Below are 56,460 nucleotides of genomic sequence, written 5' to 3'. Positions count from 1 at the left end.
GCGCCTGCCTGGTCGTAGCAGAAGACGTACACCTGCACGCCGGTGCCGACCGCACTCCAGGAGTAGACCTTGCAGCGGCGAGGGCCGGCGTTCGGCTGCACGGCGGTGACCTGCACGTTGCCGGCGAGCAGACCGGCCAACCCCACCCCGGGCAGCCGCACCAGGTACTGCCCGACGCCCAGCGGCCCGACAGTGTTCACGACGCCGGTGGAGTTGTACGACTGCGCCACCAGCCCGCTGCTCCACTGCACGTACGCGTGGGCAGTAGCGGCGGGCAGCACACCCGAGCTGGTCGTCCAGAGCACTGTGAACGGGGTGTCGTCGCGCGTACCGCCCGGCTTGTGGCACTGCACGTCGACGATCTCGTCGGCGCCGGACTGGAACCAGCGGACCACCTCGCAGTAGTGACCGGTCCGGTTCACCGGGGTCACGTGCGGCACACCCCGTGAGCTGGCACCGATCTGCGGGAAGCGGACCTGGAAACGGCCGGGCGCGAGCTTGATGCCGTCGGCCCAGGCGGCCGGGAACGCGGTCTTCCAGCTACCCCACTGCCGGCTGGTGTCCAGCACCGTCCAGGCCGGCACGGTCGGGTCCTTGACGTACGCGAAGCCCCAGCGGTCGGCGGTGGCCGCCGCTGCCGGCGCCGGCGGCGCGAGTGCGCCGACGGCCAGGACGGCGGCCAGTGCCGTGGTGACTAACGATCGGAGACGCATCTGTTCCTCCAGTCGACGGGAACATGTCGGAGAGGAGTGTGCGCGTAGTGATCTGATGGTCACAGTCGGCTACATCGCGCTCTGGTGTCGGCTGTCCGCTACTCGTAACCGAACTTCTGAGCAGTGCGAGTCCATGGGGGGCCTCGGGCCTGCTGCCGTCGAAAGGTGTGCGGTCCACCGGCATTCTTCGGGTATCGACTCGACGACCCGCGCGGCGTGGTACCAATACCCGGATAGGCGAAGCCGGCAGGAATGGGCGGCCCATGTCGACAAGGGCAGCAGCGCTGCTTCGAAAACCCGGGCAACCGCAGCGGCCGAGCCTTCTGGAACTCTTCTTCGACCTGGTCTTCATCTTTGCCCTCAATCGGGTCTCACAGCGGCTGGTCGAGGAGCTTACCGAGCAGCGCGTCGTCCTCATCGACGTCGGCGAGACGCTGCTGTTGCTGCTGGCCTTCATGGTGCTGTGGTTCGTCACGGCGTGGGTCACCGACCTCTACGATCCGCAGCGGCCGCAACTTCAGGTGCTGGTCTACACGGCCATGCTCGGCGCGCTGGTGATGGCGGTCGCGGTGCCGCACGCGTTCGGTGACAGAAGTCTGGCCTTCGCTGGCGCGTACGTCGCCGTCCACATCATCCGTGGGCTGATCATCGTCCCGATGTTGCGCGGCCACGAGGCTCAGCGCCGAGCGGCCGGGGTGTTCTTCTGGTTCACGCTGTCGGCAGTGCCGTGGATCGCCGGCGCGATCGTGACGGACCTGGCCCGCAGCCTGTTGTGGACGCTCGCGATCGCCATCGACGGCGCGGCACTGCTGCTGTTCTATCCCGCGCCGTGGTCCCGCCCCACCCAACGGCAGTGGCCCGTCCTGGCCGAATACCTGTCCGAGCGCTACCGACAATTCTTCATCATCGCTCTCGGTGAACTGATTTTGACGACCGGCTCGGCCTACAGCGACACGTCGTTCCGGCACGGCGGAGCCGCAGCAGCCTTCGCGGTTTCATTCATCACCACTGTGCTGCTGTTTCGCGTCTACGTCTTCAGGTCGGGTCAGTTGTTGCCCGAAGCCATCAGAGCCGCCGCGCGGCCCGCGCACCTCATTCGGGAGGCTTTTCTCGCGCACGTACTCATGGTGGCCGGGATCGTCGCCGTTGCCGTCGGATACGAGATCGTGATCGAACATCCGTTCGGGCACACCAACGCGGCGTGGATCCTCGTTGTCCTCGGCGGACCGATGCTCTTCCTGATCGGGCGAGCCTTGTTGGAACATGCCGTGTTCGCCCGGGTGTCCCGCTCTCGGATCGTCGGCGCTCTGACGCTTGCCGGCGCGTCGCCGCTCATGATCTTTTTGCCGCCGCTGGCCGTGGCCGTCACCGCCGTCATCGTCCTCGCCGGCATCGCCGCTTCCGACGCCGTCCACGCCAAGGGGAAACCGCCCGAACGACCGCACCCGGCCAACTCCAGGCAGTGAGCGTAGAAACTTCCACCGACCCGCACACGTCCGGCGGTCGTACGGAGGCCGCCGGCACCGCTGAGCGCGAACCCGAACACCGCGTCGCCCACCGCGATGCCGGTGACGCCGGCGCCGACCGCGAGCACGTCACCGGCGGCCTCCAATCCCATCACCTACGGGAGGGGCAGATTGCCGTTGAGCGCCCGGACGAGTCCGGACCGGAGCATGTGGTCGATGCGCGCCACCCCGGCGGCCCGAACCTGGATGTCAGAGGCAAGGGTGTGTAGCCCGGCTGACAATGACTGGACCGGTCTGGTCTCGCGCGCCCTAGCTTCGAGGAAGCACTGTGATGGCCGCGATGGCGCTGTTGACGACGGTGGCAGTCACGGTGCGGGTCACGGCTGCCGACGCGGCGTCGGCACCCCAGTTGCCTCGCTCGAGTTCCTTGGCCCGGCTGATCACCGATGACGTCCACGGGATCTCGCGGTCGAACTGCGGGAGCGTTCCGCTCGCCGAGAGCAGCGCCGCGAGCGCGGCGACACGGGCCTGCGGCTCCGCGCCGTCCACGAGAACCTGCCGAACGTCGGCGAGTAGGCGGGACCGTCGTTCGGTCCTGCCCTCCCGCAGGGCCGTCGTCCGGAACAGGCCGAGCACCTTACGGGGCTCCTGGTCGATGTCGCCTCGTGCGATGAGCCGCTCCAGCACCGGCTGACGCAGGGCGGGACCGATAGCGGCCAGGGCCGTCTGCACCCCCCTCGGTTTCTCGGCGAGGTAGTCCCACGCCGGGCGTAGGAGGCCATCCGACGGTGGGTGACCCGCCACGCTCCTGAGCCGCCCCCGGTCCGCCGCGGTCAGATGGTCGCCGAGGGCGAGGTCCGCGAGAACGGCTCCGCCGAGGACGTAGAAAAGGGTGTTCTCTCCCGCGATGGTCCCGGACCTGGGTTGGAACAGGAGCAGCAGGAGGTCTTCCACCAGGGTCGGCGCGTCCGACAGGGGTTCGGTGGTCATCGGCGGGGCTCCCAGCGGAAGAGTCGGGTGGCCAGAGCGACGGCGACGACGACCCAGCCGAGCGTGGGCGCGAGCAGGAGCAGGGAGTCGGTCACGGCGACGCCGCCGTTCCAGGCGTTCATTGTCAGTTCGGTGGCGGCGCCGCCGGGCAGCAGCCGCTTGAGCCAGGCGAGGTTCTCGGTGCCGGTGATGCCCACCCAGCTGGCCATGGCGATCACCCCGAGAGTAACGGGCAGGGTGGTGACCTGGGCGTGTTCGGGGGAGTTCGTCAGCCCGGCCGTGGCCAGCGCCAGGCCGATCATCATGGCCACTGTCGCGAGGACCGCCACCACCAGCAGGGCGATGTTCGCCGGTCCGCCGGCGACCACGGCCAGGGCGGTCAGGATCGCGCTCACCTGCACCCCGGCGAGGACGACCACGGGCAGCAGCAGGCCGGCGAGGATGCCGGCGTCGCCTTCGGCGGTGGAGCGCAGCCGCTTGAGGAAGAGATTCTGTCGCCGCGACGCCAGGGTGGTGACGGCGGTGGCGTAGAGCCCGAACGCAGCCACTGTGAACGTGACGATCGCGGCGATGTAGCCGAGGCTCCCGATGGCGGCGTAGGTCTCGTGCTGACGGACGAAGAACACACAGACCGCGACCGGGATGATGAGGCTGGTGATCAGCACCAGCCGGTTGCGGAAGATCTGGATCAGCTCGCTGGACGCGATGGACAACACGGTGAGGCTCCTCGCGGAAGATCGAATCAACTGTTGATGGCGCGGAAGACGTCGTCGAGCCGGGTCGGCCCTGCCGCCAGGTCCTGCAGCTCCACGGCGTGGTCCTGCGCCCAGCCGAGCAGGAGGTGCAGGTCCTTCTGCAGCTCGAAGGTCTCGACCACGACCTTCCCGTCCGCGTCGACGGCGGCCCGCACCGGCAGCGCCGGCGCCGGCACCGGAAGGGAGAAGCGGATGACCGCGGGCAGGGTGCGGGTCAGCTCGGAGACGGTGCCTTCCCGGTGGAAGGCGCCCTCGTGCATCAGCCCGATCCGGTCCGCGCGCTGTTGTGCCTCCTCCAGGTAGTGCGTGGTGAGCACGATGGTCGCCCCGTTCTCCCGGAGCCGGTCAACAGTCGCCCAGACGGCGTCGCGGGACTGGATGTCGAGGCCGGTGGTCGGCTCGTCCAGGAAGATCAGCTCCGGGGTGCCGTAGACCGCGGTGGCGAAGTCCAGGCGCCGTTTCTCTCCGCCGGACAGCTGCGACACCTTGCGGCCGGATCGGCCGGTGAGGTCGACCAGGTCGAGCACCCGGTCGACGTCGTCGGTGCGTCGGGTGAGCCGACCGACCAGACCGACGGACTCACGAACGGTGAGGTCCGGGGAGAATCCGCTCTCCTGGAGCATGACACCCATTCGGGGACGTACCGCTCGCCGGTCGTCGGGGCTGCGCCCGAAGACGCGAACGGTGCCCGAGGTTGGCCTCCGGTGTCCCTCGACAACCTCCAGGGTCGAGGTCTTGCCGGCTCCGTTGGTGCCCAGCAGGGCGTAGAGCTCTCCGGGTCGTACCTCGAAGGAGAGGTCCTTGACGGCGTGGAAGTCGCCGTAGGTGAGGTTCAGCCGGTCGACTTCGATGACGGGTGTGGTGGACATGCACCAATGACAGCGCGGACCCGGCCGACCCGTCAGTGGCACCACGTCATCACCGCATGTGACGTGGTGTCACTGGTCGTGGCCCCTGGCTGCCGGATACTGAGGTGGTGACCGGGAGATCGCCGCGCTTCACCGAGTCGACGCAGGGAAGGCTGCGCCGGCTCAACCTGGCCACGTCACTGCCGCCGGTGGTGTTCGCCGCGGTGGTCCTGCTCTGGACCGACGCGCGTACCTGGTGGCACATCGTCGTCCTGGCGCCGGGGGCCGTGGCGGCAGTGGTGGCCTTCGAACGGTGGACGGCGAACGACCTCGCCCGGGTCGCGCTGCCCTGCCTGGTCGTGGCGGCAGCGGTCTGGCCCCTCGGGGTCCTGGTGACCGGCAGCCCCAACGCCTACTGGGGTGTCTGCGCCGTAGGTTCGCTTGCCCTGCGCGAGGTGCGACGGCATCGGGCTCTGACGATGGCCGGGCTGTTCACCTACGTCGCCGCCGTCGGCGCGGCGCGGCTGCTGGTGCAGCGGGACGACATCGGTGGAGTGCTGGTCACCTACGTTCTCATCCCGACCGTTCTCACCGTCGTCGTGACGGTCTTCACGGTGGTGGGCGAGCGGTTCTACGACCTCATCCGGGAGCTCGAACAAACTCGGGAACGCGAGGCGGAGCTGGCGGTGGTCCGGGAGCGCGTACGGTTCGCCAGCGACCTGCACGACATCCAGGGCCACACCCTGCACGTGGTCAAGCTGAAGATCGCCCTGGCCCAGCGACTGCTGCTCCGCGACACCGCTCGGGCGGAGAAGGAGCTGCGGGAGACGTACACGTTGGTCAGCGACACCATCGCGCAGACCAAGGAACTGGCCTACGCGCAACGGCGGCTCAACCTCACCGCCGAGATCGAAAACGCGAAGAACCTGTTCGAGGCCGCCGGCATCCGGGTCCGGGTCACCCGGGAGGCCGAGGTCGATGCCCGCGCCAGCGAACTGCTCGGGCAGGTGCTGCGGGAGACGACCACCAACATCCTGCGGCACGCGCAGGCCACCCAGGTGCAGATCACGCTCGCCGCGTCGGGCATCACCATCGTCAACGACGGCGTGACCGCCAGCACGACGCCCGAGCTCAGGGGGCTGGCGACACTGAGGCAACGGGTGGCGGGCGACGGGGGTGAGCTGACCGTCGAACAGAAGGACGGGCGGTTCCTGACCGCCGCTGTCTTCCCACCCGCTCGGGCCGACGTGGCCCCGACGGTCACCGGGAAGGACGACTGATGACCACCATCGTGCTCGCCGACGACGAGGCGCTGCTGCGCACGGCCCTGGCCGCGCTGCTGCCGATGGAGGGCGACATCATCGTTCTCGCCGAGGCGCAGGACGGTCGGTCGGCGATCGATGCCACCCTGCGGCACCGGCCCGACGTGCTGGTCATCGACCTGGAGATGCCGGGCGTGGACGGCCTGGGCGCGGTCGCCGAGATCCGCCGTGAGCGGCCGGAGCAGGTGATCCTCATGCTGACCCGGCACGCCCGCCCCGGAGTGCTGCGCAAGGCGCTGAAGCTCGGCGTCCAGGGCTTCGTCAGCAAGTCCGCCGAGCCAGCCCACATCACCTCGGTCATCGCCACCCTGCACTCGGGGAAACGCTGGATCGATCCGGACGTGTCAGTGCTCGCCGTCACCGAGGACTCCCCCCTCACCGACCGTGAAGCCGACGTCCTGCGGGTCACCGGCGAGGGCTACTCGGTCGCCGACATCGCCGCTCGGCTCCACCTCGCTCCGGGCACCGTCCGCAACTACCTCTCCAACGCGATGCGCAAGACCCAGACCCGGACCCGCCACGAAGCGGCCCGCTACGCCCGCGAACACGACTGGCTGTAGACGGCCAAAGCGGCGATCGCGGCACCGGTTGCCTTCCACGTCGCCATGGTGGTGCTGGTCTGGCTGCACGAGCGGCGAGCCCGGTTGTCAAACGCGGGACGTCGTGTGCGGCATCGGCCATCTACGGTGGACGTACGCCCCCAGCGGGGAATGCCGAACGTTCGCTGCGGGACGAACGTGCGGACCGCGGGAGAGCCGTCTCCCAAAGACGGTCCTGACGTCACAACGGCATGCAGTACCAGAGCCTCCGATGTCCACAGCAAACATGGGTGAATATCACTGGATCAGTCGTATGACTCCGTCGCCGTCTGGCGGACCGCCGGCGAGCGCCATGCACTCGATGGCCGCCACCGGCGAACGGAGAATCATGCCGAGAGTGGCACCCCGGTAGCAGCATGTATCGCTCCCGCACCTCGCTCTCCTGAGGGAGTGAAACCGGCCCAGGGAGGGAGGCGCCAGGGTGTTGGCTTGGCGAGAGTGCTGGTATGCCCGCTTTCAGAAGTCGTCGCTGGGCGTACGGCGCCTTGGCTTGGTTGATCTTCTTTGTGGTGTCCCACGTGATCCTGGTGTTCTTCCCCGGGCCTGATCCAACCGGTGATGGACCGTGGGGCATGAGGGCCTACGTGATCTTCAACGTGGTGCTCATCTCGATGTCGACCATCGGAGCAGCCGTCGTTCTGGCCACAGTCCGCCCGCCGGCTCGACGTCGTCCCCGGTGGCTACTTCTGACGCCACTGTTGTTCGGCAGCATCCTGCTCGTCATCCGGGGTGCTCCAGGAATGGTCGAAAATCTTCTGATGGTCAGCGGTATCCGTCGCGGAGGTTTCGTGGGGGTGGCGGACATCTCCACGGGCGAGTTCTGGACCGGCATCGGAATCAACACCTACTTCTTCGCAGGAGCAGTGCTGCTGGTTGGGACGACCGTTTCCTACGGCCGACGATCAGGGAACCCGTCTCGGTGAGGCGTAGCCACGTCCGAGCGTTGGGGGAGCGGATGGCCGGCGGCGTCGACGGTTTCACCGCCGCTTGTGGACCGCGGCGGCGATCTCCTGCCGCAGCAGAGTCGCCTCGTCGTCGCGGTCACAGAGCAGCAGCACAGCGAACTCTGGCTGGCCGAACGGGCTCGCCCAGTGATGAACGGCCTGCGCCAGGATCTGGAACAGCGTGTGCCGATCCGCGGCACTACTCGAGAGCACCCGAGTCGGGTTCTCGACGAGGATGAGATACCCGTCCGCAGGCAACCAGTGCAGATCACGGAGACAATCGGACAACGCGTCCCAGTTCCAACCGAAGTAGCCGGGAAAGAGCAGCGCGTCGGAGAACTCGTAGAAGGTGTGGTCCGCGTCCGTCATCCTCTCTCCGTCGAGCCGGGCGACGACGAACCGGCCCGCTGCTGGTAACACCGCCGCCAACTCGACCTGCGCACTACGCGAACAGACCACGATCTGATCGGTGGCGCCGTTCCACCAGATGCCCATCACACGATGACCAGGTTGGCCATGTCGACGACCGGCCGGTAGCCGAGGGCGGCGTAGATCTTGTTCGACGTCGGGTTGGCCTGGTCGGTGAACAGGCAGACCCGCGCGCCCTCGGCCCGGATTTGGCGGGAAATCTCGGCTACCGCGTTGCTGGCCCAACCGCGCCCCCGCTGGGCCGGCGGTGTGTACACCGGGCCCAACCGGGCCACCCCGAACGACTGTGGGTTGGCGCCGGTGAGGTGCACCGGCTCCCCGGCCTCGTCGACCCAGAACCACAGCCGTCCGGCTCCGATCCGACGCAGCACCTCCGCGTGGTCGGGCGCTTCGTGCGCACTCGTACCGCGCGGGCGGCCCGCCTGTTCGTCGGCGTCGCCCATGAACGCGGCTAGCCACTGCGTGACAAGTACCGCGTCGTCCTCGGTCGCGGTCACCAAGCGGCCCGGCACCGGAGGCGGCCACGTCAGCTCGCCGAGCTCGTGCAGCCGTGTGTGCTGGTTGACCCGGACTTCACCCCCGCCGAGCCGGGCCAGCGCGGAGGCGCACACCTCAGCGGCAGGCAGCGCCCCGTTGACCGCGAGGACCTCCTCTCCGCGCTCGTGCAGGGCGTGGGCCAGCGCAACGGCCGCCTCATCGGGCATGGGCAGCAGGAACGGCGGATAGGGGGCATACGGCGCCGAGCGCATCCCGGCACCGACCACGGTGCCGGAGTCGTCGCTGACCACCAACCACCAGTTGTGGTCGGGCTGCGGGATCCCCTCGGCCCGCTGCGACAACAGCCGGTGCGCGATGGTGGTCACGACAGTGCTGACGACCGGATCGGCACCCAGGTAGTCACCCGCAGCGGCCAGGAACTCGCCCGGATCGGTGTGAAACCGCAGCCGCAGTCCGGTCCTCGGGACAGTGCTCATCCGCGTACGCTAGCCACCGCCTACCAGATCGACACCGGAATTTTGTACGCCCGAGGACCTGCAAGCGCTGAGCCAACCGTGCGGCGGGCCCACGCTTGGTCTCGGCCGGGTGGGGTACACCGCCGCGAGTGGCGCGAGGGCTGGGTTAACCCGGTTTGGCCACCGAAGGTGCTTCGGAGGGGCCGATGTCGGGTGCATCAGCGCGGTCAGGTGGGCCCGGGATGTCCGATGAGGTGGTGGAGCTGCGGGTCCACGGGGCCGCCAGCGCAAGCGCCGCCCAGGTGTTGAACGTGGCGCAGGTCGAGCAGGTCGCGGGCGACCGCAGTGGGGGCTTCTACCGACCCCACCGCCCGTGTTCCTGCGGCAGCGGCGAACGGGTGACGGAGGCGTACCGCTGGGGTGACCTGCCCGCCGGAAGCGTGGTCCGAACGCTGACGCTGGTGTTCCTCCTGCCGTTCATGCTGGCCAACCTGGCGATCTGGATGCGGCCGGCGAGCCCCGGCTCCGACGCGACGGTCAGATCCCTGTGCCGGTTGCTGGCGCTCACTCTCACCGCGCTGTATGTGCTTGCCTTCGTCGGCGTCACGTTGGACCTGATCGGGTGGAAGTGCATGGGCTCGTCAGACTGCCTGGCCGGGCGCACCTGGTTGTCCTGGTTGGGTGGGCAACCGGTGGGCCTGCGCCTCGCGGTACTCGCTGTTGTCCCGGCCGGCGCCATCGGCCTGCTCTGGCGGGCCAGCACCCGGCCGGGAAAGATGTTCGACGCGTTCCGCGCTCCGGCGGACGAGGTCGCCGAACATCGACTCAGCGGGATCGGTCAGTGGGACGCGGGGCCGCTGGTGGGTCGGCTGCGCTCGATTCACGTCGCGGCGGCGTTCGCGACACTGGACGTCGCTCTAATCGCCGCCCGAGCCGCGAACGGCGCCTCGGCCAGCACGATCGCGTTGGCTGTGGCCACCGGGACGGTGCTGGCCAGCTGCGTGGTCCTGCTCTGCCTGCCCCCGCTGCTCGACCGGGCCGCCTCGGACCGGCGACTGGACCGAATCACCCGCACGGTGCGGACGGTGGCCGTGGTCCTGACCATCGTGGTGACGGTAAACGTCCTCGCCAGCCCGGCACCGTGGCATGAGGGGGAAGGCCTACCCGGCTACGGCGCAATTCTCACCTCGCTGTTCGTTGCCCAGACGACCCTGTTGACCGCCCTCGGCGGTGTGCTGCTCTGGCGCCGGGTTCGGCGGCGGGACGCCAGCCCGCTGCTCGGGCTGGGCGCGCTGGTGATGGCGGCCAGCGCGGTCAGTCTGGCGGTGGCAGTGTCCGCCGAGTTCGTCTACCGGGTGGCGGATTTCCTGGATCGCGACGCGCCGACCGGGGAGGGCCTGGCCTCCGGTCTGCCGCCGGCGTTCACCTGGGCGATCTTCGGCTTTCTCCGGACAGTGCTGTTCACGCTGGTGGTAGCGGTTCCGGTCATCCTCATCTCTCGACGCCGTCGACTTCGTGCCGCGGCGGCGATCGTCGCCTGCGACTACCCGGACCGCCCGCCCGCAGCCGCGACCCGACTGCGGCAGGTGCAGAAGGCGATAGCCAGGGCCCGCTTCACGGAAAGACTGATTCCGTTGGCGGTGGTCTACGCCTGCCTGGCCGGGATCGGCACGGCCACCACCACGCTCGGTCTGCTGGAGTTGCTGCCGAGCGAGTCTGTGCAGCGGTACGCACGGGTGCCCGCCGACCTGATCACCTTCTCCATCGCGTTCGGGAGCTGGGGGATCGCCGCGATCATCCTCGGCCTGACCATCGGCGGCATCTTCGCCTACCGGACGGCCGAATTCAGGCGCCACGTCGGTGTCCTGTGGGACCTGGGCACCTTCTGGCCACGGGCCGCCCACCCGTTCGCGCCACCCTGCTACGCCGAACGAGCGGTGCCGGAGTTGACCAGACGAATCACGTATCTGGTCGGACGCGGCAACCTCGTCCTGCTCACCGCACACAGCCACGGTGCGGTCCTGGCCGCCGCGACAGTGCTCCAGTTGCCGCCCCAGGTCAGCAGTCGAGTCGCTCTGCTCACCCACGGGTCGCCACTGAGCCGACTCTACGCGCGACTGTTTCCCGCCTTCGTCGACGACGAGGTGCTGCACGAGATCGGCGCTCGCGTCGACTGGCGGTGGGTGAACCTGTGGCGCGACACCGACTCGATCGGCGGCTGGATATTCGCCGCCCACCGGACAGCCGTTCCGGCAACCGTCGGCCAGACGGCGGCAACGGTGGACCGCCGGCTACGGGATCCCGCCGACGTGGTGCCGTTACCCGGCGACAGCGTCCCGCCGCCAATCCAGGGACACCGGCCCCGCGGATCGGAGCAGCGGTACGCCGAGGCGGCCCGCGAGTTGATTGAGCGCCTTCGCCAGCCGATGGACTCAGTGCCGCTTCCGGGCGACCCGCCGACCGGGCACTGACGGATCCGCGGCGGTGACGCGGGCGCGCCCGAAGTACATGAGCTCCCAGATCGCGTCCTCGGCGAACGCCTCGACCACCTGCCCGCCCTTGTGGTGCTCGATCGTGAGCAGGCCGGCGAAGCGGAGGTAGGCGCCGTCGAACCGGATCAACCGGGCCGCTGCCCGCTTGAGCCAGGGCAGGTCCTTGGTGAGGGGATTGCGGACCAGGTCGCGCTCGCGGTCGAAGGTCACCACGTACGTGTCGTCATCGTCCACGTAGGTGTAGCGGACGATGTCCGCCACCGGCTTGCCGGTCTTCGCGTCGGTGTAGACCCCGTCCCGCTCGAACGTCATCTTCGCTGGATCGTCGCCGATGATCCGGCCGTCGCGGGCCAGCATGAAGATGGGGATCTCGGCGGAGCCGTACTTCTCGGCGCCGGTGATGAACGACGCGATGACCGTGTACGGTCCGGCCTGCCCCCGTCCCCAGTACCAGTCATTGATGATTTTCGGCAGCCCGACGTTGCCCCAGTTGTGGTCGTGGTAGCCGACGCCGGTCGTCTCATGCCGCACCCCGTCGATCGTGTACGAGCCCCGCACGGCTCCTTGGGGCACCGAGGGCAGCCAATTGAACTCGAGGTCGCGCTCCGGGCCGAACAGCATGTGCCCGGTGGCCGGACGCCAGGCCGGGACCTCGGACGTCAGTGTGAAGTCGACCCTCAGCCCTCCGGCGGTCGCCTGGATCCGGTACTCGCGCAGGCTCTCGCCCTGAAAGCGGTTGCCCGGCCCCATCCGGACGTCAGTACGCCCGCTCGCCGCCGACCAGTCCGCCGCGGGGATCGCGATCGTGTTGTTCGACGTCGTCCCGTCAGGCAGTTCCAGGTTGACCCGAAGCTGCGGTGACAGCGGGCTACCCGCCGCGCCGAGGTCCTTGTTCATGAACACCACGACAACCTTCGCGCCGTCGTCCAGGTGGGCGTCGAAGTACCACCACTCGTACGACCCGGCGCGATTGTCGGTGCGGGCGCCGTCCTCCCATTCGCGTACGGCATCGCGCTCTAGGCCGAAGCGGGCATAGTCGTCACTGAGCGCGGCCAGTTCGGGGTGATCGGACATGACTCTTCGTCTCCGTTGCTTCTGCAAGATCAAGATGTGCGGACGGCTCACAGGGTGACGAATCCCTGCCGCCAGGACGGATAGGCCGGGCTCCAGCCAAGGTGCGTGCGGGCATGGTGGTTGCTCGCTCCCCGCGCCCAGCCATGCCGCTCGCCCCCGGTCACCGCTGGTGCTGGCACAGTGGCCGCCGCGCAGAAAGCGGGCACCCACTGCGAGGCGGCGGCTGGCTCGTCGTCGCAGACGTTGACGACGCCGACGGGCCACTCCAGAGCCGCTACCGCGGCGGCCACGGCGTCGTCGATGTGCAGCAGGCTACTCACGTCCGCGTCGGCGGGGACCTTGCCGGCGGCGGCGAACTGGGCCATCAGACCGTCGCGGGCGTACCAGGTGCCCGGGCCGTAGAGGGTGCCGTACCTCAGCACGACCCACTCGGGCGCTTCCTGGACGGCGGATTCGAGCGCGGCGGCACCAGCCACACTGGTCTGGCGTGGCTCTGGGGCGCCGAGGTCGAGCGGGGTCTCCTCGGTCGCGGGCTCGGCGCCCGGCTCGTACGCCCAGGCGATGCTCTGTGCCACGATCCGGCGTACCCCGGCGGCGAGCGCCGCGTCGACCAGGTTGCGGGTCCCGGTCCGGCGCAGCCGCGAATTGGCGGCGAAGTCGCCAGTGCTCAGGCTGGTGAGCTGGTGCATCACCACGTCGGGCCGGGCGTCGCGGACGGCGGCCGCGACCGCGTCCCGGTCGAGCACGTCGACGGCGACCGGGCCGTTGCGGGCCAACCCGATGACCTCATGCCCCTGGGCGGTCAGGATCGGCTCGAGCCGGCGGCCGATGACGCCGGTCGAACCGGCGAGAACGATACGCATGACGTGCCTCTCTCAGTTCGGCCGGGGTGAGCGGCGGTCCTTACGCTGTTCGAGCTCGTCGGGGCTCACCAGCACCAGCATTTCCTGGCCGGGCGCGCACACCATCACGACCAGGAATTTGGTCACCCGATCGGACAGGTTGTTGGCCGACCGGTAGTGGATGACATCGCCGCCTGGCTCCCAGAACGCCTCACCGGCCTTGATCACCCGTTCGGGCTCGCCCTCCAGCTCGAAGAGCATTTCGCCCTCGAGCAGGTAGCCGAAGACCGGGCCGGAGTGCCGGTGTGGCGGCGTGCCCGGGTCGCCCGGTGGCAGTTCGATCGTCGCTGTCATCACGTGGGAGCCGTCCGGCAACTCCGGTGGCATGGCCGTGCCCAGCAGCACGATCTCGTTGTTTCCGATCTTCATGGTCTGCATGAGTCGAACGTATCCTCGACCGGACCAGCAGGATGGACCAGTTGGTGACCGGTCTGATGGACCAGTTGGCAGAGCCCGGACAGTGCCTCCTGCCAGGCGTGAGCCGGCGGCGCCGCGTATCCGAGGACCAGGGCTGCTGCCTGCCGCTCATCCACGGGATCGTGCCAGTAGCCGTTGCTGTGCAGGCCGATCAGGTGCAGCCCCTCGCGGCGTCCGGCCTGGATCAGCCAGCGCTCCTGCGCCACTGAGGCCAGCGGTAGCAGCGCGTGGACGCCGGCGGCGATGCCCTCCAGCGCAGTGGTGGTCACCTCGGCCAGGCGGCCGGCCAGCTCCGTCCGGCGACGCCGGTAGGTCAGGCGCATGCGGCGGATGTGTCGGTCGTAGTCGCCGTGCGTGAGCAGGTCGGCCATGGTGAGCTGGTCGATCGCGGAGACTGCGGCGCCGGCCTCCATGATCGTCGTCGTCAGGTCACGACGCAGTCGTTCGGGGACGACGAACCAACCCAGGCGGACGCCCGGCGCCAGCGACTTGCTCGTGCTGCCGGCGTACACGATCCGCTCTGGTGCCAGCGCCTGCATGGCGCCCACCGGCCGCTGGTCGTAGCGGAACTCGCCGTCGTAGTCGTCCTCGATCAGGAACGCGTCGTGCTTCCGTGCCCACGCGATGAGCCGGTAGCGGTGCCGTGGGGCGAGCACTACCCCGGTCGGATGCTGGTGCGCCGGGGTGAGTAGCGCGGCCTGACCCGCCGCGTCATCCGGGTCGGCCCCGCCGGGACCGACGGTGAGCGGGGTGACTGTCAGACCCGCGGCACGCAGCACCATGCGGTGATGGGCCAGACCGGGGTTCTCGGTGGCGATGGCACGGACGCCGCGCCGGTGCAGCGTCCGCGCGAGAAGGGAGAGGCCCTGGGTGAAGCCCGCCGTGATCACCACCGCATCCGGCTCGCAGAGCACTCCACGAGTGCGCGCGAGATAGCCGGCCACCGCCGCCCGGAGTGCGGGTAGCCCGGTCGGTTCGGAGTAGTCCAGCGTGCCGCGTGAAGCCGTCGTCAGCGCCCGGCGGACGCTGTCCGCCCAGGCCGTTCGGGGGAAGGACGCGAGGTCGGGAATCCCCGGCCGCAACTCGATCAATGGCCCGGCCGGGGGCGACGGCCGCGGTCGCCCGCGCGAGCCGGGCGGATCATGAGCTACGTCCGCGACCCGGGTGCCCGAGCCGGGTGCCGCCAGCAGCCACCCTTCCGCCACCAACTGCGCGTACGCCTGCACCACGGTGCCCCGGGCCAAGCCCAGGTCGGCGGCCAGGCTCCGGCTCCCGGGTAGGCGCGACCCGGCCCGCAGCCGGCCGGTCCGAATGCTCTCCCGTAACGCGCTCTCCAGCGAGCGACCCGGGAAACCCGCACTCCGATCGAACTCCAGATGCAGGTCAAGCGACTTCGTCACTCAGCAACGATCCCATTCGTGAGAGCACCGCCGGCAGGTTAGGCGACGACTCAGGCGCCAGAGCATCGACCCCGACGTACGTGCCGTCGACGAACCACGCGTCGCCAGGCGTCGGTGCCGACGGTCACCGCTGGAACTGGGCTAGTTTCTGCGGGTTGAGGATGATCAACACTCGTTCGATCCCGGCGGGTGAGGCGTCGATGGTGACCAGAGCGACAGTTGTCCCGGGCCGCGAGACGAGGATCGCGGCCTGGCCGTTGGATTCGACGATCTCCGGTGAGAGGTCGCGGCCGAACTTCCGGATCAGTCCCAGGAGGTAACGCGCGACGTTGTCACGTCCGACGACGGGTAGCTGGGCGGCCCGGACGGTGCCGCCGCCGTCGGCGTAGGAGATGGCTGTTTCGGCGAGCAGTTCCTCGAGCTGGGTCAGCTCACCGGAGCGGGCTGCGGCGAGAAAGGCATGCAGCAGGCGGTCGCGGTCGGCGTGGCCGACCGGTTCGCGCCGCTGCCGGGCCAGGTGCGTGCGGGCGCGGTGGCCGAGCTGTCGTGCGTATGCCTCAGTGACGTCGAGTACCTCGCCGATCCGCCGGAATGGGTAGTCGAACGCCTCCCGCAGCACGTACACCGCTCGCTCGGCCGGGGTGAGCCGTTCCAACAGGAGTAGCACGGCGAGTTCGAGCGACTCGTTGCGTTCGGCCCGGAGTGTCGGGTCGGCGGAGGTGTCGACGGGCTCGGGTAGCCACGGTCCGGGATACAACTCGCGGCGGGCGCGAGCCGACGTCGCGGCGTTCAGAGCGAGCCGAGAAGTCGTCGTGACCAGGAACCCGATCGGGTCCCGTACCTGGCTGCGTTCGGTCTGCTGCCACCGGAGCCAGGATTCCTGCACGATGTCCTCCGCCTCGGCGACGCTGCCGAGCATCCGGTAGGCGATGCCGAAGAGCCGCGGACGGACCGCGTCGAACACCGCTAACGCGTCGACCATTGCCCCGTCTTTTCCTCGCCCTACCATGGCCGCCGCCTCGTCGCTTCTATCCCTGAATGTGCAGGCGAATTTGAACTGCCGCCGACATCGCTGCTGTCTGTTGAGCACCAACCACACAGGTACCCCTGTCGGGCCGTACTACAGCACCCGAGCGGCGTTATGGCCAGCGGCTTGGGTCGGCGGCGATTCGAGCAGACCGATACAGATCTGCACGAGCGTGCCGACGAGCCAGGTAAAGGGACTGTTGATGCCATCCTGTTTGTCGTCCGGCATGGTGTACCAGATGGTGTACGTCGCTTGTACCGCGTGTTCAGCGACGTCAACTGAACCGAGCAGGTGGTACGCGAGGTTCTTGAGGAGGCGTCGTTCGGCGACGACGACGCAGAACGCGCTGGGTAGCGCGTTCAGCCGAGGTGGCCGGAGGGGTTCGGGAACCATCGGTTCTCCCAGTGGTTGACGCAGCAGGTTCAGTGGGCGGCCCGAGCCGAGGCGAGACCGCGCCGAGCCGCCGAACGGTCGCGTAGCGCCGTCAGCAAGATGATCACCAGGCCGATGAGCGCCACGGTCGCGTTTGCGGTGGTGAGGAGGATCGCCTCACCCACGGTCGCCCCCTGCATGTTCGTGAGGTGATAGAAGAAATGGGGTAGCGCGAAGACCGAATAGGCAGCCGCGGCAGGGATGACGAAGTGGGCGGTGGGTTTGACCGCCGCGATGCCCAGCAGCAGGGCGATCGCTAGTGATGCCGTACCGAAGTCCCGCGCGTAGTGCTCGCTGAACGGCGGCGTGAGATCCACGGTCGGGAAGTTCGCGTAGAAGCTGGCCGGCCAGATCGCGTTCCAGGCTCCGACCACGAAATTGTCGAGAAACAAGATCGCCAGTGCGATGCGGATGATGGCGGTCATGATCGTCGCTCCTTGCGCTGTGCCGGTGGTGGGTGAGTGTCACCAGGTACGGACCGAGCAGGTCTCCGATTCGTGACACACCGCCCCGGCCGTGACCTCTGCTGTCACGAATCGGAGGGCCGCTCGGTCCTGTTCGCAGACGCCGCGGTCGTTCGCGGCGGAGGGGAGAACGCCATGAAGAGAAGCGTTGCGGCGCGCGTGACCGACAGGTCGGACACCGGTCGGGCGCCTCGCATTCGTCGTAGCGTCAGATTGATCGTCACGGTCGCGCTTGCTACCGGGTTCCCGCTGGCGGTCACACCCGCGCCCGCGTTCGCGCACGGCGCGACGCATTCGATCACGCCGACCGCCGGTGCCGCGCTCGCGAAGGCCCCGCAACGGGTCGAGGTGGTGTTCGCCGCCGAGATCACGTCCGACAGCAGTGTCACAGTGACGGACCACACGGGGACGGATTGGGCAGTCGGCCGGTCGGCTGTCCACGCAGCGACGCTGCGCCATCAGGTGAGAGCGGATATGCCTGACGGCTGGTACGAGATCAGTTGGCGGGCGACCTTCACCGACGGACACCCGGTAGCCGGCACGGCGGAGTTCACTGTGGGAGCGGAAGCCGCGGCGGCCGCCGCAGCGAATCCGTTTCGGGCCCGCCTCACGCGCGGCGGAGTCGTCGCGTTGTACGCCGCCTCGGGTGGAGCAGTACTGGCCCTCCTACTCGCGATCATGACGCTCTCACGCGGTGTCTACGCCGCCAGCAAGCGCACCGATACAGGCGAGGGTTCCACCCTTTAGGGCTATTTGCGCAGTCTGTGTCCTGGACGAGAAGTCTCGGAGAGGTAGAACCAACAGTGACATCACAGCGACTTATCTTCCTTTCACCCCGGCCCCCGGTCCGGGCTACGCGCCACAGCGGCGTTACGGCGAACGCAGATCGGGAGGTAGCTCAGTGCGTATCGCGGTAGCTGGCGGGACCGGCGGCGTCGGACGTCTCGTCGTCCACGCCGTGCGGGCTGCCGGACACGAGCCGGTCATCCTCGCCCGCTCCACGGGCGTCGACCTGATCCGCGGTTCCGGGCTGGTCGAGGCGCTGACCGGCGTGCCGGTCGTGATCGACGTCAGCAACGTGTCGACGATCAACCGGAAGAAGTCGGAGCGCTTCTTCGGCACGGCGACAACGAACCTGCTCGCCGCAGGCCAGCGCGTCGGGGTGCGGCACCACGTCGCGCTGTCGGTCGTCGGCGCCGACCGGGTGAATTGGGGTTACTACGCGGGCAAACGACGCCAGGAGAGGCTGGTCCTGGACGGTGCGGTACCGGCGACGTTGCTCCGCTCGACGCAGTTCTACGAGTTGGCCGCGCAGATGCTCGCCACCATTCCCGGCCCGATCGCAGTGGTGCCCCAGATGCTCATGCAGCCGATCGCGTCCCATGAAGTCGCCAACTGTCTCGTCGACCTCGCACTGGCAGACCCGGCCGGACGGGCGCCCGACATCGCCGGCCCGCAACAGTTGCGCATGTCTGACATGGCCCGCCGCCTGCTGCGTACCCGCGGGAGTCACCGCCTTGTCCTGCCCGTCCGCCTTCCGGGAGCGACCGGGCGAGCCATGGCCGAAAACGGCCTGCTGCCCACCGGCCCCGGTCCGAGGGGCAAACAGACCTTCGACCAGTGGCTGGCCAGCCCGGCAGCGCAGCACGACGCCGGGCGGACCCGATGAACGAAGGCCGGTCACCCACCCCCGCCGCACCGCCGGCAACGTCAACAGACGGGCGCGACACCGCGCTGACCGCGTTGATCCGGATCGCCCTGGCCGTCCTCTTCCTCGACGAACTCGTTGTCGGGTTCTGGAACCAGGTCTTCCCCGAAAGCTTCTACAACAACTTCCCGACCGTCAGCCTCACCCCGCCGTTCAGCGAGCACTACGCGCGAGACTTCGGCGGAGCTACCCTCGGCCTCGCTGTCGTCCTCGGCATAGCGCTCGTCGCACCTCGGGCGGTCTTCACCATCCCCGCCGCGGCGGCATTCTCCACCTTCGCCATACCCCACTTCTTCTTCCACCTGACCCATCTGCACCACGCCACCCTTGGCGAGAAGGTGTTCCTCACAACCGCCAATGCCGTCGTCGCCCTGCTCGGCCTTCTCGTCATCGCCCTGACGCTCGTCCGAGACGCCAGGCGTCGCCGCACTCCGGCCACGTGATGCGGGCGGACCCGGCGCGACGCCGGGTCCGCCCGTTTCAGGTGTGCTGATCTCGCCCTGCCGTTGGTCCATCTGCACACAGTCGAACGTGCTGCGAACTTGGCTGTGATCAGCGGGCGAGGGCGGCGAGTCGGAACTGTTGGTTGGTTTGTCCGTGGCAGTCGTAGAGCTGGATTTGGGCTCCGTTGGTGGTGCTCCAGGCGTCGAGGCAGCGTCCGGATTGGACGTTGCTGATGGTGCCGTTGGAGTTGATGTTCCACTGTTGGTTGGTCTGGCTGTGGCAGCTGTAGATCTGTACTGCCGCGCCGTTGGCGGTGCCTGCGGCGTCGAGGCACATGGTGCCGTACACCTGGAGTTGTTTGGTTGTGGTGTAGGTCCATGCCTGGTTGGTTTGTTTGTTGCAGCCGTAGAGCTGGACCCGGGTGCCGTTGTTGCGTGAGGCGTTGGGTACGTCGACGCACCGGCCGGATTGGGTGCCGACGATTTCGCTGGCGGAGCCGGGCGGAACGGTCGGCGGATCGGTGGGGGTCGGCGGGTCGGTGGGGGTCGGTGGGTCGGTGGGGGTCGGCGGGTCGGTCGGGGTCGAAGGCAGCAACGGGCAGGTGCTGCGGTAGGTGACCACGCCGCTGGAGTCGAGCAGTGGGCAGAGGAACTGGCTGTACCGGGTGTCGTTGTCGATGAACATCTTGACGAACGGCAGCATGGTCCGGACCATCACCGGGTTCGACCGTCCGACCATGAAGCCATGATCCGCGCCGGCGACCTCCAGGTAGACGCTCTCCGTCGTGGCCGGGAGGCTGTTGTACAGGCCGGTGGCGTAGGACGGGGTGACCACCGTGTCCGCCTGCCCAGAGAAGATCATGGTGGGCACCCGGTCGTTGGCCAGGTTCGACGACGGCGAGTACGGCGCGATGCCGACCACTGCCTTCAACGACGGGCGTCGGGTGGCTGCGCTCAGCGCGCCGCCGCCACCCATGGAGTGGCCTGCGACGGCCAACCGGTTGGGGTCGACCCGGTCGCGTACGGGGCTCTGCTGTGTGAGGTAGTCCAGTGCGGCGAGCAGTTGGGTGCCTCGGGCGGTGTCGAAGTCGTTGCGGCTGTTGGTCTCGATGCCGATCACGACGAAGCCGTGGGACGCCAGCCACGGTCCCATCCAGGCCAGCTCGGCGGAGAACAACGCGGTGTAGCCCGGCGAGATCGCGATGGCCCCGAAGGTGCCCTGGCTGGTGTCGGTCGGGTAGTAGATCCGGCCGCCGTTGAAGCCGTACCCGGTCGGGACGCTGACCGACGTGTTGGCGAAGGGACCGTTCACGGCGGTGACGCTGGTCCGGGTGGGATCCGGGCCCCGCTGGTACGGGTTGTCGGCGGCCGACGCCGACCCGGTCGCGACGGTAATGGTGAACAGCCCGACTGCGGCGGCGATCCCAGCCGCGGCGAGCTTGAACAGCCGTCCCCGAAATCGGGCGGGCATTCGGTCGGTATGGGTTTCCCCCGCGGGCGGGGGGTGGTGCCCGTGTCCTCGCACTGTCGCTACCTCCTGGTGGTGGTGGGTGCGGGGCGGGCGGGCTCGGTGTGGTGCCGAGCCTGCCCGCCCCGGCGTTGTCCGGTCGTCAGCGTTGCAGCGTCAGCAGACCCGGCCGGTACGGCAGAAGGCCGTAGTCGCCGCCGGAGCTGGGGGAACGCCCCTGGTAGAGCAGTTGCAGGTTGCAGGCGTCAACGGTCATGGTCTGATCGGCGTTGCTGCGGATCAGTTCGCCATGGCTGATGTCGTTGGTCCAGGTGACGCCGCTGTTGGCCTTGCCGGCGAACGGGTTGCTCTCGGACGTGGCCTGCGGTGTCCACGTACCACCCAGGCTGGTGGCCGTGAACGATCGGAAGTAGCGCCCGTTCGCGCCGATCGCCTCGACGAGCATGAGGTACCGGTTCTGGCCCTGGAGTTTGTAGACCTGAACCCCTTCGAACAGGTTGTTGGTGGTGTCGGTCATGATCGTCGTGTAGTTCGACCCGAAGCTGCCCGGGAAGTTCCCGATGGGCATGCTGGCCCGGTAGATCCTGCCGTTGTCCCCGGCGAAGAACAGGTACATGTTCTGGTCGTCACCGATGATCGCCTGGTCGATCGGGCCCGTGCTGGAGTTGGAGATGCTTCCGGTGAACAGCGTCTGCGCCGCGGACCAACTGTTCACGTTGGTCGGGTCGGTCGACGTCCGGTAGGAGAAGGCCGGCCCGCCCCACTGGTAGGCGAGCACCCAGATGTTGCGCGGTGCGAAGTAGAACAACGACGGCGCCACCGCCGCGAACGGCATCTGATTCTGCGACGCCGACCCCATCTGGTTCCAGTTCGAGAAGAGACCGAAGTTCATCGAGCCCCAGGTCGTGCCCGTGTCGTGCGTGGTCGCGTAGACCAACTGCTGGCCGTTGTAGGGCGCGTGGGTGAAGTCCTTCAGCGACACCCACCCCGACCTCGGCTGCGCCAGCGCGCCCGTGGACGACCAGCGGTACGACGAGGGAAGGTCACACGAACCGCCGGGTGGCGGCGTCGTCGGCGTCGGCGTCGGCGTTTGGGTGGGACCGCCGACGGAGGCGAGCCTGAACTGCTGGTTGGTTTGTCCGTGGCAGTCGTAGAGCTGGATCTGGGCTCCGTTGGTGGTGCTCCAGGCATCGAGGCATCGTCCGGACTGGACGTTGCTGATGGTGCCGTTGGAGTTGACGTTCCACTGTTGGTTGGTCTGGCTGTGGCAGCTGTAGATCTGTACTGCCGCGCCGTTGGCGGTGCCTGCGGCGTCGAGGCACATGTTCCCGTACACCTGTAGCTGTTTGCCCGAGGTGTAGGTCCATGCCTGGTTGGTCTGCTTGTTGCAGTCGTAGAGCTGCACCCGGGTGCCGTTGCTGGTCGAGGCGTTGGGTACGTCGACGCACCTGCCGGACTGTGTGCCGACGATCTCAGAGGCGGAGCCTGGTGGGACGGTGGGGGTGGGCCCCGGCGTGGTGGGCGTGGGAGTGGGAGTGGGGCCCGCGCTGTTCAGCGCCTCCAGGGTGGCCGTGTAGGCGGCCTTCTTGTTGCCGTTGCACTCGAAGAGCAGCGGGGTGCCGCTGGAGCGCCACGAGTCGCAGTCCCGCACCCCCCACACGGTGAGCCCGTTGCAGCGCGCCACGGCAAGGCAGTCGTTGACCACACTGCGGTAGGTGTTGGCCTGCGTCGTGCCGGAGCCTTCGATGTCCAGCTCGGTGATCTGCACGTCCACCCCGAGGGCGGCGAAGCTGGACAGCGTGGTGCGGTAGTTGCTGTTGTACGGCGAGTTGGCGTTGAAGTGCGACTGGAAGCCGACGCAGTCGATCGGCACCCCACGAGACTTGAAGTCGCGAACCATGTTGTACACGGCCTGCGTCTTGGCCCAGGTCCAGTTGTCGGTGTTGTAGTCGTTGTAGCAGAGCTTCGCGTTCGGGTCCGCCGCGTCGGCGGCGCGGAACGCCGCCTCGATCCAGTCGTTGCCGGTGCGCTGGAGGTTCGAGTTGCGGCGGGCGCCGCTGTTGCCGTCCTCGAACGCCTCGTTCACCACATCCCAAGAGTCGATCTTGCCCCGGTAGTAGCTGGCCACTCGGGTGACGTGGTTCAGCATCGCATTGCGCAGGGCGGTGCCCTCCATGCTCTGCATCCAGCCCGGCTGCTGCGAGTACCAGGCCAGGGTGTGGCCCCGGACCTTCCAACCCCGGGAGATGGCGTGGTTCACGATCCGGTCCGCGTTGCTGAAGGTGAAGTTGTTCTGCTGCGGCTCGGTCGCGTCGATCTTCATTTCGTTCTCGGGAGTGACGCTGTTGAACTCACGATTCAGGATCGTCGTGTAGGCGCTGTCGTTGAGTTTGTTGGCGGCGACGGCGGCACCGAAGTACCGGCCGGACTGGGCTGCGGCGGCACCGAGGGTCGTCTCGGCGGCCTGGGCCAGATTGGGCAGCAGCGACACGGCCAGAGCCAGAATTATCGCGGCCGTTCCGGAAAAAGTTAGTGCTCGTAGTCGGGTGCGCCCGATGGGACGGGTCCGGGAAACCATGCCGGTCCTCCAGTGGTGGGATGGATGGAGCTCGGTCGCTGTTCGAGTGGGAAGCCCCGCTCGGATGGCGGCGGCCACGATGCTGAGTCGGCCTGAGCGGGCCGGACTCACGTCAGGCGCCCGTGCGGAGACGAGCCGTCTCGGGCTGCCTGATCAGCGGATGCAGGGGTTGCGGTGAGTGCGTCCGGTCGCCCGCCGGGAAGCGGTTGCGGGCGCTGGGGTCTGCCGGTGGTGGACGTGGTACCTGTTAGGTGGGTGGGCTGGTGGTCACCTGAGGCGCCTCCGGAAGTGAAGTGATCATGTTAACGTTCACACTCATCGATGGCTCCCAGGCTGGCAGAAAATTCCAGAGTTTTCAACCGGTAGTTTCGGGTGTGTTACGGATCAGGGCGACAGGTGTTCGACTCCCTTCGGCCGGGCAAGATCAAATCCTCTGGTCTCCCGGAGCGGCCGGCGCTGTCGGTTGTGACCCCGATCACGGTGAACCATCCACAAGTTGATGGCAGACCGCACCTCGGCCTTTCATCCAGTGAAAGCTCAGTCCCCGCCGCGCACACCTCACGCGATGATTTGGCCCCACCCGTGTTCGTCCAGGAGGGGGGTCGGTCGCATGGCCTTCGCGCGTAACCAGTGGTACGTGGCGGCCTACGCCAGCGAGGTCGGGCGGGCACTGCTCGCCCGTACGGTGCTCGGTGAGCCGCTGGTGCTGTACCGCACCGGTGCCGGGAAGCCGGTGGCGCTCGCTGACCGGTGCGTGCACCGGCGCTTCCCGCTCTCGGAGAGCCGGCTCGACGGTGACACCATCGTCTGCGGCTACCACGGCTTCACCTACGATCCGACCGGCGCCTGCGTCTTCGTGCCGGGTCAGCAGCGCATCCCGCGCACCGCGCGGGTTCCCTCGTTCCCGGTGGTGGAACAGGACTCCTTCATCTGGGTCTGGATCGGCGACCTGGACCGCGCCGACCCCGCCGCGATTCCCCGCGCACCGTGGCTCGCCGACCCCCGCTACGCGGTGGTACGCGGCATGGCGCCGTTGAACGCGCGGTACGGCCTGCTGGTGGACAACCTCCTCGACCTGTCCCACGAGACCTATCTGCACGGCGGTTACATCGGCACGCCGGAGGTAGCGAACACCCCGATCACCACCGAGGTGGACGAGGACCGGGGGATCGTCTATGTCAGTCGGCACATGGACGACGCCGAGTGCCCTCCGTTCTACGCCCGCTCGACCGGGATCCAGGGCCGGATCACCCGGTGGCAGGACATCGAATACCACCCGCCCTGCCTCTACCTGCTGCACAGCCGGATCGCGCCGCAGGGCGTGCATCCGCCCGCCGAGGGCGAGGACAGCGAAGCGTTCCACGCCGAGATCGTGTACGCCATCACCCCGTCGACCGAGAACACCACCTATGACTTCTGGGCCGTGGCGCGCGACTTCGCGATCGACGACGAGTCGGTCAGCGAGTACCTCCACCACAGCAACCACACAGTGGTCATGCAGGATGTGACCGCGCTCAACATCCTGGAGCAGGTGATCGCGACCGAGCCGGACAGGTATCAGGAGCTGAGCATCAACATCGACACCGGTGGCCTGGCCGCCCGGCGGCTGCTGGCCCGGATGGTCGGGTCGGGGACGGTGGGAGCGGCGCGGTGAGCTCCCTGGCAGGCACCCTCACGGGGGACCGGGTCTACCGGATCCACTGGGTGCCGGGCACCGACACCCTGCGTGGGATCTGCCACTGTGGGGCCGAGCGGATCGCCGAGGACCCGGTCGAGTTGTGGGAGTGGCTGCTCGCCCACCCGCAGGGCCACCAGGGTGTGGCGGTGCGGGCGGCCGGACCGCCGAGAACGATGGCGATGCGCGAGTGACAGTGGACGTTCTGACCGGTGTGGAGCTGGTGGTTGCCGGCCGGGATCGGGTGGCGGCCGAGGTCGTGGCGATTCGCCTGTGTCGCGCCGACGGCGGTGACCTGCCCGAGTGGGCGCCGGGCGCGCACATCGACCTGGAGTTGAGCACCGGCTGGGCCCGTCAGTACTCCCTCTGCGGCGACCCGGCGGACCGGTCCGCCCTGCGGATCGCGGTGCAGCGCGAACCGAACGGACGCGGCGGCTCCCGGCTGGTGCACGAGCGGCTCACCGTCGGGGCGACCGTCCGGGTGAGCGGACCGCGTAACACCTTCCCGCTGGTCGCGGCACGGCGCTACCTCTTCGTCGCCGGTGGCATCGGTATCACCCCCATCGCACCGATGGTCGCCGCCGCCGACGCCGCGGGCGCCGACTGGCGGCTGGTGTACGGGGGACGCAGCCGCACCACGATGGCCTTCGCCACCACCCTGTGGGAAAAGTACGGCGACCGGGTGAGCCTGCACCCGCAGGACGAGACCGGGTTGCTCGACCTGGCCGGATTGCTGGGCCGGCCCGGCGCCGGGCTCGTCTACTGCTGTGGCCCGGAAGCACTGATCACAGCAGTCGAGGAGCACTGCCGCGGCTGGCCAACCGGCTGCCTGCACGTCGAGCGCTTCACCGCCCCGGCCGGCACCGGGGAGCCGGAGACGACGATCGTGGTCGAACTCGCGCTCTCCGGGCGGACGGTGACGGTGCCCCCGGGTACGCCGATCCTGCAGGCGGTGGAGGAGGCTGGCGTGCAGGTCCTCTCGTCCTGCCGAGAGGGCACCTGCGGCACCTGCGAGACCCCGGTGCTCGCCGGCATGCCGGAGCATCGCGACAGCCTGCTCACCGAGGAGGAGCGGGCCGCCGGGGACACCATGATGATCTGTGTGTCCCGGGCCCGCACGCCGCGGCTCGTCCTTGAGCTGTGAGCGGCCGGCGCACGCGGGGATGATGGCGAGGTGCGCGCACAACCGGGACGGTCGGTGACCAGTAAGGTGCTGGCGCTGCTGGACGCGTTCAGCCAGGCCAGTCCGGTGTTGACCCTGAGCGAGTTGGCGCGTCGCACCGGACTGCCCCTGCCCACCGTGTACCGGCGGGCCGCGGAACTGGTCGCGTGGGGGGCACTGGAGCGCGGCGACGACGGGCGGTACCGGATCGGTCTGCGGCTGTGGGAGGTGGGCTCGCTCGCCCCGAGGGGCCTTGGGCTGCGGGAGCTGGCACTGCCGGTCATGGAGGACCTGTACGAGGTGACCCACGAGAACGTCCAGCTCGCCGTCCGGCAGGACCTTGAACTCGTCTTCATCGAACGGATCGCCGGGCGACACGCGGTGCCCGTGCTCACCCGGGTGGGGGGTCGCTTCGCGCTGCACGCCACCGGCGTCGGGCTGGTCCTGCTCGCCCACGCGCCCGCCGAGGTCCAGGAGCAGGTGCTGGCCGCGCCGTTGGAGCGGTACACCGAACTGACCATCACCGACCCGAAGCGGCTGCGTCGCTGCCTCGCCGAGGTGCGCCGGATCGGATACGCGGTCAGCGACCGTCAGGTCACCATGGACGCCCTCTCGGTGGCCGCGCCGATCCGCGTACCGGAGGGTGTGGTGGCAGCGATCTCGCTGGTGGTCGCCCACGACCGCGCGGACCCGGTGGCGTTGGCACCGTTGGTCCAGGCCGCGGGTCGGGTGGTCTCCCGGGCGCTGAACAGCTCCCACCAGCAACCACCGAGGTAGGGAAACCTCAGCGGTCGCGCCCTGCCGGCCAGACCCACAGCCCCGTCTGATGTAGACAGACTGCAAATCGTTGACGCCCGATCAAATTCTGCATTACGTTGCCCGTGCGACAGCTGACCCCCACCCTCGTGCGCAGATCGGCATCGACGAAAGAGAGCGCTCATGTCACTGGACGGCAAAGTCGCCATCGTCACCGGGGCTGGGCGGGGTCTGGGCCTCGCCTACGCGCAGGAGCTGGCGCGGCGGGGCGCCTCGGTTGTGGTAAACGACGTCGACGCCTCGGTCACGGCCGACGCCGTGGCGGCGATTGAGGCATTCGGCGGCCGGGCCGTCGCGGTGGTCGCACCGGTCGGCCCGACCGAGACCGCGAAGGAACTCGTCAGCACGGCGGTGGAGCACTTCGGGCGCCTGGACATCCTCGTCACCAACGCAGGCGTCCTGCGCGACACGGTGCTGTGGAAGATGAGCGACGACGACTTCGACACCGTCATAAACGTGCACCTGCGCGGCACGTTCACCACAGTGCGCGAGGCGGTGCAGCACATGCGGCAGGCCGGCGAGGGCGGGCGGATCATCTGCGTCGGGTCACCCACCGGACAGCGGGGAAACTTCGGCCAGACCAACTACGCAGCCGCCAAGGCGGGCATCGTCGGCATGGTCCGTACCTGGGCGCTCGAACTCAAGCGGGCCGGCATCACCGCCAACACCGTCGTCCCGGTCGCCGCGACCGCGATGACCGCCACCGTCCCCTACTTCGCCGCGGCGGTACGGGCCGAGGCGAACGGCGAGCCGATGCCCGCGTTCTTCCGACACGATCTGGGGTTCGGCACTGCGGACGACGTGGCCGGACTTGTCGCGTTCCTCGGCTCCGACGCGGCGGCCTCGGTGACCGGCCAGGTGATCGGTGTCGGCGGTGACCGCCTGCAGATCTGGACCCACCCCGAGGCGGCGCTGACCGCGCACCGCGAGGGCGGCTGGACGTACGACGCGCTCGTGGACGCCTGGCCGACGACGTTCGCCGGCGCCGCGCAGAGCGTCGGCGAACGCTTCCCGAAACTCCCCGAGGAGTTCGAGCCCACGACGTCCTGACCAGCCCGAGCAGACCCGCCTGCGCAGAACCGCCCGACGAAGGTTGGCCCCATGTACCAGCCCGCCATCGACCTTGACGACGTCACGGCGATCGACATGCACGTGCACATCGAGGTCGACGACCACGGTCACACCTCACTGCCCGAACCGCTCGTGGCAGCGGCGTCGGCGTACTTCAAGACGGACGGCCCACGGCCTGCGGTCGAGGCTGTGGCCCAGTACTACCGCGAACGGCACATGGCAGCCGTCGTCTTCACAGTGGACGCGCGTACGCAACTGAAGCACCGGCCACTGTCCAGCACCGACATCGCTCGCGCGGCGGCCGAGCACGCCGACGTGCTCGTTCCGTTCGGATCGGTCGACCCGCGCACCGGGGCAGCGGCCCTCGAACTCGCCGACCGGCTGATCCGGGAGGAGGGCGTACGCGGCTTCAAGTTCCACCCCACCGTGCAGGGCTTCGACCCCAGCCACGACGAGTACGCGCCGCTGTGGGGCCTGCTGGAGCGGGCGGGCGTCCCGGCGCTCTTCCACACCGGGCAGACCGGCATCGGCGCGGGTACGCCGGGCGGCTACGGTCTGCGGCTCGGCCTGTCGAACCCGATCCTGCTCGACCCGATCGCGGCCGACTTCCCCAACCTGCAGATCATCATGGCCCACCCGTCGGTGCCCTGGCAGGACGAGGCGTTGTCGGTGGCCACGCACAAGCACAACACCTGGATCGACCTGTCCGGCTGGAGCCCGAAGTACTTCCCGGCCGAGTTGGTGCGCTACGCCAACTCGGTGCTGAAGCGGCGGGTGCTGTTCGGCACCGACTACCCGATGCTGACCCCCGACCGGTGGCTGCGCGACGTGCAGGCGACCGACCTCAAGCCGGATGTGCTCCCGGGCATCCTGAAGGACAACGCGGTCCGACTGCTGGGCCTCGCCCGCTGACGACGAGAGGAAACGCATGACGACGACCATCACCTACGACCGGCTCGGCGACCTTGCCGGCACCGATCTCGGCCACACCGGGTACCGCACGGTCACCCAGGACCAGGTGGACCTGTTCGCGGATGCCACGGACGACCACCAGTGGATCCACGTCGACCCCGAACGGGCGAGGACCGGCCCGTTCGGCGCACCCATCGCGCACGGCTTCCTCACCCTCTCTCTGGCGGTTCCCTTCTGGACCGAACTGCTCGAGGTCAAGGGCGTGACCACGAAGGTGAACTACGGCCTCGACAAGGTCCGCTTCCCCGCACCGGTCGTGGTCGGGGCGCGGGTGCGCATGCAAGCCACAGTCGTCGAGGTCGTCGAGGTCCGCGGCGGCTACCAGCTCGCTGTCGACCAGACGATCGAGATCGAGGACGGGACCAAGCCGGCGGTCGTCGCGCGAGGGCTGTACCGCTTCTACGCCTGAGCCCGGGGGCATCCGTCGAGCCGGATGAGCACACCACCTCCACCCACAGGAGAAGATGATGCACCAGCAGGGAATCGGCGCCTGGGTGGCCAAGCGCCGGCTCAAGTCCCCGGACCAGGTCGCGATCATCCACGGCGAGCGGTCGCCCATGACGTACGGACAGTTTGCCGAAGCCACCGACCGGGTCTCAGCCGTGCTGCGGGATCGGGGCGTCGGCAAGGGCGACTCCGTCGCCTACCTGGGTGAGAACAGCCCAGAATTTCTCCAGGTGATGTTCGGGGCGGCGCAGGTCGGCGCCGTCTTCGTGCCGATCAACACCCGGCTCGCCGCGCCCGAGATCGCCCACGTCCTCGGCGACTGCGGCGCTCGGGTGCTGATCCACGACCTGGACTTCGCCGCGCCGGTGGCCTCCGCCGCGCCGGCCGCCCGGACCCCGTCCGTCATCGTCAACGGTGCGGGCACCGCGGACCGGCCCGGGCTGGCCGCCCTGGCACGGGCCGCCCGCACCCCGTTCACCGACCATGCCGACACCGCCCACGAGGACCCGGCGGCGATCGTCTACACCTCGGGCACGACCGGCCGGGCCAAGGGCGCCGTGCTGACGCACGGCAACCTCACCTGGGTGGCGCTCAACTGTGTGGTCGACTACGACGTCGTCTCCACGGACGTCGCGCTCATGATCTCGCCGCTGTTCCACGTCGCCTCGCTCGGGATGGGTGCCCTGCCCGTCATCCTCAAGGGCGCCACGATGGTCATCGAGAAGGGCTTCGAGCCGGGCCACGCGCTCGCGCAGATCGAGCGGCACGGGGTCACCATGCTCAGCGGCGTGCCGACCACCTACCAGCTGATGGCCGATCACCCCGCCTGGGCGTCGACCGACCTGTCGACGCTGACGAAGCTCACCTGCGGAGGTTCGGCGGTGCCGGCCCGCATCCTCAACGCGTACGAGGCGCGGGGGCTGTCGTTCTCGCAGGGTTACGGCATGACCGAGGCCGCGCCGGGCGCGACCGCGCTGCCCTCGACGATGACCCGCGTCAAGCAGGGCAGTGTCGGTCTGCCGCATTTCTTCACCGACGTGCGGATCACCGATGCGGCCGGTGTGGTGGTGCCCGCCGGCGCCGTCGGTGAGATCGAGGTGGCCGGGCCCAACGTCTTTCCCGGCTACCACGGGCTCCCGGAGGCGACCGTCGAGGCGTTCACACCCGACGGGTGGTTCCGCTCCGGCGACCTCGGTCACCTGGACGCCGACGGCTACCTCTACATCTCCGGTCGCCTCAAGGACATGATCATTTCAGGGGGCGAGAACATCTACCCGCTCGAACTCGAGCGGCTGCTCACCGAGGTCGACGGGGTGACCTCGGCGGCGGTCATCGGCGTACCGGACGAGCGGTGGGGGGAGGTGCCGTGGGCGATCGTGACCGTCCGGGAGGGGGTGTTCGTGGACACCGCCTCCGTCCGGGCGTGCCTCGACGGCAGGATCGCGCGCTACAAGCTCCCGAGGAACGTCATCGTCGTGGACGAGCTGCCGCGGACCGCGTCGGGGAAGGTGCGGAAGGCGGATCTGAGGACCCGATTCGGCGCCTAGTCGCGGGCCGGGCCGCGACGAGTGCATCGAACTCCGCCGCGGACGCCTCGGCCAGCTTCTCGTGCACCCGACGGTAGGTCTGAGCCGATTTCGTGGCGGGCCATTCCGCGTCCATGAACTCGGCCGGCAGCCGTGGGTCGGCGCGCAGCAGGGCGAGCCAGTCCGCCACGAGCATCGTGCGTACGGTGAGGGCAGTCGGTGCCATCCCCAGCGCGGAGGGGTCGTCCCAGGTGTCGATGAAGGCGAGGTGCGCGCGCCGGATTGCCTCGATGTCCCACGCCGCGCGTACGCTCTCGCCGATCGGGAACCCGGCGAGTTCGCGGGCGTGGAAGGCGACCACGGTGTTGGGCGCGAGGTCCTGCCGCAGCGGCTCCAGCGAGCCGGCGAGGTCGACCTCGCCGGGCGCGAGCCAGAGGCCGTCCCGGATCGGCGCGAAGCCCTCCCAGGTGAGGGTTGAGCGCAGTCGGTGCCGCAGCATCCGCTGGCCCTCGGGGATCGAGAAGGTGACCAGGGTCCAGCCGCTGCCCTGCGGGTCGAACGGCCGCGGCCCGCGGACGCGGTACGTCGCCTCGCGCAGCACCGCGACGCCGTGTTCGGTCAGCGAGAACAGCGTCTCCCGGCCACTCCTGCTTCGGGCGAGGATGCCGCTGTGCACGAGACGGTCGAGGGTCGCGCGGGTGGCCGGCGCGGCGACGTCCGCACCCTCCAGCACGTTTATCAGGACGCTCGCCCGGATCGGCCCAGTGGCGCCGTCGACGACATGCTCGCCAAAGAAGGCCAGCAACAACTGCTTCGGCTGACGACTACCCACAGCCCTTCCCTTCGGGGAACTCGTTGGCTTGGCCGCCGATCACCGCGCGGATCGCGGGGCCACAGCCTGCCCGCGCTTGGCCCGCTGGATCTGGTTGTAGACGTGCGTCCGCAGCTCGGTGAAACGGGGCAGGGCGCGGGTCGTGATCTGATCGCGCTCCGGCGGCAGGTCGATCGCGAGGTCCTCCTGGATCCAGGTCGGCGACGTGGACAATATTAGAACCCGCTGACCGAGATACACCGACTCGTCGATGTCGTGGGTGACGAAGACAACCGAGATGGTGCGGCTGGCGTGCAGCTCGCGAACCAGGTCCTCCAGGTCGGCCCGGGTCTGCGCGTCCACCGCGGCGAACGGTTCGTCCATGATCAGGACGTCGGGCTGGTAGGCGATCGCCCGCGCGATCGCCACGCGCTGTTGCATCCCCCCGGAGAGCTGCCACGGGTGGCTTCGTGCGGCGTGCGCGAGGCCAACCGCCTCAAGAGCGTTGACGACCAGCTTGGTCCGGGCTGCGCGCGAGAGTTTCTTGTGCCGCAGCGGAAGCTCGACGTTTCCGCGCACCGTCAGCCAGGGGTAGAGGCTGCGGCCGTACTCCTGGAACACGACGGCCATGGCCGGGCTGGGCCCGGTCACCGGTGAGCCGTCCATCTCGACCACGCCGCTGGTGGGGCGCAGCAGGCCGGCGAGGCACTTCAGGAGAGTGGTCTTGCCGCATCCGGACGGTCCGACGATGCAGACGAGCTCGCCGGCGTCCATCGTGAAGCTGATGTCCCCGATCGCCTCGACGTTGCCCGTCGCGGATTCGTAGACCTTGCGCAGGTGCTCCACCCGCAGCAGGGTGCGCCGATCAGGCACGGTTGACCTCCCTGATTCCGTGGTACCAGCGCAGGACGCGCCGTTCGACGAGACCGAAAGCGACGGCGAGGAAGACGCCGACGAGGCCGAGGAGGAGGATGCCGCTCCACATCTCGGCGATCAGGTAGTTGCGCTGAAAGTAGGCGATCCGGTAGCCGAGGCCGGAGGAGGAGGCGAACATCTCGGAGATGACCATCAGGATCAGCGCGACCGAGAGGGCTTGACGAACCCCGGCCATGATCCGTGGGCTGGCGGCCGGGAGCACGAGGAACCTGAGCCGCTCCCACCAGGAGACCCGGAACGACTCAGCGGTCTCCTTCATGACGCTGTCGGTTCCCCGGACACCCTCGATGGTGTTCAACAGGATGGGCCAGACCGCGCCGGAGACGATCACGACGACCTTCATGGTGTCGGTGATCCCGAGGAGGAGCATGACCACCGGAATCAGCACCGGGGGCGGGATGGCCCGGAGGAACTCCAGCAGCGGTTCGAGGAGTTCCCGCAACCAGTGGGTCAGGCCGATGACGGTGCCGGCGGCGACGCCGAGCACGATCGACGCGGCGACACCGAGGCCGAGGCGGGCGAGGCTCGGCAGCACGTCCTCGACGAACGCCGGGCCGATCCAGGTCTCCCGGAAGGCTTCGGCGATCGTCAACGGGTCGGGGAAGAACCGGCTCGTCGTCCTCGTCGCCACCAGACCCCAGACCACCAGAAGCAGCGTCGGCAGCCCCAACGGGTAGAGGAGGCTCGCCGCGATCCGGGATCCGATCGTCCGGCCGCGTGCCGTGGTGGCGACCCGCCCGGTGTACGCGGTCACAGCGGCTCCTCTCCTCGTACGGACTGGTGCCACGACAGCACCCGACGCTCGATGAACCGGAAGACGATGTTCACCATGAGCCCGAGCAGGCCGGTGACCACGACCAGCGCGTACAGGCCGGCGGCGTCACCGGCGGACCGGGACAACTCGATCATGCGCCCGAGGCCGAGGTTACCGATCACCATCTCCGCGGTGATGGCGAGGATGAGCGCGACCGCCGCCGCGAGCCGCAGGCCCGTCATGAGGTACGGCAGGGTGGTCGGCAGGACGAGGTGCGACAGCTGCTCCCGCCGGGTCAGACCGAAGCTGCGTGCGGTGTCGCGAGCTACCACGTCGACGTCGGCGACGCCGTAGATAACCTGCACGAACACCTGCCAGAACGACGCGTAGATGATGATGACGAGGGCGGCCTGCCGCTGGATGCCGAACATCAGCACGGCGAGCGGGATGAGGGCGACCGACGGGATCGGTCGCAGGAACTCGACCATCGTGTGGGTCGCGCGCCGCAGGAAGGGCACCAGCCCGACGACGGTGCCGACGGCGACGGCGGCGAGCGTCGCCACCGTCAGGCCGATCGCCCAGGACGTCATCGTGCTGCCCAGCCGCCGCCAGAAGGCGAGGTCGACGAGCTGCTCGAACAGCCGGGCCAGCACGTCCGTCACGTACGGCAGATACAGCGGGTTGATCAGGCCCAGCGTCGGGATCAGCTGCCAGAGGACGAGGAACCCGGTCAGGCCGACGACGCCGAGCATCGCTCTGCGTAACGCGCGCAGGCGTCGGGTGGGAAACACGCGCATGTCACTCCCGTCCTCAGGCGGGCGGCGAGGCCCCTCCCCGGTCCGGGGCCGGGGAGGGCGGATCGCGCCAGCTACTGCTGCTGGATGAGACGGTCGAAGTTGGGTTGCTTGTCGAGCACCTTGTACTTCTGCGCGAGTTCGGCGAGTGTCTGCAGGCTCGCCCGGTCGACCTCCCAACCGAAGGCCGGGAGCCGCACCGACTCGGCCACCGGCGGGGGGAGCTGCAGATTGTCCTTGATGGCCTGCCGGAGCGCCGCATCGTTGGCGGGGTCCTTGGCCCACTCCAACGTCTTCTTCATCGACGCCGTGAAGTCCTCGACCAGCTTGGCGTCCTTGTCCGTGCGTTCCTTGGTGGTGATGGTGGTGAGCGTCGTCAGGCCGGGCACCACCGCCTGGTAGGGCGCGACGATGAAGGTGTCGCCGCGGGTCTTCAGCTGCGTCACAAAGGGTTCCGGCACCCACGCGGCGTCGATGTTGCCCGATTCGAGTTGGGCCGGGGCATCCGGGAAGGCGACCTCGACGAACTTGATTTTCGACGGGTCGCCGCCGTCCTTCTCGACCGCTGCCATGATCGTCACGTCACCGGCGGCGCCCAGGCTGTTGACCGAGACCCGCTTGCCCGCGAGGTCGGCCGGCCGTTTGATGCCGGACTTCGCCGAGGCCACCACGGCGTTGATGTCGTCGCCGTCGGCGTACGAGGAGGCGTAGTTGCCGATGATGACGACTCCGAGGTCGCCCAGGTCGGCCCGGAACGGACCGAAGGGCTGGCCGATCGCGAAGTCGATGTCGCCGTTCATCAGTGCGGGAATGGCCTGTGCGCCGCCCTGGGCGGGCAGCACCTCGACCTGGAGCCCGCGTTCGGCGAAGATGCCCGCCTTGATGCCGCCCCACAGCGCGGCGGTCTCGGTGATGGGCAGCGCCGCGACCCGGACCTTGCGCAACTCGCCCGAGGTCTGTTCGGACGGGTTGGACGCGTCGGAGTCGGTACATCCGGTGAGGGCGATCGCGGTGGCGGCGATCAGCCCGAAAGCCATGACCTTCTTCATGGACGAGGCCCTTCCTGGGCGGGGGTGGTGGGTGCGTCGGAAGTCGGCGGATGCCTCGGATTTGCAGGTGGACTACCGCTGCGTGGGGGCGCACGCCGCTGTGGTGGCCATGGTCAGTCACCCAGGCATTGAAAGTCAATAATTTCTGACGCCCGTCATGAATTAGTTGAACGACGCTCTGCGGTGGCGACACCGCCACGCTCGCTTTCAGACCTCGGGCAGACCTACGTAGTTCTCGGCCAGGCTGGTGGCGTAGGCGTCGGAGGTGGCGACGTACCTCAGCGTGGCGGTCTGCAGCTTCGTCTCGTACGGGTCGTCGCGCTCCAGCCGGTGCAACATGGACGTCATCCACCAGGAGAAGTGCTGGGCCCGCCAGACCCGGCGCAACGCGGTGACCGAGTAGGACTCCAGCAGGTCTGTGCGCCCCCCGTCGTACCACCCGGTGAAGGCCTCCCCGAGCAGCGCGACGTCGGCCAGGGCCAGGTTCATGCCCTTCGCGCCGGTGGGCGGAACGATGTGCACGGCGTCCCCGGCCAGGAACAGTCGCTCCCACTGCATCGGCTCGACCACGAAGCTGCGCATCGGGGTGATGGACTTCTCCAGGATCGGCCCCTCGTTGAGTGACCACCCCGGCACCGTCTCCAACCGCGCCCGCAGCTCTGTCCAGATCCGCTCATCCGGCCACGCGCCGATGTCCTCGTCCGGCGCGACCTGTAGATACAACCGAGAGATCTCGGGGGAGCGCATGCTGTAGAGGGCGAAGCCCCGTTCGTGGTTGGCGTAGATGAGTTCGTCCACCGCCGGCGGCGCGGCGGCGAGGACGCCCAACCAGGCGAACGGGTACACCCGCTCGTAGGTGGTCAGCACACCCTCGGGCACCGCGCCGCGGCTCACCCCGTGGAACCCGTCGCAGCCGGCCACGAAGTCGCAGTGCAGCTCCTCGTCACGTCCGTCGCGTCGAAAGTGGACGATCGGCGAGTCCGAGTCGAGGCCGTCCAGGCGTACCGCGTCGGCCTCGAAGAGGATCGAGCCACCGGCCGCGAGCCGGGCGGCGATCAGGTCCTTGACCACCTCCTGCTGCCCGTAGACGGTGATCGCCCGCCCGGTCAGGTCTGCCATCGGCACTCGGTGCGACTCCCCGGCGAAGCGCAGCTCGATGCCCTCGTGGCGCAGCCCTTCCCGTTGCAGCCGCTCGCCGACGCCGCTGCGGCAGAGCAGGTCGACCGAACCCTGTTCGAGGACGCCGGCCCGGAGTCGGTGCTCGACGTAGTCGCGGCTGCGGCTCTCCAGCACCACCGAATCGATCCCACGCAGGTGCAGCAGGTGCGACAGCATGAGCCCCGCCGGCCCGGCGCCGACGATGCCGACCTGGGTGCGCATTCCCGGCATGCCCTCTCCTCCCGGTGTCAGAACGGGTACCGCGTGATGGCGCCCTGCACGGTGAGCCACTGGGTCTCGGTGAACGCCTCGACGTTCGCCGCGGGCCCACCGAACCGGGAGCCGGTGCCGGATGCTCCCACCCCACCGAACGGCGCTACCGCTTCGTCGCTCACCGTCTGGTCGTTGATGTGCACGATCCCGCTGGGGATCCGGTCGGCGAGGGCCATCGCCCTCATCACGTCGCGGCTCAGGATGCCCAGCGACAGGCCGTACTCGGTCTGCCGGGCCAACTCCACGGCCTCGTCCTGGTCGGCGAAGGTGATCACCGGCGCGACCGGGCCGAAGACCTCCTCGGCGTACGCCGGGGTCGTGGGGGTGACGTCGGTGAGCACCGTCGGCCGGTAGAACAGCCCTTCGTACGTGCCCCCGGCGGCCAGGCGGGCACCCGCGTCGACACTTGCGGTGACCAGCGCATGGATCTTGTCGCGCTGGCGCTCGTCGATGATCGGCCCCAGTGCCACCCGCTCCTTCGCCGGGTCGCCGACCGGCAGGTGGTCCGCCTTGTCGGCCAGCCGCTCGACGTACCGCTCGGACAGACTCTCGTGCACCAGGTGCCGGCCGGTGGTCATGCAGATCTGGCCCTGGTGCAGGAACGACCCCCAGGCGCCGGCGGAGACCGCCAGGTCGAGGTCGGCGTCGTCGAGCACGATCAGCGCCGAGTTGCCACCGAGTTCGAGGTGCGCCCGTTTGAGATGGCGTGCCGCCGCCTCGCCGACCTTGCGGCCGGCGGCGGTCGAGCCGGTGAAGCTGATCACCCGTACGTTCGGGTCGGCCACCAGCGCCTCGCCGACCTCGACCCCGCCGGGAAGGACGTGCAGCAACCCTTCGGGCAGGCCGGCCTCTTCGAAGACCCGGGCGATCGAGACGCCACCGCAGACCGCCGTGCGCGGGTCGGGCTTGAGCACCACCGCGTTGCCCAGGGCCAGGGCCGGGGCCACGGAACGGGTGGCCAGGATGAGCGGGAAGTTGAACGGCGCGATGACCCCGACGACGCCGACGGGCAACCGGCGCGCCAGGCTGAGCCGCGGTTGCGCGCTCGGGATGATCTCGCCGAGCGGGTGCGAGGCCAGCGCCGCCGCCTCGTAGCACTCCTGCGCCGCGGTGTCGGTCTCGACCCCAGCCTTGGGTGGGATGGACCCGGATTCCCGCACGATCCAGTCGCCGATCTCGGCGGCGTGCCGCTCGAACAGTTGCCCGGCCCGGCGCAGCACCGCGGCCCGATCGGCGTAGCCGGTGGCGGCCCAGGCGCGCTGGGCGGCGACGGCGCGGGCGCAGGCGCGCGTCACATCCTCGGCGTTCGCCGTGCCGACCTGGCCGATCTCCTCCCCGGTGGCGGGGGATCGTACCGCCGCTGTGCCGCCGGCCGGTTCCACCCAGCCGCCGCTGTGCAGGGTGCCCTGCCAGGTAGTGGGGTCCAGCAGTGTCATGGCGGTCCTCCTCGGAGCGTGGGGGTGGTCCCAGGGGTGACCGGGCCGACGTGCGCTCGCGAAAGGCCCGGAGGTGTTCGCTTACCGAACGGCCGTTCTCTGTATGAACGTTGGCACGTGGCCCGGCTCGCGTCAACGCATCGTCCGACGTGACTTCCAGACACTGTGGACGGCGCGCGCCGGGTCGGGCAAACCTGTCGTTGACGGATGTCATCCGCCGTCGTACGTTCGAGATGAGTACGGCAGTCCGCATAGCGAACGGCTGGCGGCAGCGCGGTTTTCGCGGAAGGCGGGAGGCCCATGGCGAAGCTCGTCTCGCTGGCCGACGGCGTGGCGCACCTGGTCCACGACGGTGACGTGGTGGCCCTGGAAGGTTTCACGCACCTCATTCCGTTCGCCGCCGGTCACGAGATCATCCGCCAGGGACGGCAGGACCTGACCCTCGTGCGGATGACCCCCGACGTCATCTACGACCAGCTCATCGGGGCGGGGTGCGCCCGCCGCCTGGTCTTCTCCTGGGGCGGCAACCCGGGAGTCGGGTCGCTGCACCGCTTCCGGGACGCCGTGCAGCACGCCTGGCCGCGTCCGCTCGAGCTGGAGGAGCACAGTCACGCCGGCATGGCGAACCGTTACGTCGCCGGGGCGTCCGGGCTGCCGTTCGCCGTCCTGCGCGGCTACACCGGCACCGACCTGCCCAGGCACACGCCAAACATCCGGCCCATCACCTGCCCCTTCACCGGCGAGACGCTCACCGCCGTCCCCGCGCTGCGTCCCGACGTGACGGTGGTGCACGCCCAGCGCGCCGACCGCAACGGCAACGTGCAGATGTGGGGCATCACCGGGGTGCAGAAGGAGGCGGTGCTGGCCGCCCACCGGTCACTTGTCACAGTCGAGGAGATCGTGGACGAGTTGGCACCCGTACCCGGGCAGGTCGTCCTGCCCGGCTGGGCGGTCACCGCGGTGGCCGAGGTACCCGGAGGCGCGCACCCCTCCTACGCCCACGGCTACTCGGTGCGCGACAACGACTTCTACCGGGACTGGGACGCCGTCAGCCGGCACCGCGACACCTTCCGCGCCTGGCTGGACGAGCACGTGCACAAGGCCGGGGCGACGACATGAGTCAGCGCAGCGAACGAGGGAACGCGGTGGCGGACTGGACCGCGGACGAGATGATGACCGTCGCCGCCGCGCGGCAACTACGCGACGACACCGCCTGCTTCGTCGGGATCGGGTTGCCCAGCACCGCGGCGAATCTCGCCCGGACGACCCACGCCCCGAACCTGGTCCTCATCTACGAATCCGGGTGCCTCGGCGCGAAACCGGACCGGCTTCCGCTCTCCATCGGCGACGGAGTCCTCGCCGACACCGCTGACGCGGTCGTCTCGGTGCCCGAGGTGTTCAACTACTGGCTCCAGCCCGGCCGGATCGACGTGGGCTTCCTCGGCGCCGCGCAGATCGACCGGTACGGCAACATCAACACCACGGTCGTCGGGGGCGACTACGACGCCCCGATGGTCCGACTGCCCGGCGCCGGTGGCGCCCCGGAGATAGCCGCGTCCTGCCGCGAGGTCGTGGTGATCGTCCGGCAGGACCTCCGGACGTTCACCGAACGGGTCGACTTCGTCACCTCGGTCGGGTACGGGGCCGGCCCGGGCGACCGGGAGCGACTCGGCCTGCGGGGCGGAGGCCCACGAGTCGTGATCACCGATCTCGGCGTCCTCGAACCCGACCCGCTCACCTGCGAACTCACACTGACCCGCCTGCACCCCGGCGTGACCCGGGAGCAGGCGCGGGCCGCCACCGGCTGGGACCTCGCCGTCGCGGAAGGGCTGACCACGGGCGAGCCACCGACGGCAGCCGAACTCACGGTGCTGCGGGCACTGGAGGCGACGAAGTCCGACGGGAGACTCCCATGACCACTCAGGACAACCGGGCCAGCAGCGGCCTGGTGCTACCGCGGTACCGGCGCGACGACGTCGACGCTCACCCACCCCTGCTCAGCCCCGGCTACAAGTCGACAGTGGCACGGGCGCCGCAACACCCACTGATCCACCTGCCGCAGCGGCTGACCGAGGTCACCGGGCCGTTGCTGGGGGAGGGGCGGCTCGGTGCGCTCGACCACGACCTGACCCGCCAGCACGACGGTGAGCCACAGGGACAGCGGATCATCGTGCACGGGCGGGTCCGCGACGGTGACGGCCGACCGGTACCCCGCACCCTGGTCGAGATCTGGCAGGCGAACGCCGCCGGCCGGTACCGCGACGCACGGGACACCTGGCCGGCGCCGCTCGACCCCCACTTCGAGGGGGTGGGCCGGGCGCTCACCGACGACCAGGGGCGCTACCGGTTCGTCACTGTGCAGCCCGGCGCCTACCCCTGGCGTAACCACGACAACGCCTGGCGGCCGGCGCACATCCACTTCTCCCTCTTCGGTCGGGCGTTCACCCAGCGGCTGGTCACCCAGATGTACTTCCCGGGCGACCCGCTCTTCTTCCAGGACCCGATCTTCAACTCGGTTCGCGACCCGAAGGCCCGGGAACGGATGATCGCCCGGTACGACCACGCCACCACCGCACCGGAGTGGGCGTTGGCATACGAGTTCGACATAGTGCTGCGCGGCCGGGAGAGCACCCCTTTCGAGGACGAGGACGACGATGAGTGAACGGTTGGGCGTGATGCCGGCGCAGACCGTCGGGCCGTACCTGCACATCGGCCTGCGCTGGCCCGACGGACCGTACGTCGTACCCGAGGGCACGCCGGGCGCGTTCTGGATCAGGGGTCGGATCGTCGACGGCACCGGGACGCCGGTGGTCGACGCGATGGTGGAGAGCTGGCAGGCGGACCCGGACGGGCGGTTCGACCACCCGGACGACCCTCGGGGTGCCCGGCCGCCCGCGCTCGCGGGCTTTCGCGGATTCGGGCGCAGCGAGACCGACGGGCAGGGGTGGTACCGGCTGTTGACCGTCAGGCCGGGTTCGTTGCCCGATCCGGACGGCGGCACCGAAGCCCCCCACCTGGCCCTGTCGGTCTTCGGGCGTGGGCTGCTGCACCGTCTCGTCACGCGGCTCTACTTCCCCGACGAGCCGGCGGCGAACGCCGCCGACCCCGTGCTGCGCAGCGTCGACGCCGACCGCCGTGACACCCTGCTGGCGAGACCCGCCTCGGACGGGTTCCGGTTCGACATCCACCTTCAGGGAGACCATGAGACCGTCTTCTTCGCCGTCTGACGGCCTGCTCGGCGGCCTCTCCGGCGCCACGGACGTCGACGCGGAACTCAGCGACCCGTCAGTGCTCCAGGCGATGCTCGACGTGGAGGCCGCGCTCGCCCGGGCCGCGGCGGACGCCGGCGTCATCCCCGCACCGGCGGCCGAGGCGATCGTCGAGCAGTGCCGCGCCGAGCGGTACGACCCGGGCGTGCTCGGCCGGGCGGCCGACGCCACGGGGAACCCGGTCGTCCCGCTGGTGAGCGAGCTGACCGCCGCCGTGCCGAACAATGCCCGAGCCTGGGTGCATCTCGGAGCGACCAGCCAGGATGTCCTGGACACCGCGCTGGCCCTGGTGGCCGTACGGGCGCTCGGGCCGCTGCTGCGTCACCTCGACGCCGCCGTGGACGCCGCCGCCCAACTGGCCGACGCCCACCGGGGCACGGTGATGGTCGCGCGGACGCTCGGGCAGCAGGCGGCACCGACCACGTTCGGGCTCAAGGCCGCCGGCTGGCTGACCGGTCTGGTCGAGGCCCGGGACCGCCTGCGTCAGGCCCGCGCCGTACAGCCGGCACAACTCGGTGGGGCGGTCGGCACCCTGGCCGCGTTCGGCCCGGCCGGCACCGAGGTCGCCGAGCGGTTCGCGGCGCACCTGGGCCTGTCGCCGAGCCCGCTGCCCTGGCACACCCGGCGTCAGCCCTGGCTCGATCTGGCCACCGCCCTCGGCGGGCTCCTCGTGGCCGCCGGCAAGGTCGCGCTCGACGTCGGGTTGCTCGCCCAGAACGAGGTAGGCGAGGTCGCCGAGGGGGGCGCCGGACGAGGCGGCTCCTCGGCCATGCCGCACAAGCGCAACCCGGTGGATTCGATCCTCGTCACCGCCGCGGCGCGCCGCGGTCCGGGTCTCGTCGCCACCCTGTTCGCCGCGGCGGTGCAGGAGCACGAGCGGGCCGCAGGCGCCTGGCACGCCGAGTGGGAGCCCCTGCTCGATCTGCTGCACCTGGCCGGTGGCACCGCCGCCCGGTGCGCCCGGGTGCTGGCCGGGCTGCAGGTCCGTCCGGAGCGGATGCGGGAGAACCTCGACGCGACCGGCGGCCTCCTGCTCGCCGAGGCCGTCGCCGCGCGGCTGGCGCCCGCTGTCGGTCGCGCCGTCGCACACGAACTGGTGACCCGCGCCGCCGCCGGACCCTCGTTCCGCGCCGCGTTGCTCGCCGACCCCGAGGTACGCGCCCACCTGTCCGAGACGGAGATAGCCGAGGCGCTCGACCCGTCCCGCTGGCTCGGCTCGGCCGGCCGGTTCGTCGACAGTGCCCTGACCGCTGCCCGGGGAGTGAGCGGATGACCTCTCGGTTGCACCTCACCGTCGACGGCCCGGCCGCCGCGCCGGTGCTGCTGCTCGGCAGCTCCCTCGGCACCGCCGCCGCGATGTGGGAACCCCAGGTCCCGGTGCTCGCCCAACGGTTCCGGGTTGTTCGGTACGACCACCTGGGCCACGGCCGCTCGGCGGTGCCGTCCGGGCCGTACACGTTGGACCTGCTGGGTCGGGAACTGCTGTTGACGTTGGACGACCTCGACGTGCAGTGGGTGCACTACGCGGGGCTGTCCCTCGGGGGCATGGTGGGCATGTGGCTCGCCACGCACGCGCCCGAGCGGGTGCGGCGGCTCGCGCTGCTCTGCACGTCGGCGTCGCTCGGCCCACCCGAACAGTGGCGCGAACGAGCCGCCACGGTACGCGCGGACGGTCTGCCGGCGATCGCCGACGCGGTGGTGGCCCGCTGGTTCACCCCGGCGTTCGCCGCGGCCCGGCCGGAGGCGATCGCCGCGCACCGCGCCATGCTGACCGCGACGTCGTCGGCCGGATACGCCGCCTGCTGCGAGGCGATAGCCGCGATGGACCTCCGACCCGACCTCGGGCGGGTCGCCGCGCCGACGCTGGTCATCGCGGGAGCCGACGACCGGGCCACCCCGGTGGAGCACGCCCGCGAGATCGTCGGGCGCATCCCGCGGGCCCGGCTGGCCGTGGTCGACGCGGCGGCGCACCTGGCCAACGTCGAGCAACCCGAGCAGGTGTGCCGGCTCCTGTTGGACCACTTCGACGAGGAACGCGGGGACAGATGAACGACCGCGAGCGGCACGAGGCGGGCATGGCGGTACGTCGACAGGTGCTCGGTGACGCGCACGTCGACCGCGCGGTCGCCGGCACGGACGAGTTCACCGCCGACTTCCAGGACTTCATCACCCGCTACGCCTGGGGGGAGGTGTGGAACCGGCCGGGCCTCGACCGGCGTACCCGTAGTTGCGTCACTCTCGCCGTACTCGCCACGCTGCACCACGAGGAGGAGTTGGCGATGCACGTCCGGGCCGCGCTGCGCAACGGGCTGAGCCCGGCCGAGGTGGCGGAGGTCCTGCTCCAGGTCGGCGTCTACGCTGGCGTACCGGCGGCGAACCGGGCGTTCAAGGTGGCCCGGGAGACTCTGCGGCAGGAGGCCGGGTGAGCGTGAGCGAGGACGCGGCGAGGTCGCCGGAGTTCGTCCAGTCGCTGGAGCGCGGCCTCGCGGTGATCCGGGCGTTCGACGGCGAACATCCGCAGCTCACGCTCAGCGAGGTGGCCAGACGGACCGGGCTGACCCGGGCCGCGGCACGCCGGTTCCTGCTCACCCTGGTCGAGCTCGGCTACGTGCACACCGACGGCCGGCTCTTCTCGCTGCGGGCACGGATCCTCGAACTCGGCTACGCGTACCTGTCCAGCCTGAGCCTGCCCGAGGTCGCGCAGCGGCACATGGAGGCACTGGTCGCGCGGGTGCACGAGTCCTGCTCGGTGTCGGTGCTCGACGGCGACGAGGTGGTCTACGTCGCCCGTGTGCCCACCAAGCGGATCATGACGGTGGGGATCAGCGTCGGTACCCGGTTCCCCGCGTACGCCACGTCAATGGGCCGGGTGCTGCTCGCCGCGCAACCGGTGGACTGGTTGGACGACTACCTCGCCACGGCTCAGCTGCGGCCGCTGACCCGGCGTACCGTCACCGACCCGGCCAAGCTGCGCACCGTCCTGACGAAGATCGCCACCCAGGGGTACGCCATCGTGGACCAGGAGTTGGAGGAGGGGCTGCGCTCCGTGGCCGCGCCGATCCACGGCGAGAACGGCTCGGTGATCGCAGCGGTGAACGTCTCCGCACACGCCACCCGAGGGTCGTTCGAGATGATCCGTCGCGAGCTGCTCCCGCCGCTGCTGGCTGCCGCGAAGCGGATCGAGGAGGATGTCCGGGGTGGCCTGGGCAAGACTTCGGCGGCAGGAGTCCTGCCCGCAGGCGGGGAGTAAGCGTCACGCAGCGCGGCCGGCAACTGACCGACGTCGATGGGGGCGGGCCCGGCGTGACGCCGAGCCCGCCCGTCTGCAGTCCGGTCTGTCTCAGGTGTGTTGATCTCGCCCTGCCGTTGGTCCATCTGCACGCAGTCGAACGTGCTGCGAACTTGGCTGTGATCAGCGGGCGAGGGCGGCGAGTCGGAACTGTTGGTTGGTTTGTCCGTGGCAGTCGTAGAGCTGGATTTGGGCTCCGTTGGTGGTGCTCCAGGCGTCGAGGCAGCGTCCGGATTGGACGTTGCTGATGGTGCCGTTGGAGTTGATGTTCCACTGTTGGTTGGTCTGGCTGTGGCAGCTGTAGATCTGTACTGCCGCGCCGTTGGCGGTGCCTGCGGCGTCGAGGCACATGGTGCCGTACACCTGGAGTTGTTTGGTTGTGGTGTAGGTCCATGCCTGGTTGGTTTGTTTGTTGCAGCCGTAGAGCTGGACCCGGGTGCCGTTGTTGCGTGAGGCGTTGGGTACGTCGACGCACCTGCCGGACTGGGTGCCGACGATCTCGCTGGCGGAGCCGGGCGGAACGGTGGGTGAAGGGGTGGGGGTCGGCGGGTCGGTGGGGGTCGGCGTCGGGGTGGGCGAGGTCGTGCGGTCCAGCCCGAAGAACTGGATGGCGACACGCGCCATGCCGCTGGAGGGCAGGCTGTGCCCTGCGCCCTGGATGGCGTACGCCTCGACCTGGGTGCCGAAGCGGCGGCGGTTCCAGTTGGGCTGCGGGGTGTCGGTGGACGTCGGAGTCTGGCTCAGCCCGTGCACGTTGGTCCACTGCTCGACCGACTCCTGCAGCAGTGAGTAGGGCACGAGGGTGTCGTTGGTGCCGTGCCAGAGCTGGATCGGCGGGCGCGGGCCGGTGTAGCCGGGATACGCCGCCCGGACCATGTCGCCCCATTGCTGCGGGGTCCGGTTCATGCTGCCGTTGGTGCACGGCCCGCCGGGTGGGTAGGCGGCCGCGTTCGCGAAGCAGTTGAAGGGCACGCCCATGAATGACGCGCCCGCTTTGAACAGGTCGGGGTAGACCGCGAGCATGTGCTGGGTCATCATCCCGCCAGACGAGCTGCCGGTGGCGTAGACCCGGTTGATGTCACCGCCATGCTGCTGCCGGGCGTAGTTCACCATCGACTCGATGGAGACCGGGTCGCTGCCACCACCACGGCGCTTGGACGCGTCCGACCAGGTGTCGAAGCACTTGCCGAACCCGGCCTCCTGCATGGCGCTCGGGTAGATGACGATGAAGCCGTACTGGTTCGCCAGCGAGGCGAACTCGCTGCCCGAGTAGAAGCCCGGGCCGGAGCCGCCGCAGCCGTGCATGGCGACCACGATCGCCGGGTTGGCCGGCCGGGCGTCGGGCACATAGATGTGCATCCGCATCCCGCCCGGGTTGTTGCCGAAATTGGTCACCTCGGTCAACGAGGCCGCAGAGGCTGGTTTCGTCAGTCCGGGTATCACCAGTGCCAGGCCAGCCGCCGCGAGGAACACGGCGAAGCCGACCAGCAGCCGTCGATAGGGTTTCACGCTTCACTCCCTTGACGCTTGATTGGACACGGTGAATCGCGCCACCGGGCACCGGAGGCGGTACATCACTGTGGTTGGACAAGACGCGCCGGACCGGCCTCACCGTCAACCCGTCCATGGTGAAGTGGGTCGCGGCAGGTTTATGCCGGTCGGCTCGTCAGGTGACCTCCGCCCGGGGAGGTCGGTCAGCTGCCCGCTGGCTTTGCGCGCTCCCGCAGCGCCAGACGCATTACAAAAAGTGTCTCTCTGGTCGGTGAAACTGTCAATCGACGAATCGCTATGGATGCGGCGAGGTGAGCGGAAATCAGCTCCGGATGACGGGGGGCGGACGAACGTGGCCGGGCACCTGCCACAATCGGATCTACTAGCGGTCTTCCCCGATCTGCGCCGGAGCGTCGTGTGGTCAGCCCCTTCAACATCGACGAGATTTTTCCCGACAGCGCGGACGGCTCCACCCGACTGCCCCGCAGGCAGTCAGGCAGCTCACCCCAAGGCTTGGCCGTGACGCTGCTGGCCGACTACACACTTCAGGGCCGCACCTGGCTACCCTCCGCCGCCCTCGTGGCGTTGCTTGCCGAATCGGGCGTCAACACGGCCGGGGCGCGGACCGCCATCAGCCGCCTGGCGCGCCGCGGAGTGCTTGAGATCAACCGTCAGGGACGGAACAGCTTCTACCGGTTGACCCAGCCCGCCGCCCACAACCTCGCGCGCGGCGCACGCCGGATCGCTGTCTTTGATGCGCAGGCCGAGTCGTGGGACGGCTGGTGGACACTGGTTGCGTTCTCCCTGCCGCAGGAGGCGAGCGCCGAGCGACGCGTCCTCCGCGGACAGCTTCGATGGCTCGGGTACGCACCCCTGTACGACGGACTGTGGGTATCACCGCACAATCTCGGCCACACGCCCAGAGCGAAGCTCTCGGCCATCGCGCTCGGCGCCACGACCGTGTTCCGCGCTCGGCACGTGGAGATCGAGGCGCACACCAATCGGGTACCGATCGACGCCTGGGACACCGCCGCGCTCGTGCAGCAGTACGACTCATTCATCCGACGCTGGGATGCCCTGTTGCCAGGTGTCCGGTCGGGAGACATCACGGGGGCGGCTGCGGTACGGGCGCGTACCGAGGTGATGGATGCCTATCGGCGCTTCCCCATCCTGGATCCGCTGCTGCCGATCGAGCTGATGCCTGCGGGATGGCCCAGGAGGGACGCGCGGGCGGTGTTCGTCGCGGTGTACGACGGGCTCGCCGACCCCGCAGAGGAGCACGTGCGGGCCGTAGCTCACCGGTACGCCATCGGACCGCAACCCGACATCCGGGCCCACCGCGTCGACCAGCTTGGAGACCTCTGGGCCGATTGCGGCGACCCTCGCCCTGCTGCGATGTTCGAAGAAATGAATCAATAGGGGGACCGGCTCGCGTGGAGTGTCCCGGCGGCGAGGCGAGCTGATGGGCAGGCCCGGTGTTTCCGTGCGGCCGCCGGGACCGCCAGCAGCTTCAGCTGCTCGAACCGACGGCGTTCCGCCGACGCGGTGGCTGAAGATTCGTGCCGAAAGCCGGTAACCAAATCGGCTGGCCAACCCGTCAGGTCAGTGACGGATCGCCACTGGGGGCGGCCGGCCGAGGAGGAACAAGGGACATGGGCGACGTGCGTGGGCGTTTCAGGGACGACCTGGCCCAACATCCCGCCCCGCCACTGGGTGACCTGGTCCAGCAGTCGGTGGTGCAGGGCCGCCGACTTCGTCGCCAACGCCGCCTGGCGCAGTTCGGCGTCGGCGGATCGGCGTTGGCGATGCTGCTCGTGATCGGCCTGGCCGCCGGGCCGTTCGGCGTCGGAGCGGATGACGCCGGTCAGCCCGGCGGAGCGAACGTGGGCTTGCCGGGCGGACCGGTCGACACCACCACGCCGTCCCCGGCTGGGTCCTCCGGTGGCGCCCCGGGCGGGCTGGAAGAGGGCGCCGAAGGAAACCTCTTCCGGTCAGCGCCGCCGACTCCCTCGACCACGGTGATCGACACCGTGAGGATCGGGGCGGGGCCGGACGGTGACCTGCTGACCACCACACCGCAGGGCGCCCTGGAACTGCTGACCCGGCTGCTGCCCAGGGGAAAGACCAGCGGTTACGCGAGTCTGGAGAGCAGCGGGTCAGGCCCCGGCATGCCGTACGTCCAGCTCTACCTGGACCGAGGCGATGGACCGGGCATGCTGCGGCTCTCCATCTACCGGGACCGCGTCGGCGGCGACCCCGCCCCGGGGACGGTGGAGCTGACCGAGGTACCCGACAACTGCGTGCAGAACCAGACGGTCACCGTGCACCACCGCGCTGGCCTCCAGGTCGATCTCATGATCGCCACCTGTCTGGTCTGGGACGCCAAGGGAACGTCGCCGGCGCCGCCCGTCCTCTCCGTGAAGGAGGCGATCGCGATCGCCGCGAACCCGAACTGGGGGACGACACTGCCGGCCGAGTACGTCGTCAACGGGACCAAGAGGTTCCCGAAGCTGGCCCGGGCGAATGGCTGACGAAGACTTCGTGGAGTTCGCGCAGGCGACCGTTGGTCGGCTGCGCGACGCGGCCTTCCTGATGTGCCGCGACTGGCATCTCGCCCAGGACCTCACCCAGACGACGCTGGCCAAGGTGTACGCCAACTGGAGGCGGGTCCGCCGGGCCGACGACCCCCACGCGTACGCCCGCAAGATACTGCTGCGCTGCATGATCGACCAGCAGCGACGTCGCTCCAGCCGCGAGTTGGCGATGTCGGCGCCGCCGGATCGGGGCGAGGAACATCCGGCCGAGCTGCGCATGACGTTGCTGGACGCGGTCGCCACATTGCCGTTGCGGGATCGGGCGATCATCGTCCTGCGTTACTGGGACGACCTGAGCGTGGAGACAACCGCCGAGGTTGTGGGCGTCTCCACCGCCGTTGTCAAGAGCCAGAGCATGCGCTCCCTCAACCGCCTGCGTGAGTTGCTCGGCGAGACCCGTGCCGAGCTGTTCGCCGAGGAACGCCATTGACGGGTCCTGTCTGCGGCCGGGGTGTGGCGGATCCCGATGGTGTCGGACCGTCGGCCGGTAACCGCCGCGTCGGTGCTGCGGCGGCGGCGAACGTGCCGCCCCGCGTCGTCGGCTGAGGCGCCACCTGCGGTGGCAAGTATCTGCGTCTGGGGAGGTTTCGGTGTTCGTATCGAGCAGCAGGACGAGCCGAGGCCGGATCCGCGGCAGCGGCCGAGGTTCGCTTGCGGTCGTGCCGGCGGTCCTGGCGGCGTCGATGGTGATGGCCGCGGGGTGCCATCGGGGGGAGTCCGGTATCAGCCCCGACGAGCGACACACCGCAAACGCGGAACGGGGCGATCCGAGCCCGCTGCTGGGGGCGGGCGATCTGGGAGCGGACTGGCGTGCGGACGACGCGCGAACCGGTCTGCCGCCCTGGCCGTGGGAGCAGGACAGTTGCCCTAGTTATCGGAGCAGCGACTACCCGGCCAAATCGCATCGGCGCGCTGCCGTGGAGCGCTACTACCGGCCGTCTGACGGCTCGTCGCCGGCCCATCACGTCGTGGAGACGTACGAACCTGGATGGGCCGAGCGGAACGTCGACGACGTCCGTCGGGTCCTCCTGCGGTGCGCGAGCTACCCGGTCCTCGGATCGCAGGTCTCGTTCGACGTCGTCGACCCGCAATATCTGGACGGCGCCGGCATGCTCGTTCGAGGTCGCATCGCGCGTGCGGACACCTCGAACACCGTCACGTACTTCGTGATGGTGAAACGAGGCGAGACGGTCTCGACGGTCCGCCTGCCCGATCCGGGCAGCCAGGCCGCGGTGGACGAGATCGCGGCGAGGGCGGTGGCCCGCCTTGGCTGAGCGGAAAGGGCGGCAGCTGCCGCGACGCTGGGTCATCTCCGCTGTCACCACGTCGCTGGCCGGCGTCGCGACGGCCGCCCTGGGTGCCACGCGCGGCCGCGACGGCGACCGAGCCGGACCATCGCAGGGTTCCTCCCCTGCCAGTCCGATCCCCACGACGCCGGCCGTCGACCGGATCGACCAGGCGAGAACGCGCATCAAGGCCTACGTGCAGCGGTACGACGGCCACCTGGCGGTCGCGGCACTGGATCGACAAGGAACGGCTGCGGTGACGGTCGGCGCCAAACGGTTCGAGACCGCCAGCATCGTCAAGGTCAACATCCTCGCGGCCCTTCTGCTGCGCCAGAACCCGCCGGGCAAGGCCCTGGGTTCCGACACCCGGCGGTTGGCCGAGGCCATGATCGTGTCCAGTGACAACGATGCGGCGGTCGCCCTCTGGCAGCGAATCGAGGGCTCGCGCGGCCTCACCGCCGCGAACCGCGCGCTCGGTCTGCGCGAGACGAAGCCCAATTCGCACTGGGGCCTCACCACGACCACGGTCGCCGACCAACTCCGTCTGCTGACCGCGCTGACGTCACCGACAGGACCGCTGACCCCGCAGGACCGGACCTTCGTCATGGGCCTCATGAAGAAGGTGATCCCCGAGCAGCGGTGGGGAGTCACCGCCGCGCGGGAGGCGGGCAGTCGTTCGGAGTACGTCAAGAACGGTTGGGACACCGCTGATGTCGACGGGGGCCGCTGGCTGGTCAACAGCATCGGGCGGATCGTCGAGGCCCGTCATGACTGGCTGATCGCCGTGCTCTCCGACCATCACGTGAGCCAGAAAGAGGGCATCCGCGTCGTCGAGAAGGCTGCCACGTACGTGCTCAAGGAGCTGCGTACCGCCACTGCGGGCGACGGCCCGTCGCAGGGGTAGCCCTCGGCGCCGCTCGCCCGCTCAGCCTGGGGCCGGGGCTGCGCTACCGAGGGGCCGCTGGCGGTCCTGGCCCACGGCTTCGACGATCCCACCGAACCCGACGGGGCACTGCGTCCGAACGTCCTGTTCGGCATTTCCCGCAGTGTGCGGATGTGACGGTCTCCGATTCGGCGCCCCGATTCGTCGAGCACCTGCCAGAGTGGTTCATGCCCTTGAGTACGTACCACCTCAGAGCCTCGGTCGCCGTGTCCGACATTCAGACGGCCGTGGCCTTCTACGAAGGCGCGCTGGGCCTGCGGGCGTTGCGGTCGGGCCCCAGCGCCACCATCGCCGACGGTAGCCGTGTCTATGGCTCCGGTGGCGGGCCGGCGCTGAACGTGTATCAGTCGGTCACTGCCGGGCAGACCTCGGCGACGGTGGCGACGTGGTACGTCGACGACATCGACCAGATCGTCGACGAGCTCACCTCGTCCGGCGTCGAGTTCGTTCGCTACGAGCAGTTCGAGCACGACGACAAGGGGATTACCGCGCGGGCCGGAGGTGGACGTATCGCCTGGTTCCAGGACCCGGACGGCAACACCTTCGCTCTCGAAGCCGACGCGTGACCTCCACCTGAGACAACCAATCCGGCTCAGGGCGCTGACGCCCTGAGCCGGAATAGTTCTGTAGCTGTTGGTACTGCCGATCAGGTGACGTTGATGTCGCTGCACCACATGTAGGTCTGGTCCAGGTGCGACGCCCTCCAGAGCACGAACAGGATGTGGTTCCCGCTGCGCGACGGGAGCGAGACGTTGAACGAGATGTTCTGCGCCGGCGCGTAGCGCCCCGTCGTCGTGATCAGGTCGAGGTTGCCCCATCCGAGCTTCTGGGTGGCCGGGTTGAACCCCTGCTTGGTGACGTAGACCTGGAAGTAGTCAGCGCCGTGACTGGCCTGGTCGTACAGCTGGACCGTGAGGTTGCGGCTGACGGTGGTCGTCTTCCACGCCCCGGGCTGGTTCACGCTGTCGTTCCTGGACAGGGCGTTGCTGCACAGTTGACCGTCCGGGGTGCGGGCCTGGTACTGGCCGCCGAGGCCGTCGCGCAGCTGGCTCATCCAGTTCCACATGGTGTCGGGATTGGCCTGGAACGCCCGCCAACACATGGGGTCTTGCTGCTGCATGGCGGGGTTCATGTGCTGGTTGCCCCACGCCTTCCAGCATTGGTAGGCGCGACTCATCGGGTTGATGATGGTGCCGTGGGCCTGGGCTGCCCCGGTGAAGGGCAGCATGCCGGCCACGATGGCGAACACCATGACGAACGCTCGAAGGGACCGACGGACTGGTGACCGGGATCGTCCGCCGGATCGATCGGACTTGAGTGAACGCACTGTTCATCCTCCGCTCTTCGGGACTACAGATCAGTATGGGAACGCTCCCAAACCAACTGTTGCATCTATCGACTCAAATATCAATCGTTATCTATCTATGGTCGGATGTGGATCGAGCTGACCGGGCTGTCCGCAGCCGCCCGGTTCGGATCCGGGTGCGGGTAACGACCGCGCCGCCTGCCGCCCGGCACTGTCACAGGCCGGCTGCGGCGTCGTATCGGCGGCGCTGGTCGACCATCTCCGACTCGGACAGCGCCTCCTTGAGCGCCAGCTCCGCGTACTTGGGCGGGAGCATCTGCCGCACCCGGTCGGTGAACATGACCTCGGCGGTCGCCTCGACCACCTGGATGCCCGGAGGCTGGGTGGACATGTCCATGATCACGGGTCCGGCCAGTTTGACCGCCACGTCCCAGGGGCGCTTCTGTTCGGCGACCCCGCAGAGGTGGAAGCCGTAGACCGTCTGCACGTCGGCGAGCGCGGTGGCCTCGGTCGGCTCGTAGCCGTAGACGCGGACCCCGCAGATCACTGCCGGCTTCTCCGTGGTGGCCGCCTGCTGGGCGCCGTGTCCGGCGTGGTTGTGCTGCCCCGGGTCTGCCTGTTCGAGCGTCGTACGCATCCGGGCGATGATCTGTGATTGCAGATCCGCCGGCTTCGCCTCCGGGCCGGCCCGGTTGACCAGTACGACCGCGCCGGCCGACACCACCAGCAGGATCACCGCCACCCACACGAAGCGGTTTCGGTACCAACCCGCGAAGTTCTCTCGGGAAATCATGATTGCTTCTCACCTCGTCGCCGGTTTCTGGTGCTGGCAGGCCGAATCGGACGCCCCCGGCGGGTCAGGCGTCGAGCGCGTCAGCCGTTGGGGGGACACGTGCCGGGGGTTACCTACGGCGGGCGAGAGTGGTTGCCCGGCAAGGCGCCCGTCGTCGTAGAGGTGACCCGGCGATTCGCCAGGCGAGCGTCCGCCAAGGCGGCGCGCTGCCGGCGCTGCGATGCTCCCGTGCTGGCCGTTCCCAGCGCGGTTGCCCCCGCGCTGCGGCGATATGAGCCATTCCAACACGTCTGGATCGACTTTGGCAACATCGACGGGCATCAGCGTGCTTTCGGGGCCGGTCCACCCGCGCCTTCCTCGCGCACGGGTGCTGTCGCCGCACCACCGCCGGTCCCCCCGGACCTCGACGTCGACAAGCCGATGGGCGCCGCCGTCTACGGTGTGCGGGCCTGACTAATGTCATGAGTACCTGTGCACCCCGCATCGAACGTCGTGACTAAGCGCACTGGAGCCCACTCGTCCCGTCGATGAGACTCGATTCATCGCCGGAACAACAGCCGGCCGAGTACGAGGGGCGGCGGGACGGTGGATGAACGCTACGACAGCTACTGCGCCGCGGATCGGCTGTTCTACGACTCGCTCGGCAGCGCCGTCGCACAGCCGGTCTTTCCGGCCGCCGAACGGCCGACGCCGACCGGCTGGCGCCGCGAGCCGCTCGACGACTGGCTGATCTACGCGCCCGACGGCGGCTCCCTGCCGCAGCAGGGCTGGAAGATCCATGTGTCGGCGGGTCTGGCGAACGCCGAACGGGTGCTGGACGCGGTCTGGAACTACTGCGTCCCCCGCGGCCTGTCCTTCAAGTTCCTGCGCGGACCGCGCACGCTGCTGCTGCGCAATTCCAAGTACGCCGCCCGGGCCGCCAGCGGCAAGTTCATCACTGTCTATCCGTGCGACGACGCGGAGCTGGAGTTGGCCTGCAAGGAACTCGACGAACTGCTGACCGGCGAGACCGGGCCGTACATCCTCAGTGACCTCCGCTACGGCGTCGGCCCGGTCCACGTGCGCTACGGCGGCTTTGCCGCCCGCTACTGCCACTCGCCGGACGGCCAGGTGGTGCCGGCGATCGAGGACGACGGCGGCACGCTGGTGCCGGACCGGCGGGAGCCCGTCTTTCACGTACCGTCCTGGGTCACCCTGCCGGACTTCCTCGGCCCGCACCTGGCCGCCCGGAGCGGCACCAGCACCGACCAGGTGCCGTACCGGATCGAGCGGGTGATCCACTTCTCGAACGGCGGCGGGCTGTACGTGGGCAGGGACCTGCGTACCGACACCGAGGTGGTGCTGAAGGAGGCCCGACCGCACGCCGGCCTGGACGCCGACGGCACCGACGCCGTCGCCCGGCTGGCCCGCGAGGCGCAGGCCCTGCGGCAACTCGCCGACCTGCCGCAGGTGCCTCGTGTGCACGACGAGTTCGTCCTCGGCGAGCACCGGTTCCTCGCGCTCGAGTTCATCGAGGGCCGGCCGCTGAACAAGGTGCTGGTCGACCGGTACCCGCTGATCGACGCCGACGCGACCGACGACGACCGGGCGGCGTACGCCCGGTGGGCCCGCCAGACCTACGAGCAGGTCGAAGCCGTCGTGGCGGCGATCCACGAGCGCGGCCTGGTCTACGGGGACCTGCACCTGTTCAACATCATGATCCGGCCGGACGACCGGGTCGCCCTGGTGGACTTCGAGGTGGCCGCCCCGATCGCCGGGCACCGCCGACCCGGGCTGCGCAACCAGGGCTTCGCGGCACCGAGGGACCGCAGCGGGCCGGCGGTCGACCGGTACGCCCTGGCGTGCCTGCGGTTGGCGCTGTTCCTGCCACTGACCCAGCTGGTCCGGCTCGCCCCGGCGAAGGTGACTCACCTGGCCGACATCATCGCCGCCAACTTCCCGGTGCCGAGGTCCTTCCTCGATCCGGCGGTCGAGGAGATCACCGGTGAGCCGTGTGTCGCCGCGGAACCGCGAGGGAATCTCGGCACTGATGACTGGCGCACCATGCGGGACCGGCTGACGACGGCGATCGTGGCCAGTGCCACCCCCGAGCGCGACGATCGGCTCTTTCCCGGTGACATCGAGCAGTTCCGCAGCGGCGGCCTCAACCTCGCCCACGGGGCGGCGGGGGTGCTGTACGCGCTCGACAAGAGCGGTGCCGGGCGATGGCCCGAGCACGAAGACTGGCTGGTGCGGCGGGCGACAACGCCCCCGTCCGGCACCCGCTGCGGCTTCTTCGACGGGCTGCACGGCGTCGCGTACGCGCTGGTCCACCTCGGACGCCGGCAGGACGCGCTGGACGTTCTCGACATCTGCCTGCGGGAACCCATGGACGGGCTCGACCACAGCCTGGCCAGCGGACTGTCCGGGATCGCGCTCAACCTGGCCGAGTTGGCCGCACGCACCGGGGAGGTGTCGTTGCGCGACGCCGCCTGGCGGGCCGCCGAGCGTGTGATCGGGCAGCTGGCCGACGACCCGGGCCCGGACGTCAGCGGCGGCCGTAACCCGTACGCCGGGCTGTTGCGGGGCCGGACCGGACCGGCGCTGATGCTGTTGCGCCTCTACGAGCTCAGCGGCGACGACGAGCTGTTGGGGCACGCCGCCACCGCGCTGCGTCAGGATCTGCGGCGGTGTGTGCTGCGCCCGGACGGTGCCCTGGAGGTCAATGAGGGCTGGCGCACCATGCCCTATCTGGCCCACGGCAGCGTCGGTATCGGGCTGGTCCTCGACCAGTACCTGCGCCACCGGGCCGACGACCGGTTCGCCGAGGCGAGCGCCGGGGTTCGGCGCGCGGCGCGCTCACCGTTCTACGCACAGTCCGGGCTCTTCGCCGGCCGGGCCGGCATCATCGCCTACCTCGCCGCCTCGACCGACGAGGCCGACCGCGGCGAACTCCGCGCGCAGATGGATCGGCTGGACTGGCACGCGCTGCCGTACCGGGAGGGGATCGCATTCCCCGGCGAGCAGTTGCTGCGGCTCTCCATGGACTTCGGCACCGGCACCGCCGGCGTGCTGTACGCGCTGGCCAGCGCGGAGCACGACCAGCCGCCGACGCTGCCCTTCCTCGCGCCCCTGCCGGGCGCGAACAGACTCCCCCGCGACAGCGGGGGCGACCTGATCGGCGAACGGAAGGAAGGGAGGTGAAC

The 56,460-nt window shown here is 69.4% G+C and carries 56 protein-coding genes (1 of these 56 only partly in view); 31 read left to right on the top strand and 25 right to left on the bottom strand.

Annotated features, from left to right (window positions below; all coding sequences use genetic code 11):
* On the bottom strand, positions 1–713 hold the 5' portion of the coding sequence (locus KBX08_RS00280; RefSeq protein ID WP_210780474.1) for a hypothetical protein. 373 nt of this gene lie to the left of the window's left edge; 713 of the gene's 1,086 nt are visible here — the first part of the coding sequence; it begins with the start codon at positions 711–713; its stop codon lies off the left edge, out of view.
* A gap of 263 nt (positions 714–976) precedes the next feature.
* Here KBX08_RS00280 and KBX08_RS00275 point away from each other — a divergent pair, with 263 nt between their 5' ends.
* Positions 977–2,179 (top strand): low temperature requirement protein A, encoded by a 1,203-nt coding sequence (locus KBX08_RS00275; RefSeq protein WP_210780473.1) that lies wholly within the window; start codon positions 977–979, stop codon positions 2,177–2,179.
* A 309-nt stretch (positions 2,180–2,488) separates the two neighbouring features.
* On the opposite strand, the gene KBX08_RS00270 is transcribed toward KBX08_RS00275, so the two are convergent.
* From KBX08_RS00270 to KBX08_RS00260, 3 genes are read right to left on the bottom strand one after another with little or no spacing between them, the layout of a single operon-like run.
* The gene (locus tag KBX08_RS00270) at positions 2,489–3,169 is read right to left on the bottom strand and encodes a GPP34 family phosphoprotein (RefSeq protein WP_210780472.1); all 681 of its coding nucleotides are present in this window, start codon (positions 3,167–3,169) and stop codon (positions 2,489–2,491) included.
* Entirely contained in the window at positions 3,166–3,885 is a 720-nt protein-coding gene (locus KBX08_RS00265; protein WP_210780471.1) for an ABC transporter permease, read from the bottom strand. Before KBX08_RS00265 ends, KBX08_RS00270 begins: the two co-directional genes overlap by 4 nt.
* A 26-nt stretch (positions 3,886–3,911) precedes the next feature.
* A complete protein-coding gene (locus KBX08_RS00260) occupies positions 3,912–4,793 on the bottom strand; it encodes an ABC transporter ATP-binding protein (RefSeq protein ID WP_210780470.1) in 882 nt (293 codons plus the stop codon).
* A 107-nt stretch (positions 4,794–4,900) separates the two neighbouring features.
* On the opposite strand from KBX08_RS00260, the gene KBX08_RS00255 reads away from it, so the two are divergent.
* The 3 genes from KBX08_RS00255 (at position 4,901) to KBX08_RS00245 (ending at position 7,616) form a co-directional block, all read left to right on the top strand.
* On the top strand, positions 4,901–6,052 hold the full coding sequence (locus KBX08_RS00255) for a sensor histidine kinase (RefSeq protein ID WP_210780469.1): 1,152 nt from the start codon (positions 4,901–4,903) through the stop codon (positions 6,050–6,052).
* Positions 6,052–6,654, top strand: a complete 603-nt coding sequence (locus tag KBX08_RS00250; RefSeq protein WP_210780468.1) for a DNA-binding response regulator — start codon at positions 6,052–6,054, stop codon at positions 6,652–6,654. The genes KBX08_RS00255 and KBX08_RS00250 overlap by 1 nt, the downstream gene beginning before the upstream one ends.
* 611 nt (positions 6,655–7,265) lie before the next feature.
* A complete protein-coding gene (locus tag KBX08_RS00245) occupies positions 7,266–7,616 on the top strand; it encodes a hypothetical protein (protein ID WP_210780467.1) in 351 nt (116 codons plus the stop codon).
* A gap of 54 nt (positions 7,617–7,670) precedes the next feature.
* Here the strand turns inward: KBX08_RS00245 and KBX08_RS00240 are convergent, their stop codons facing one another.
* Both KBX08_RS00240 and KBX08_RS00235 read right to left on the bottom strand, forming a co-directional pair.
* Entirely contained in the window at positions 7,671–8,132 is a 462-nt protein-coding gene (locus KBX08_RS00240) for a barstar family protein (protein ID WP_210780466.1), read from the bottom strand.
* The gene (locus tag KBX08_RS00235; protein ID WP_210780465.1) at positions 8,132–9,040 is read right to left on the bottom strand and encodes a GNAT family N-acetyltransferase; all 909 of its coding nucleotides are present in this window, start codon (positions 9,038–9,040) and stop codon (positions 8,132–8,134) included. Before KBX08_RS00235 ends, KBX08_RS00240 begins: the two co-directional genes overlap by 1 nt.
* A gap of 221 nt (positions 9,041–9,261) precedes the next feature.
* Here KBX08_RS00235 and KBX08_RS00230 point away from each other — a divergent pair, with 221 nt between their 5' ends.
* On the top strand, positions 9,262–11,490 hold the full coding sequence (locus tag KBX08_RS00230) for a hypothetical protein (RefSeq protein ID WP_210780464.1): 2,229 nt from the start codon (positions 9,262–9,264) through the stop codon (positions 11,488–11,490).
* Here the strand turns inward: KBX08_RS00230 and KBX08_RS00225 are convergent.
* The 7 genes from KBX08_RS00225 to KBX08_RS00195 form a co-directional block, all read right to left on the bottom strand.
* Positions 11,452–12,585: a lipocalin-like domain-containing protein gene (locus KBX08_RS00225; protein WP_210780463.1), complete on the bottom strand. Its 1,134-nt coding sequence runs from the start codon at positions 12,583–12,585 to the stop codon at positions 11,452–11,454. The genes KBX08_RS00230 and KBX08_RS00225 overlap by 39 nt on opposite strands.
* A gap of 47 nt (positions 12,586–12,632) precedes the next feature.
* Positions 12,633–13,448, bottom strand: a complete 816-nt coding sequence (locus KBX08_RS00220; protein ID WP_210780462.1) for an NAD(P)-dependent oxidoreductase — start codon at positions 13,446–13,448, stop codon at positions 12,633–12,635.
* A gap of 12 nt (positions 13,449–13,460) precedes the next feature.
* Positions 13,461–13,865, bottom strand: coding sequence for a cupin domain-containing protein (locus tag KBX08_RS00215; RefSeq protein WP_210780461.1), 405 nt, complete (start codon positions 13,863–13,865; stop codon positions 13,461–13,463).
* The gene (locus KBX08_RS00210; RefSeq protein WP_210780460.1) at positions 13,853–15,304 is read right to left on the bottom strand and encodes a PLP-dependent aminotransferase family protein; all 1,452 of its coding nucleotides are present in this window, start codon (positions 15,302–15,304) and stop codon (positions 13,853–13,855) included. The genes KBX08_RS00215 and KBX08_RS00210 overlap by 13 nt, the downstream gene beginning before the upstream one ends.
* A 124-nt stretch (positions 15,305–15,428) precedes the next feature.
* Positions 15,429–16,286, bottom strand: a complete 858-nt coding sequence (gene sigJ, locus KBX08_RS00205; protein ID WP_247668655.1) for an RNA polymerase sigma factor SigJ — start codon at positions 16,284–16,286, stop codon at positions 15,429–15,431.
* Between the two features lie 138 nt (positions 16,287–16,424).
* Positions 16,425–16,724: a sigma factor gene (locus KBX08_RS00200; protein ID WP_210780458.1), complete on the bottom strand. Its 300-nt coding sequence runs from the start codon at positions 16,722–16,724 to the stop codon at positions 16,425–16,427.
* 29 nt (positions 16,725–16,753) lie between these two features.
* Complete coding sequence (locus KBX08_RS00195; protein ID WP_210780457.1) at positions 16,754–17,188, bottom strand: hypothetical protein; 435 nt, start codon at positions 17,186–17,188, stop codon at positions 16,754–16,756.
* 174 nt (positions 17,189–17,362) lie between these two features.
* On the opposite strand from KBX08_RS00195, the gene KBX08_RS00190 reads away from it, so the two are divergent.
* The 3 genes from KBX08_RS00190 to KBX08_RS00180 all read left to right on the top strand — a co-directional run bounded on the left by KBX08_RS00190 (position 17,363) and on the right by KBX08_RS00180 (position 19,378).
* The gene (locus tag KBX08_RS00190) at positions 17,363–17,974 is read left to right on the top strand and encodes a copper resistance protein CopC (protein ID WP_210780456.1); all 612 of its coding nucleotides are present in this window, start codon (positions 17,363–17,365) and stop codon (positions 17,972–17,974) included.
* Between the two features lie 154 nt (positions 17,975–18,128).
* The gene (locus KBX08_RS00185) at positions 18,129–18,896 is read left to right on the top strand and encodes an SDR family oxidoreductase (RefSeq protein ID WP_210780455.1); all 768 of its coding nucleotides are present in this window, start codon (positions 18,129–18,131) and stop codon (positions 18,894–18,896) included.
* The gene (locus KBX08_RS00180) at positions 18,893–19,378 is read left to right on the top strand and encodes a hypothetical protein (protein WP_210780454.1); all 486 of its coding nucleotides are present in this window, start codon (positions 18,893–18,895) and stop codon (positions 19,376–19,378) included. The genes KBX08_RS00185 and KBX08_RS00180 overlap by 4 nt, the downstream gene beginning before the upstream one ends.
* Before the next feature lie 109 nt (positions 19,379–19,487).
* Here KBX08_RS00180 and KBX08_RS00175 read toward each other — a convergent pair whose 3' ends face one another.
* Together KBX08_RS00175 and KBX08_RS00170 are read right to left on the bottom strand one after the other, a co-directional pair.
* Positions 19,488–20,849: a ricin-type beta-trefoil lectin domain protein gene (locus KBX08_RS00175; RefSeq protein WP_247668654.1), complete on the bottom strand. Its 1,362-nt coding sequence runs from the start codon at positions 20,847–20,849 to the stop codon at positions 19,488–19,490.
* Between the two features lie 139 nt (positions 20,850–20,988).
* Positions 20,989–23,331, bottom strand: a complete 2,343-nt coding sequence (locus KBX08_RS00170; protein WP_210780698.1) for a non-reducing end alpha-L-arabinofuranosidase family hydrolase — start codon at positions 23,329–23,331, stop codon at positions 20,989–20,991.
* A gap of 703 nt (positions 23,332–24,034) precedes the next feature.
* Between KBX08_RS00170 and KBX08_RS00165 the strand changes: the two genes are divergently transcribed.
* The 8 genes from KBX08_RS00165 to KBX08_RS00130 all read left to right on the top strand — a co-directional run bounded on the left by KBX08_RS00165 (position 24,035) and on the right by KBX08_RS00130 (position 31,114).
* Entirely contained in the window at positions 24,035–25,078 is a 1,044-nt protein-coding gene (locus KBX08_RS00165) for an aromatic ring-hydroxylating dioxygenase subunit alpha (protein ID WP_210780452.1), read from the top strand.
* Positions 25,075–25,293 carry a hypothetical protein gene (locus tag KBX08_RS00160; protein ID WP_210780451.1) on the top strand — a complete coding sequence of 73 codons (219 nt, stop codon included), beginning with the start codon at positions 25,075–25,077 and terminating at the stop codon, positions 25,291–25,293. Before KBX08_RS00165 ends, KBX08_RS00160 begins: the two co-directional genes overlap by 4 nt.
* On the top strand, positions 25,290–26,243 hold the full coding sequence (locus tag KBX08_RS00155; protein ID WP_307850413.1) for a PDR/VanB family oxidoreductase: 954 nt from the start codon (positions 25,290–25,292) through the stop codon (positions 26,241–26,243). Before KBX08_RS00160 ends, KBX08_RS00155 begins: the two co-directional genes overlap by 4 nt.
* Before the next feature lie 54 nt (positions 26,244–26,297).
* Positions 26,298–27,038, top strand: coding sequence for an IclR family transcriptional regulator (locus tag KBX08_RS00150; RefSeq protein ID WP_238690167.1), 741 nt, complete (start codon positions 26,298–26,300; stop codon positions 27,036–27,038).
* A gap of 162 nt (positions 27,039–27,200) precedes the next feature.
* Complete coding sequence (locus KBX08_RS00145) at positions 27,201–28,127, top strand: SDR family NAD(P)-dependent oxidoreductase (protein WP_210780449.1); 927 nt, start codon at positions 27,201–27,203, stop codon at positions 28,125–28,127.
* A 51-nt stretch (positions 28,128–28,178) separates the two neighbouring features.
* Positions 28,179–29,060 carry an amidohydrolase family protein gene (locus KBX08_RS00140; protein ID WP_210780448.1) on the top strand — a complete coding sequence of 294 codons (882 nt, stop codon included), beginning with the start codon at positions 28,179–28,181 and terminating at the stop codon, positions 29,058–29,060.
* Between the two features lie 16 nt (positions 29,061–29,076).
* The gene (locus KBX08_RS00135) at positions 29,077–29,529 is read left to right on the top strand and encodes a MaoC family dehydratase (protein ID WP_210780447.1); all 453 of its coding nucleotides are present in this window, start codon (positions 29,077–29,079) and stop codon (positions 29,527–29,529) included.
* Positions 29,530–29,587: 58 nt separating this feature from the next.
* Positions 29,588–31,114, top strand: coding sequence for a long-chain fatty acid--CoA ligase (locus KBX08_RS00130; RefSeq protein ID WP_238690166.1), 1,527 nt, complete (start codon positions 29,588–29,590; stop codon positions 31,112–31,114).
* On the opposite strand, the gene KBX08_RS00125 is transcribed toward KBX08_RS00130, so the two are convergent.
* The 7 genes from KBX08_RS00125 to KBX08_RS00095 form a co-directional block, all read right to left on the bottom strand.
* Positions 31,035–31,925, bottom strand: a complete 891-nt coding sequence (locus tag KBX08_RS00125) for a PaaX family transcriptional regulator C-terminal domain-containing protein (RefSeq protein ID WP_210780445.1) — start codon at positions 31,923–31,925, stop codon at positions 31,035–31,037. The two genes, KBX08_RS00130 and KBX08_RS00125, sit on opposite strands and share 80 nt — an antisense overlap.
* A gap of 39 nt (positions 31,926–31,964) precedes the next feature.
* Positions 31,965–32,777, bottom strand: a complete 813-nt coding sequence (locus KBX08_RS00120; protein WP_210780444.1) for an ABC transporter ATP-binding protein — start codon at positions 32,775–32,777, stop codon at positions 31,965–31,967.
* The gene (locus KBX08_RS00115; RefSeq protein WP_307850412.1) at positions 32,770–33,594 is read right to left on the bottom strand and encodes an ABC transporter permease; all 825 of its coding nucleotides are present in this window, start codon (positions 33,592–33,594) and stop codon (positions 32,770–32,772) included. Before KBX08_RS00115 ends, KBX08_RS00120 begins: the two co-directional genes overlap by 8 nt.
* Entirely contained in the window at positions 33,591–34,391 is an 801-nt protein-coding gene (locus tag KBX08_RS00110; RefSeq protein WP_210780443.1) for an ABC transporter permease, read from the bottom strand. The genes KBX08_RS00115 and KBX08_RS00110 overlap by 4 nt, the downstream gene beginning before the upstream one ends.
* Positions 34,392–34,462: 71 nt before the next feature.
* Positions 34,463–35,425, bottom strand: a complete 963-nt coding sequence (locus KBX08_RS00105; protein WP_247668653.1) for an ABC transporter substrate-binding protein — start codon at positions 35,423–35,425, stop codon at positions 34,463–34,465.
* A gap of 219 nt (positions 35,426–35,644) precedes the next feature.
* Positions 35,645–36,826 (bottom strand): 4-hydroxybenzoate 3-monooxygenase, encoded by a 1,182-nt coding sequence (pobA, locus tag KBX08_RS00100; RefSeq protein WP_247668652.1) that lies wholly within the window; start codon positions 36,824–36,826, stop codon positions 35,645–35,647.
* Positions 36,827–36,843: 17 nt separating this feature from the next.
* Positions 36,844–38,304, bottom strand: coding sequence for a benzaldehyde dehydrogenase (locus KBX08_RS00095; RefSeq protein ID WP_210780441.1), 1,461 nt, complete (start codon positions 38,302–38,304; stop codon positions 36,844–36,846).
* 300 nt (positions 38,305–38,604) lie between these two features.
* Between KBX08_RS00095 and KBX08_RS00090 the strand changes: the two genes are divergently transcribed.
* The 8 genes from KBX08_RS00090 to KBX08_RS00055 are packed head-to-tail and all read left to right on the top strand — an operon-like array spanning position 38,605 to position 44,823.
* Positions 38,605–39,423, top strand: coding sequence for a CoA transferase subunit A (locus tag KBX08_RS00090; RefSeq protein ID WP_210780440.1), 819 nt, complete (start codon positions 38,605–38,607; stop codon positions 39,421–39,423).
* A complete protein-coding gene (locus KBX08_RS00085; RefSeq protein ID WP_210780439.1) occupies positions 39,420–40,220 on the top strand; it encodes a CoA-transferase subunit beta in 801 nt (266 codons plus the stop codon). Before KBX08_RS00090 ends, KBX08_RS00085 begins: the two co-directional genes overlap by 4 nt.
* Positions 40,217–40,966, top strand: a complete 750-nt coding sequence (pcaH, locus tag KBX08_RS00080) for a protocatechuate 3,4-dioxygenase subunit beta (protein WP_210780438.1) — start codon at positions 40,217–40,219, stop codon at positions 40,964–40,966. The genes KBX08_RS00085 and pcaH overlap by 4 nt, the downstream gene beginning before the upstream one ends.
* Entirely contained in the window at positions 40,959–41,531 is a 573-nt protein-coding gene (gene pcaG / locus KBX08_RS00075) for a protocatechuate 3,4-dioxygenase subunit alpha (RefSeq protein WP_210780437.1), read from the top strand. The genes pcaH and pcaG overlap by 8 nt, the downstream gene beginning before the upstream one ends.
* Positions 41,506–42,846 (top strand): 3-carboxy-cis,cis-muconate cycloisomerase, encoded by a 1,341-nt coding sequence (gene pcaB, locus KBX08_RS00070; RefSeq protein WP_210780436.1) that lies wholly within the window; start codon positions 41,506–41,508, stop codon positions 42,844–42,846. Before pcaG ends, pcaB begins: the two co-directional genes overlap by 26 nt.
* Positions 42,843–43,622: a 3-oxoadipate enol-lactonase gene (gene pcaD, locus KBX08_RS00065; RefSeq protein WP_238690159.1), complete on the top strand. Its 780-nt coding sequence runs from the start codon at positions 42,843–42,845 to the stop codon at positions 43,620–43,622. Before pcaB ends, pcaD begins: the two co-directional genes overlap by 4 nt.
* A complete protein-coding gene (pcaC, locus tag KBX08_RS00060) occupies positions 43,619–43,999 on the top strand; it encodes a 4-carboxymuconolactone decarboxylase (protein WP_210780435.1) in 381 nt (126 codons plus the stop codon). The genes pcaD and pcaC overlap by 4 nt, the downstream gene beginning before the upstream one ends.
* Positions 43,996–44,823 carry an IclR family transcriptional regulator gene (locus KBX08_RS00055; protein ID WP_307850411.1) on the top strand — a complete coding sequence of 276 codons (828 nt, stop codon included), beginning with the start codon at positions 43,996–43,998 and terminating at the stop codon, positions 44,821–44,823. The genes pcaC and KBX08_RS00055 overlap by 4 nt, the downstream gene beginning before the upstream one ends.
* Before the next feature lie 162 nt (positions 44,824–44,985).
* Here KBX08_RS00055 and KBX08_RS00050 read toward each other — a convergent pair whose 3' ends face one another.
* Positions 44,986–46,371 carry a PHB depolymerase family esterase gene (locus KBX08_RS00050; RefSeq protein WP_307850410.1) on the bottom strand — a complete coding sequence of 462 codons (1,386 nt, stop codon included), beginning with the start codon at positions 46,369–46,371 and terminating at the stop codon, positions 44,986–44,988.
* 399 nt (positions 46,372–46,770) lie between these two features.
* Here KBX08_RS00050 and KBX08_RS00045 point away from each other — a divergent pair, with 399 nt between their 5' ends.
* From KBX08_RS00045 to KBX08_RS00020, 6 genes are all read left to right on the top strand, one after another.
* Positions 46,771–47,772, top strand: coding sequence for a PaaX family transcriptional regulator C-terminal domain-containing protein (locus tag KBX08_RS00045; protein WP_210780434.1), 1,002 nt, complete (start codon positions 46,771–46,773; stop codon positions 47,770–47,772).
* A gap of 233 nt (positions 47,773–48,005) precedes the next feature.
* The gene (locus KBX08_RS00040; protein WP_210780433.1) at positions 48,006–48,884 is read left to right on the top strand and encodes a hypothetical protein; all 879 of its coding nucleotides are present in this window, start codon (positions 48,006–48,008) and stop codon (positions 48,882–48,884) included.
* Entirely contained in the window at positions 48,877–49,377 is a 501-nt protein-coding gene (locus tag KBX08_RS00035) for a SigE family RNA polymerase sigma factor (RefSeq protein WP_210780432.1), read from the top strand. The genes KBX08_RS00040 and KBX08_RS00035 overlap by 8 nt, the downstream gene beginning before the upstream one ends.
* 160 nt (positions 49,378–49,537) lie before the next feature.
* Positions 49,538–50,221 (top strand): hypothetical protein, encoded by a 684-nt coding sequence (locus tag KBX08_RS00030; protein WP_210780431.1) that lies wholly within the window; start codon positions 49,538–49,540, stop codon positions 50,219–50,221.
* On the top strand, positions 50,214–51,137 hold the full coding sequence (locus KBX08_RS00025; RefSeq protein WP_210780430.1) for a serine hydrolase: 924 nt from the start codon (positions 50,214–50,216) through the stop codon (positions 51,135–51,137). The genes KBX08_RS00030 and KBX08_RS00025 overlap by 8 nt, the downstream gene beginning before the upstream one ends.
* A gap of 245 nt (positions 51,138–51,382) precedes the next feature.
* Positions 51,383–51,742 (top strand): VOC family protein, encoded by a 360-nt coding sequence (locus tag KBX08_RS00020; protein WP_238689872.1) that lies wholly within the window; start codon positions 51,383–51,385, stop codon positions 51,740–51,742.
* 80 nt (positions 51,743–51,822) lie between these two features.
* Here the strand turns inward: KBX08_RS00020 and KBX08_RS00015 are convergent, their stop codons facing one another.
* Together KBX08_RS00015 and KBX08_RS00010 are read right to left on the bottom strand one after the other, a co-directional pair.
* Positions 51,823–52,428 (bottom strand): lytic polysaccharide monooxygenase, encoded by a 606-nt coding sequence (locus KBX08_RS00015; RefSeq protein ID WP_231396184.1) that lies wholly within the window; start codon positions 52,426–52,428, stop codon positions 51,823–51,825.
* A gap of 268 nt (positions 52,429–52,696) precedes the next feature.
* A complete protein-coding gene (locus KBX08_RS00010) occupies positions 52,697–53,275 on the bottom strand; it encodes a hypothetical protein (protein WP_210780427.1) in 579 nt (192 codons plus the stop codon).
* Positions 53,276–53,860: 585 nt separating this feature from the next.
* Here KBX08_RS00010 and lanKC point away from each other — a divergent pair.
* Positions 53,861–56,458, top strand: coding sequence for a class III lanthionine synthetase LanKC (gene lanKC, locus KBX08_RS00005; RefSeq protein ID WP_210780426.1), 2,598 nt, complete (start codon positions 53,861–53,863; stop codon positions 56,456–56,458).
* Positions 56,459–56,460 lie beyond the last annotated feature (2 nt).

The sequence above is a fragment of the Micromonospora sp. H61 genome, from assembly GCF_018070325.1.
GTDB classification, from domain to species: domain Bacteria; phylum Actinomycetota; class Actinomycetes; order Mycobacteriales; family Micromonosporaceae; genus Micromonospora; species Micromonospora salmantinae.
This window is presented reverse-complemented; position numbering and strand designations above follow the sequence as displayed.

Coding starts and splice junctions, on each gene's coding strand:
- pcaC (WP_210780435.1), top strand. CDS start 43,619: ATGAACGACCGCGAGCGGCACGAGGCGGGCATGGCGGTACGTCGACAG.
- KBX08_RS00195 (WP_210780457.1), bottom strand. CDS start 17,188: ATGACCGCCATCATCCGCATCGCACTGGCGATCTTGTTTCTCGACAAT.
- KBX08_RS00135 (WP_210780447.1), top strand. CDS start 29,077: ATGACGACGACCATCACCTACGACCGGCTCGGCGACCTTGCCGGCACC.
- pobA (WP_247668652.1), bottom strand. CDS start 36,826: ATGCCGGGAATGCGCACCCAGGTCGGCATCGTCGGCGCCGGGCCGGCG.
- pcaD (WP_238690159.1), top strand. CDS start 42,843: ATGACCTCTCGGTTGCACCTCACCGTCGACGGCCCGGCCGCCGCGCCG.
- KBX08_RS00040 (WP_210780433.1), top strand. CDS start 48,006: ATGGGCGACGTGCGTGGGCGTTTCAGGGACGACCTGGCCCAACATCCC.
- KBX08_RS00235 (WP_210780465.1), bottom strand. CDS start 9,040: ATGAGCACTGTCCCGAGGACCGGACTGCGGCTGCGGTTTCACACCGAT.
- KBX08_RS00270 (WP_210780472.1), bottom strand. CDS start 3,169: ATGACCACCGAACCCCTGTCGGACGCGCCGACCCTGGTGGAAGACCTC.
- KBX08_RS00095 (WP_210780441.1), bottom strand. CDS start 38,304: ATGACACTGCTGGACCCCACTACCTGGCAGGGCACCCTGCACAGCGGC.
- KBX08_RS00200 (WP_210780458.1), bottom strand. CDS start 16,724: ATGGTTCCCGAACCCCTCCGGCCACCTCGGCTGAACGCGCTACCCAGC.
- KBX08_RS00190 (WP_210780456.1), top strand. CDS start 17,363: ATGAAGAGAAGCGTTGCGGCGCGCGTGACCGACAGGTCGGACACCGGT.
- pcaB (WP_210780436.1), top strand. CDS start 41,506: ATGAGACCGTCTTCTTCGCCGTCTGACGGCCTGCTCGGCGGCCTCTCC.
- KBX08_RS00015 (WP_231396184.1), bottom strand. CDS start 52,428: ATGGTGTTCGCCATCGTGGCCGGCATGCTGCCCTTCACCGGGGCAGCC.
- KBX08_RS00085 (WP_210780439.1), top strand. CDS start 39,420: ATGAGTCAGCGCAGCGAACGAGGGAACGCGGTGGCGGACTGGACCGCG.
- KBX08_RS00090 (WP_210780440.1), top strand. CDS start 38,605: ATGGCGAAGCTCGTCTCGCTGGCCGACGGCGTGGCGCACCTGGTCCAC.
- KBX08_RS00110 (WP_210780443.1), bottom strand. CDS start 34,391: ATGCGCGTGTTTCCCACCCGACGCCTGCGCGCGTTACGCAGAGCGATG.
- pcaH (WP_210780438.1), top strand. CDS start 40,217: ATGACCACTCAGGACAACCGGGCCAGCAGCGGCCTGGTGCTACCGCGG.
- KBX08_RS00145 (WP_210780449.1), top strand. CDS start 27,201: ATGTCACTGGACGGCAAAGTCGCCATCGTCACCGGGGCTGGGCGGGGT.
- KBX08_RS00230 (WP_210780464.1), top strand. CDS start 9,262: ATGTCCGATGAGGTGGTGGAGCTGCGGGTCCACGGGGCCGCCAGCGCA.
- sigJ (WP_247668655.1), bottom strand. CDS start 16,286: ATGGTCGACGCGTTAGCGGTGTTCGACGCGGTCCGTCCGCGGCTCTTC.
- KBX08_RS00165 (WP_210780452.1), top strand. CDS start 24,035: ATGGCCTTCGCGCGTAACCAGTGGTACGTGGCGGCCTACGCCAGCGAG.
- KBX08_RS00035 (WP_210780432.1), top strand. CDS start 48,877: ATGGCTGACGAAGACTTCGTGGAGTTCGCGCAGGCGACCGTTGGTCGG.
- KBX08_RS00180 (WP_210780454.1), top strand. CDS start 18,893: ATGAACGAAGGCCGGTCACCCACCCCCGCCGCACCGCCGGCAACGTCA.
- KBX08_RS00245 (WP_210780467.1), top strand. CDS start 7,266: ATGAGGGCCTACGTGATCTTCAACGTGGTGCTCATCTCGATGTCGACC.
- KBX08_RS00140 (WP_210780448.1), top strand. CDS start 28,179: ATGTACCAGCCCGCCATCGACCTTGACGACGTCACGGCGATCGACATG.
- KBX08_RS00130 (WP_238690166.1), top strand. CDS start 29,588: ATGCACCAGCAGGGAATCGGCGCCTGGGTGGCCAAGCGCCGGCTCAAG.
- KBX08_RS00215 (WP_210780461.1), bottom strand. CDS start 13,865: ATGCAGACCATGAAGATCGGAAACAACGAGATCGTGCTGCTGGGCACG.
- KBX08_RS00105 (WP_247668653.1), bottom strand. CDS start 35,425: ATGGCTTTCGGGCTGATCGCCGCCACCGCGATCGCCCTCACCGGATGT.
- KBX08_RS00220 (WP_210780462.1), bottom strand. CDS start 13,448: ATGCGTATCGTTCTCGCCGGTTCGACCGGCGTCATCGGCCGCCGGCTC.
- KBX08_RS00260 (WP_210780470.1), bottom strand. CDS start 4,793: ATGTCCACCACACCCGTCATCGAAGTCGACCGGCTGAACCTCACCTAC.
- pcaG (WP_210780437.1), top strand. CDS start 40,959: ATGAGTGAACGGTTGGGCGTGATGCCGGCGCAGACCGTCGGGCCGTAC.
- KBX08_RS00250 (WP_210780468.1), top strand. CDS start 6,052: ATGACCACCATCGTGCTCGCCGACGACGAGGCGCTGCTGCGCACGGCC.
- KBX08_RS00225 (WP_210780463.1), bottom strand. CDS start 12,585: ATGTCCGATCACCCCGAACTGGCCGCGCTCAGTGACGACTATGCCCGC.
- KBX08_RS00240 (WP_210780466.1), bottom strand. CDS start 8,132: ATGGGCATCTGGTGGAACGGCGCCACCGATCAGATCGTGGTCTGTTCG.
- KBX08_RS00010 (WP_210780427.1), bottom strand. CDS start 53,275: ATGATTTCCCGAGAGAACTTCGCGGGTTGGTACCGAAACCGCTTCGTG.
- KBX08_RS00275 (WP_210780473.1), top strand. CDS start 977: ATGTCGACAAGGGCAGCAGCGCTGCTTCGAAAACCCGGGCAACCGCAG.
- KBX08_RS00175 (WP_247668654.1), bottom strand. CDS start 20,849: ATGCCCGCCCGATTTCGGGGACGGCTGTTCAAGCTCGCCGCGGCTGGG.